This window comes from Streptococcus parasanguinis, assembly GCF_040908565.1.
Taxonomy (GTDB): domain Bacteria; phylum Bacillota; class Bacilli; order Lactobacillales; family Streptococcaceae; genus Streptococcus; species Streptococcus parasanguinis_AC.
This window is the reverse complement of sequence record NZ_JBDGEA010000017.1, coordinates 1-57,132: the sequence shown is the minus strand read 5'-3', so window position 1 is coordinate 57,132 and position 57,132 is coordinate 1. Positions and strand designations below refer to the sequence as shown.

Below are 57,132 nucleotides of genomic sequence, written 5' to 3'. Positions count from 1 at the left end.
TAGCTAGGTCTTGAAAATGGGAAAACCGCTCTCCTCATAATAGTGATAAAATAGTAAGCAGTTAGATTGAATGTTTATCGGAGGGCAATATGAGTAAAAAACGCAATATCAATACGATTTTGGCACAGGCAGGAATCAAGTCGGATAAAGCAACGGGAGCTTTGACGACTCCTTTGCATTTCTCTACGACTTACCAACACCCAGAATTTGGTCAGTCTACAGGTTTTGACTATACCCGTACGAAAAATCCAACACGCGCAACAGCGGAGAAGACTTTGGCAGCTATCGAAAGTGCAGACTATGCTTTGGCGACAAGCTCTGGAATGTCAGCCATTGTGCTTGCTTTTAGCATTTTCCCTGTTGGTTCAAAAGTCTTAGCCGTTCGTGACCTTTATGGCGGTTCTTTCCGCTGGTTTAACCAACAAGAGCAAGAAGGTCGTTTCTCTTTCACCTATGCCAATACAGAAGAAGAACTGATCCACCATTTAGATCATGATCCGGTGGATGTCCTCTATATTGAAACACCAACCAATCCATTGATGTTGGAATTTGATATTGCTCATTTAGCCAAATTGGCCCATGCAAAAGGTGCCAAAGTCGTGGTGGACAATACTTTCTATAGCCCAATCTATCAACGTCCGATTGAAGAGGGAGCAGATATTGTCCTACATTCAGCAACCAAGTACCTGGCTGGTCACAACGATGTCTTGGCTGGTGTTGTCGTGACAAACGATGCAGACTTGTATGACAAACTCTTTTACAATTTGAACACGACAGGTGCTGTTCTTTCCCCGTTTGACAGCTATCTGCTGATCCGTGGTCTCAAGACGCTTTCTATTCGGATGGAGCGCTCCACAGAGAACGCTCGCAAGGTGGTCGAGTTTTTGAAAACCTCCCCTCAGGTCAAAGAAGTCCTCTACACTGGAAAAGGTGGAATGGTCTCCTTTAAAATTCAAGATGAGAAAAAAATTCCTAACTTGTTGAATTCCCTTCAAGTCTTTACCTTTGCAGAAAGCCTTGGCGGAGTTGAAAGCTTGATCACTTATCCTACCACTCAGACTCATGCGGACATTCCTGCAGAAGTTCGCCATTCATACGGTTTGACAGATGATCTTCTTCGGTTGTCCATCGGAATCGAAGATGCGGATGATTTGATTGAAGATTTGAAACAAGCATTGGAGGCTTAAGATGACCAAATATGATTTCACGACTTTACCGAATCGCTTGACCCACCATACCTACAAGTGGAAAGAAACAGAGACAGATCCAGAAATCATCCCGGCTTGGATCGCGGACATGGATTTTAATGTCATTCCAGAAGTACGAGAAGCAGTTATCGGCTATGCAGACCAAATGGTCTATGGCTACACCTATGCATCGGATAGCCTCTACCAGTCTATCCTTGATTGGGAAAAAGAAGAGCATGGCTATTCCTTTGATAAGGAAGCTGTCGTCTTTATCGAAGGTGTTGTTCCAGCCATTTCAACAGCTATTCAAACCTTCACCAAGGAAGGAGATGCTGTCTTAATCAATACGCCGGTCTATCCTCCATTTGCCCGAAGTGTCAAGCTCAATCGTCGAAAATTGATCGAAAATTCATTAGTTGAAAAGGATGGTCTTTTCCAAATTGATTTTGATCAGCTGGAAAAAGACATTGTGGAGCAAGAGGTGAAACTCTATGTTTTGTGTAATCCGCACAATCCTGGAGGCCGTGTATGGGATCGTGAAGTCTTGGAAAAAATCGGCCACCTCTGTCAAAAACATGGTGTCCTTCTCGTTTCAGATGAGATCCACCAAGATTTGGCCTTGTTTGGCCACCGTCATACCAGCTTTAACACGGTTGATCCAAGCTTTAAAGATTTCAGCTTGATCTTAACCAGTGCAACCAAGACTTTCAATATTGCAGGAACAAAAAATTCCTATGTGGTCATTGAAAATCCAAAGCTTCGTACGGCTTTTAAACAACGGCAATTGGCTAATAACCAACATGAAATCTCAGGCTTGGGCTATATTGCTACAGAAGCAGCCTATCGCCATGGTAAACCTTGGTTGACGGAGCTCAAGCAAGTCTTTGAAAAACACATTGACTATGTGGTTGATGAATTGCATGAAAAGACCAAAATCCGTGTCATGAAACCCCAAGGAACCTATCTTCTTTGGTTGGACTTTTCAGCCTATCCTTATAGCGATGATGAGCTGCATGCTAAAATTCATGACCAAGCCAAATTGATTTTGAACCGTGGAATAGATTTTGGAAAAGAAGGAAATTTGCATGCCCGCCTCAATGTGGCAGCTCCCTTCACCCTGATTGAAGAAATTACCAAACGCTTGGTGGAAACTTTTCACAAATAAGTGTTGACTTTCTGTAAGTGAAGGAGTACAATAAACTCGAAATACGGTAGGTGAGGCTACCACAAGGATACGGATGACTACCGCAAAGCAGTGGAGACACTACTCGTTGGTCAACAGTCCTGATCGCAAAGGTCAAGACTAAGCTCATTTCATTGCCTTGTGGAGCTAAAGCTTGGACGGTCAGTTTTTTTTTGAGTTTTGATTGAAAAATAAATGACGAGTTTCATGAGTCCTACCGATCGAGGGTAGGACTCTTTTTGATGCCTTACCAAGAAAAGAGAAAGGAGAGAGCTATGATACAAATCGACGATCATCCCGAACCGCACCGAACCAGCCAATCGCTGATTTGTGTCGTAGGGACTCCAAAAGTGATTGGCTCCTGATTGAAAAAGGAGATACCAATGCAAACAAATAAAGAAAGACTCATTGCCGCTCTTCAAGAACCACTTGAAAGCACCTTTGCCAACTACAAAACCAGTGCCCTTGGTTTGGTTGACGATCAAGTAGAAGAAAACCGCGATGCCTATGGCGAAAATGTCATCACAAAAGGTCAAGAAGATTCCATGATCAAAAAGATCTACGAATCGATCATCAATCCTTTTACAGTGATTTTGTTGGTCATTGCGCTGGTTTCCTTCATCACCAATGTCTGGCTAGCAAAACCAGGTGAACAGGATCCAACGACCTCCATCATCATTGTGACCTTGGTCTTGATCTCTGGTGGTATCCGCTTCATTCAAGAATTGCGGAGCGACAAAGCAGCTAGCAACTTATCACGTATGATTGTCAATACAGCGACCGTTCTGCGTGATGGATCAGAACAAGAAATTCCGATCGATGAAATCGTCGTAGGAGATGTGATCAAACTAAGTGCCGGCGATATGATTCCAGCAGATGTGGTCTTGATTGATTCCCGTGACTTCTTTGTCCAACAATCTGGCCTCACAGGGGAAAGTGATGCTGTTGAAAAGGTTTGTCTCAGAAAAGCTGACAGTCAAAATCTAGATAGTCTCTTGGAAAGTGAAAGTTTGGCCTTTATGGGGACCAATGTCATCTCCGGACGGGCGACAGCCTTGGTCTTGGTCGTGGGGGATGAAACCATGATGGGCGCTATTGAGCAAACCATCAACACCTATGACGAACCAACCTCATTTGAGAGAGAAATGAATACCATCTCTTGGCTCTTGATTCGGCTCATGTTAGTGATGGTGCCCGTTGTCTTTGTGATCAATGGTCTCACAGATGGTGACTGGTTAGAAGCGGGTGTCTTTGCTCTCAGCGTTGGGGTTGGTTTGACTCCAGAAATGCTGCCGATGATTATTACAGCGAGTCTTGCTAAGGGCTCCATCATCATGGCCAAGGAAAAAGTCGTTATCAAAAAACTCAATGCCATTCAAGACCTTGGGGCTATTGATATTTTGTGTACAGATAAGACAGGTACCTTGACCCAAGATGAAATCCTTTTGGAGTATCCGCTTGATATCCATGGCGAATTGGATCTATCAGTTCTTCGTCGGGCTTACTTGAATTCCTATTTCCAAACCGGGCTAAAAAATTTGATGGACCGAGCGATTATCAATCGGACCCAGAAAGAAGCCAAGAAACATGAAATCGTTCGCGATCTGGATCAAACCTTCCATAAGATTGATGAATTGCCCTTTGATTTTGAACGTCGTCGCATGAGTGTCATTGTCAAAGATGAAGACGGTGTGGTCAGCATGGTGACCAAGGGTGCCTTGGAAGAAATGCTTTCTGTATCGACTTATGTTGAGTACAAGGGGGAGATTAAACGCCTGACAGATGAAGTCCGTCAAGAGGTCCTCGCTGAAGTTGCTCAGTTAAATGAACAAGGTCTTCGTGTTTTGGGCGTCAGCTACAAAACCGACTTGGACGAAAATGACATCTTTAGTGTTGAAGATGAACGAGACATGATCCTAACCGGTTACCTTGCCTTTCTTGATCCACCAAAACCTTCTGCAGCTCCAGCAATCAAAGCTCTTGCAGAGTATGGGGTAACCACCAAGATCTTAACTGGGGACAATGAAAAGGTCACCCAAGCTGTCTGTGAAAAAGTAGGACTAGATGTAGAGCGGATTCTTTTGGGAAGCGAAATCGATACGATGACTGACCAAGAGTTAGCACAAGTTGTGGAAACAACAACGGTCTTTGCCAAATTATCACCCGATCAAAAAGCGCGGATCATCCTCTGCCTCAAGAACAATGGCCACAAGGTGGGTTACATGGGAGATGGGATCAACGATGCTCCATCCATGAAGGTCTCAGACGTTGGGATCTCCGTGGATACCGCTGTGGATATCGCCAAGGAAACGGCAGATGTCATCCTTCTGGATAAGGACTTGATGGTCCTTGAAAAAGGTTTGGTTGAAGGTCGCAAGGTCTATGCCAATATGACCAAGTACATCAAGATGACGGTCTCTTCTAACTTCGGGAACATTTTCTCTCTGCTCTTCGCCAGCATCTTTTTGCCTTTCCTTCCAATGGCTCCCGTTCATTTGATTGTGCTCAATCTTATCTATGATCTTTCTTGTATCGCCCTTCCTTTTGACAATGTCGACAAGGAATTCCTCAAGAAACCTCGTATCTGGGAAGCAAACTCTATCATGCGCTTTATGGCCTGGATTGGTCCCATTTCATCTGTATTTGATATTATTACCTACATGCTTCTTTACTTCCTTGTTGTTCCTATGATTTTAGGTCATGGCTACAACCATGGAGCAGCAGATGCAGCAGCCTTTATCATGGTGTTCCAAACTGGATGGTTTATCGAATCCATGTGGTCTCAAACCATGGTTATCCATATGTTGCGTTCACCAAAACTGCCATTTATCCAAAGTCGTCCAGCCTTCTCAGTCGTGGTGACGACTCTAGCAGCAGCCTTCTTTGTAACCTCCCTTCCATATAGTCCTTTGGCTTCTATCTTGAAGTTGAGCCAACTAAATGGATTGTACTTTGTTCTATTGTTTGCGATTATCGTCCTCTATATGCTGAGTGTGACGGTTGTCAAACGTATCTATATTAAGAAATACAAAGAATGGTTGTAATTGATTGATAGAAAGAGTGAGTCCGAACTTAAAAAATTAAGTGTAAGGGCTCTCTTTTTTTTGTAAAATTTGGTATAATAAGAAGAATGTAAAGTTGGAAATGAAGATTTCCATGTGCTGTGAGTATCAAAGAGGGACTGAAAGAAAGAGTAGAGCTTGACTCCACTTTTATCATAGCTCTTTTTTGAATAAAAACAGCTTAGAAAGAAGGATCTCAAAATGGGAAAATTAGAAGTTATTACACATCCACTGATTCAACACAAATTGTCTATTCTCCGCCGCACGGATACCTCTACGAAGGCCTTTCGTGAATTGGTAGATGAAATTGCTATGTTGATGGGCTACGAAGTGTTGCGTGAATTGCCTCTTGAAGATGTTGAAATTGAAACTCCTATTACTAAAACCGTTCAAAAGCAAATCGCAGGGAAGAAGTTGGCTATTGTCCCAATTCTTCGTGCAGGGATTGGGATGGTTGATGGTCTCTTGAGTTTGGTACCAGCTGCTAAAGTTGGCCATATCGGGATGTACCGTGATGAAGAAACCTTGAAACCAGTTGAATACTTGGTGAAATTGCCAGAAGATATCGATCAACGTCGCATCTTTGTAGTAGACCCGATGCTTGCTACGGGTGGATCCGCTATTCTAGCGATTGATTCCTTGAAAAAACGTGGCGCTAGCCATATCAAATTTGTCTGCCTAGTATCAGCGCCAGAAGGAGTGAAAGCTCTTCAAGAAGCTCACCCAGATGTTGATATCTTTACAGCAGCCCTCGATGATCATTTGAATGAACATGGCTACATTGTTCCTGGTCTTGGAGATGCAGGTGACCGTTTATTCGGTACCAAATAAGAAGCCATTCATGATTCGTCCGAAAGGTGCTTAAGATTTGACCTTTTTTGACCATTGGTTTATAATAGCACATATACTTTGAACCTCACGAATCGTGAGAATGAATGGATACTAAAGGAGAAGAATAGATGATTCCAGTAGTTATTGAACAAACCAGTCGTGGAGAACGTTCTTACGATATTTATTCCCGTCTGTTGAAAGATCGAATTATCATGGTAACAGGACCAGTTGAGGACCAAATGGCTAACTCCATTATCGCTCAATTGCTCTTCTTGGATGCCCAAGATAATACAAAAGATATCTATATGTATATCAATACACCAGGGGGCTCTGTCTCTGCAGGTCTCGCCATTGTAGATACTATGAACTTTATCAAGTCAGATGTCCAAACCATTGTCATGGGGATGGCGGCATCTATGGGAACTATCATTGCTTCAAGCGGTGCGAAGGGCAAACGCTTCATGTTGCCAAATGCTGAGTACATGATTCACCAACCAATGGGTGGTACTGGTGGTGGTACCCAACAAACCGATATGGCGATCGCAGCAGAACACTTGCTCAAAACACGGAATAACTTGGAAAAAATCCTTGCGGAAAATTCAGGTCAACCGATCGAAAAAGTGCATGCTGATGCGGAGCGTGACAATTGGATGAGCGCACAAGAAACACTTGAATATGGCTTTATTGATGAAATCATGGCCAATAATAAATTGGGCTAAACCATCCTGTGGGAAGGCCCGTCAAGAGGCTGGGACAAAAGTCCTAGCCTCTCAATTATTTTTGGATTGTCGAGCAAAACGCAGTGGTTGAGTGGGCTCTACTACGCTGATTTCATCAGCTTTTACAGCCCTACTCAACTGTGCGGAGGTGGGACGACGAAATCGAATTCTAACGAATTACCGATTTCTGTCCCACTCTCTTTTTTTGCTCTCATAAAAGAGTAGTTCTTTTTCTTGAAATTTGATATACTAGTAACAGAACGAGAAAGGGATTAACCATGTTTGAGAAACAAGAAAGAACAGGCTTGATTGTTAAATTGTATTACAATCGAGATGGGAAAAAATTACAATCTGTCGGAGATGTCTTGTACCATTCTAAGAAATGCCGTTATGTCCAATTGTATGTGGACAGCGACAAGGCCGATCAAGTGATGGAAGACTTAAAGAAAGAACGTTATGTCAAAAAGGTCTTGCCTTGCCATCTCAAAGATTTAGATACGGATTTTGTGGGGAGTTTACAACGATTGGAGACCCCATCTGTGGTCACAGAAGCTTAGAAAACGCAATCATTTGATGGATTGCGCTTTTTTTATTGACAATTGTCAGATAATTCGGTATATTCTTAATGTATTTAATTTAAGATTCATTTAAGGAGATCATTACAAATGAAGAAAAAATTTGCTCTTTCATTTTTAACCATTGCAAGTGTCGCTCTTCTTGCGGCTTGTGGTGAAGTTTCTACTTCAGGTTCAAACACAACTGGTAACGAAATCGGTAAAGAACTAAAAGTCGGTTTTAACTTTGAAAAAACTGGTGAAGTAGCAGCCTACGGTAGTGCTGAACAAAAAGGTGCTCAATTGGCCGTTGATGAAATCAACGCTAAGGGTGGAGCTGACGGTAAGAAGATCGTTGTCACAGACAAAGATAACAAGTCTGAAACAGCTGAAGCAGCAACAGTCACTACAAACCTTGTCACTCAATCAAAAGTAAACGCTCTTGTAGGACCTGCAACTTCTGGTGCTACTGCAGCAGCCGTTGCCAATGCTGGTAAAGCAGGTGTTCCATTGGTAACACCATCAGCAACTCAAGATGATTTGACAAAAGGTCAAGATTACCTCTTCCGTGCTACCTTCATCGATAGCTTCCAAGGACAAATCATTGCTAAATACACAACTGATAACTTGAAAGCGAAGAAAGTCGTTCTTTACTACGATAACTCATCTGACTATGCTAAAGGGATTGCTGAAGCCTTCAAGAAATCTTATAAAGGTGAAATCGTAGCAACAGAAACGTTCCAATCTAAGGATACAGACTTCCAAGCTGCTCTTACAAAAATCAAAGATAAAGACTTCGATGCGATTGTTCTTCCAGGTTACTACACTGAAACTGGTAAGATCGTAAACCAAGCGCGTGGTATGGGAATCAAACAACCAATCATTGGTGGTGATGGATTTAGCGATGCGAAGTTCGTTGAACAAGCAACACCTGCTGCAGCTACAGATATCTACTACGTAGCTGGATTCTCTACTGAAGGTGAAATGACTGATAAAGCCAAGAAATTCGTAGAAGCATACAAAGCGAAATACAATGAAGAACCTTCAATGTTCGCAGCTTTGGCTTATGACTCAGTTTACATGGTTGCAGAAGCATCTAAAGGTGCTAAGAACTCTGTCGAATTGAAAGACAACCTTGCGAAGTTGAAAGACATGGAAGGTGTGACTGGTACAATGTCAATCGACAAGAACCACAACCCGGTTAAATCAGCTCTTATGATTGGCTTGAAAGATGGTAAAGTCAAATCTGTTGAGTCTGTTAAACCATAATTATCATTTGTTGTTTGTACAAGAGGCTGGGAGAATAAAAATTCCTGGCCTCGCTCTTTATTGTTAGAAAGGATGGTTCAAATGCTCCAGCAATTAGTGAACGGTCTAATCTTGGGAAGTGTCTATGCGCTCTTGGCCCTTGGTTATACCATGGTGTATGGAATTATCAAATTGATCAACTTTGCCCATGGGGATATCTACATGGTAGGTGCCTTTATGGGATATTTCTTATTAAACTCATTGAAAGTGAACTTCTTTGTCGCTTTACTCCTAGCGATGGTTGGAACAGCTATTTTAGGGGTTGTGATTGAATACCTGGCTTATCGTCCGCTTCGTCATTCGACTCGGATTGCAGCCTTGATCACAGCTATTGGTGTCTCCTTCTTGCTCGAATATGGGATGGTCTTCTTTGTAGGAGCCAATACCCGTTCCTTCCCTCAAGTCATTAAAACGGTTCGTTACAACTTCGGTCCGATTTCCATCTCCAACATTCAGTTAATGATCTTGGGAGTGTCTATTTTCTTGATGGTCATTCTTCAATTTATCATTCAAAAGACTAAGATGGGGAAAGCCATGCGGGCCGTATCTGTGGATAGTGATGCCGCTCAATTAATGGGGATTAATGTCAATCGGACAATTAGCTTTACCTTTGCTTTGGGATCAGCCTTGGCAGGTGCGGGTGGTGTCCTGATCGGTTTGTATTACAATGCTATCGAGCCTTTGATGGGGATGACACCAGGGATCAAAGCCTTTGTCGCAGCCGTTCTTGGAGGAATCGGAATTATTCCAGGTGCAGCCCTAGGTGGATTTGTTATCGGTTTGTTGGAAACCTTCGCTACAGCGATCGGTCTTTCAGACTTCCGTGATGCCATTGTGTATGCCATCTTGATTGTGATCTTGCTCATCCGTCCAGCAGGTATCCTCGGTAAAAATGTGAAAGAGAAGGTGTAAGCCATGAAACAAAATTTAAAAGTGAATTTAGTCTGGCTTGGTCTTTTGGTCGCAGGTTTTGCCTTGATCCAAGTCTTGGTTGCAGCGGGTGTGCTCAACCTCTTCTATATCCAAATTTTAGAACAAATCGGAATTAATATTATCCTTGCAGTTGGCTTGAACCTCATTGTTGGTTTCTCAGGTCAATTCTCACTCGGGCATGCCGGATTTATGGCGATTGGTGCCTACTCTGCAGCTATTCTCGGTTCCAAATCACCAACCTACGGGGCTTTCTTTGGTGCGATGGTTTTAGGTGCGTTGATTGCTGGTGTCGTTGCCTTGATCGTTGGGGTTCCAACCCTTCGTTTGAAAGGGGACTACCTCGCGATTGCGACACTTGGGGTTTCTGAAATCATCCGGATCTTGATCGTTAATGGTGGTACTCTAACAAATGGTGCTGCTGGGATCCTTGGTTTGCCAGCCTTTACAACTTGGCAATTGGTTTACCTCTTTGTTGTCATTACAACGATCTTTACGATTAACTTCTTACGCAGTCCAATTGGACGCTCTACCCTTTCTGTTCGTGAAGATGAAATCGCAGCAGAATCTGTTGGGATCAACACGACCAAAGTCAAAGTCATTGCCTTTGTATTTGGTGCGATCACAGCGGCGATTGCTGGATCTCTCCAAGCCGGCTTTATCGGCTCTGTTGTTCCTAAAGATTACTCTTTCACCAATACCATTAATGTCTTGATCATTGTCGTGTTTGGTGGTTTGGGATCAATGTCAGGAACAGTTGTGGCAGCCATCGTCTTGGGTATCTTGAACATGGTGCTTCAAGACTTCTCAAGTGTACGTATGATCATTTACTCATTAGCTTTGATTCTCGTGATGATCTTCCGTCCAGGTGGTCTTCTTGGAACATGGGAATTCAGCTTGAAAAAACTACTCTCAAAAAAGGAGGCTAACTAATGGCACTTCTTGAAGTAAAAAATTTAACAAAAAACTTTGGTGGTTTGACAGCCGTTGGGGATGTGACCATGGAACTCAATGAAGGGGAATTGGTTGGTTTGATCGGACCCAATGGTGCCGGTAAAACAACCCTCTTCAACCTCCTAACAGGGGTATATGAACCAAGTGAAGGGACCATTACCTTAGATGGTCAGCTACTAAATGGTAAAGCACCTTATAAAATTGCTGCAGGTGGTCTGGGACGGACTTTCCAAAATATTCGTCTCTTTAAAGACTTGAGCGTTTTGGACAATGTCTTGATTGCCTTTGCCAATCACCACAAACCACATGTCTTTGCCAGTCTTTTCCGCTTGCCAAGCTATTACAAGAATGAAGAAGCTTTGAAAGCAAAAGCTCTTGAATTGTTAGCCATTTTTGGTTTGGAAAAAGAAGCAGATACCTTGGCCAAAAATTTAGCTTACGGACAACAACGTCACTTGGAGATCGTTCGTGCCCTTGCTACAGAGCCAAAGATCCTCTTCTTGGATGAACCTGCTGCAGGGATGAACCCTCAAGAAACAGCAGAATTGACCCAATTGATCCGTCGTATTCAAAAAGAATTCAATATTACGATCATGCTGATCGAACACGATATGAGCTTGGTCATGGAAGTAACCGAACGGATTTATGTATTGGAATATGGTCGCTTGATTGCCCATGGTACGCCAGACGAAATCAAGACCAACAAACGCGTAATCGAAGCATATCTAGGAGGTGAAGCCTAATGTCTATGTTAAAAGTTGAAAATCTTTCTGTACACTATGGCATGATCCAGGCTGTCCGTGATGTCAGTTTCGAAGTCAATGAAGGGGAAGTTGTTTCCTTGATTGGTGCTAACGGTGCTGGGAAAACCTCTATTCTTCGTACCATTTCAGGCTTGGTACGTCCAAGTGCTGGGAAAATTGAGTTCTTGGGGCAGGAGATTCAAAAGGTTCCGGCTCAAAAGATTGTAGCAGCAGGACTCTCTCAAGTTCCAGAAGGCCGCCACGTCTTTCCAGGATTGACCGTTATGGAAAACTTGGAAATGGGAGCTTTCTTGAAGAAAGATCGAGAAGAAAATCAAGCCAACTTGAAGAAAGTCTTCTCACGTTTCCCACGTTTGGAAGAACGGAAGAACCAAGATGCCGCTACTCTATCTGGCGGGGAACAACAAATGCTCGCAATGGGTCGTGCACTCATGTCAACACCAAAACTCTTGCTTTTGGATGAACCTTCTATGGGATTGGCTCCAATCTTTATCCAAGAAATCTTTGATATCATCCAAGATATCCAAAAACAAGGAACAACCGTTCTCTTGATTGAGCAAAATGCCAACAAAGCCCTTGCCATCGCAGACCGCGGTTATGTTTTGGAAACAGGGAAAGTCGTTCTTTCCGGAACAGGAAAAGAACTCTTAGCCTCAGAAGAAGTCCGCAAGGCCTACCTTGGTGGATAAGATTTTTAAAGTTTGTTTGAATAAGTTCAAAAGAAAGGTCCTGAAGACCTTTCTTTTTCATTTTTCCTGTTTGATTTTTCTAAATTTTGAAAACAGGAGAAAACTGCTGAAAGCGTTTGAAATCATTCTTAAAATCAAGTATAATAAAACTAGTAAAAGCATAGGAGAACTTGTTATGGCTGTTAAAGATTTTATGACACGTAAAGTGGTTTACATTAGTCCAGATACTACAATTGCCCATACGGCAGATTTGATGCGCGAACAAGGTTTGCACCGTTTGCCAGTCATTGAAAATGATAAATTGGTTGGTTTGGTGACAGAAGGTACGATTGCAGAAGCAAGTCCATCTAAAGCAACAAGCTTGTCTATTTTTGAGATGAACTATCTCTTGAACAAAACCAAGGTCAAAGATGTGATGCTTCGCGATGTCATTACCGTCTCAAAATTTGCAAGCTTAGAAGATGCGACCTACCTCATGTATAAGAACAAGGTGGGAATTCTTCCAGTCGTGGACAATGACCAGGTATCCGGTGTCATCACGGATCGTGATATTTTCCGTGCCTTCCTTGAAGTATCCGGTTATGGAGAAGAAGGAGTCCGTGTACGCTTTGTGACGGAAGATAAGGTTGGCGTTCTAGAACAAATCATTCACTTGATTGTAGAAGAAGGGTATAACATCGCAAATACAGTCAATATCCCAACCAAAGACGATCGTGTCGTCATCGAAGTTCAAATTGATGGGGTGACGGATCTAGAAGGAATCCGTACTAAATTTGAAGCCAACGGTTTGAAAGTCGATGAAATCATTCGAACAACCGCAAAAGCTATTTAATAAAAAATCAGGCTGGATGACAATCCAGTCTGATTTTTCTATTAACGGGTAATGGGTTGTTTTTCTTTATCTAAAGTGAAGCCTTCGCCGAGAATTTCATGGGCTTCGGAAATAGTGATAAAGGCGAATGGATCAATACGATTGATGATGTCTTTCATTTGTTTCATCTCATTCCGCGAAACGACACAGTAGACGATATCCAGGTCCTTACGGCTGTAATAGCCCATCCCACGGATAAAGGTAATCCCGCGACCCAGATCGTCAGATACCTTTTGGGCAATTTCTTCTGGTTTAGATGTAACGATGAGGAAGCCTTTACCAGCAAAACCACCTTCTCCAATCAAGTCGATCACAAGGGTGTCAATCAGGATGAAGAAGAGAGTATACATGGCGGTACGGACATCTTGGAAGACTACGACAACAGTTGTCAGAACAATGGCATCTACAATCAACATGAGTTTTCCCATACTGAGGGAAGTGTATTTATTAAAGATGCGAGCGAGGATATCTGTTCCTCCAGTGGTTCCTCCAGCATTGAAGATGATCCCTAGCCCCAAACCAAGGACAACCCCTGAGGCAATACAGGCAAGCAGAATATCTCCTTTAAAGGCGTCAAAGATGAAGTGATGGTAGCGGTGGCTGAGGGGCATGGCTTCAAAAATAGCCATCCAAGCCGAAACCGAGAAAGTCCCCAGTAAGCTCAGATAAAGAGATTTCTTGCCCAGGAGCTTCCAAGCCAAAACGAAGAGAGGGATATTGATCAGCAAGTTCATGATGGATACAGGGATTTTGAAAAGGTAATAGGTAATCAAGGTAATCCCTGTTGCTCCTCCTTCATAGAAGTGAAAGGGAATGACTAAAAAATAGATCCCAAACGAAAAAATGCCGGCCCCAAAAATGATAGCCAGAATATCTTTAAATTTAAACATGATAGGTTGTCTCCTAAAACTTTATAAGAATATTGTAACAAAAAAGTGAAAAAATGAAAATGACTTTGAAAAATTTTCTCTCCTAAAATACAAGATTTTTACCCTTATTTTTGGTAAAATAAAAAGAAGAAAAACAGAAAGAGGATACTATGGTAAACGGTACATTAATTTCATTTGAAGGTCCAGAAGGAGCGGGAAAATCATCGGTCCTAGAAGCCATTTTGCCTCTACTTGAAGAAAAAGGAATTCCTTTTATTACAACCCGTGAACCAGGTGGTGTCGACATTGCCGAAAAGATCCGCCAAGTCATTTTGGATCCAGACCATACTAGTATGGATGCCAAGACCGAGTTGTTGCTCTATATTGCTAGTCGCCGGCAGCATTTGGTGGAACGTGTCTTGCCAGCCCTTGCAGCTGGGAAGGTTGTCTTGATGGACCGCTTTATTGATAGCTCGGTGGCTTATCAAGGGTATGGTCGCGGTCTGAGTGTGGAAGATATCGAGTGGCTCAATCAATTCGCGACAGATGGTCTTAAGCCAGACCTAACCCTTTACTTTGATCTGGATGTCGAAGAAGGGCTCTCACGAATTGCGAAAAACCAAGAGCGGGAAGTCAATCGTTTGGATTTGGAAGGATTTGAACTTCACCAAAAGGTCAGACAAGGTTATTTAGCCTTGTATGAAAAGGAACAAGAGCGCATCGTGAAAATCGATGCCAGCCAATCTTTTGAAGCAGTCTTTACGGATGTCTTGGCTGTTTTAGAAAATCGCTTGGGGACATTGAAATGAATCTAGAAGAGATCCAACAGCTCCAGCCAGAATTGGTGGAGCGCTTCACCCAGATCCTAGAACACAAACAGCTCAGTCATGCTTATCTCTTTACAGGTTCGTTTGCCAGTTTTGAGATGGCCCTCTTGCTAGCTCAAAGTCAGTTTTGCGAAGATTTGCAGGGAGTCTGGCCTTGTGGCAAATGCCGTTCCTGCCGCTTGATTGCTGAAGAAGAATTCTCAGACGTGAAGATCGTGCGTCCAGTCAACCAGATCATAAAGACTGATCGTATTCGCTCGCTCGTTCAAGACTTTTCTCAATCCGGGTTTGAAGGAAGTCGGCAGGTCTTTATCGTCCAAGATGCGGACAAGATGCACACCAATGCAGCGAATTCTCTCTTAAAGGTTATGGAAGAGCCCCAGAGTGAGATCTATCTCTTCTTGTTGACATCCGATGAAAACTTGATTTTACCAACCATCAAGAGTCGTGCCCAGCAGGTCCATTTTCCCAAAAAGCAAGCCTACCTTACCGAACGTCTAGAAAAAGAAGGTTTGATTAAATCGCAGGCAAGTCTAGTAGCTCGATTTAGTTTTAGTCTTGAAGAGGCAGAGCAGCAAAAAAAGAATGCTACTTTTTTTGAGTTGGCGAAAGTTTGTAATCAGTTCATCGAACGTTGTCACTCCAATTTGAATAGCGCCTATTTGGAAGTGACCCGATTGGTGAGCTTAGCAGATGATAAGGAAAAACAAAGCCAGGCTTTTCGTTTGATGGAGTTGTCTTTAGAAGAGCAGTTGCGCTTGAGCAGATCCCAGCAGTTGCTGGAAAAATTGAGTCTTGCTCGCAGGATGTGGAAGGCCAATGTTTCTTTTCAAAATGCTCTAGAATATATGGTTTTGAGCTTAGAAAGTTAAGGAGTCAGAATGAATAAAAAAGAATTATTTGATGCTTTAGACGGCTTTTCTCAGAATTTGTTGGTCACCTTGGCTGAAGTCGAAGCCATCAAGAAAAATTTGAAACAAGTCATCGAAGAAAATACAGCTCTTCGCTTAGAAAATGATAAATTGAGAGAGCGTTTGGGGGAAGTTGAGAAGACCGCATCCGCAAAGTCACAACACCATGGCCGTGAAAATTTGCAACGAATTTACAATGACGGTTTTCACATTTGTACTTATTCCTACGGCCAACGCCGTGAGAACGATGAAGAGTGTATGTTTTGTGACGAGTTGTTATTTAGGGAGTAAGCATGCAGATCCAACGAAGTTTTAAAGGTGAAAAGAAAACAGGGGTCCTCTACCTAGTCCCAACACCGATCGGCAATCGTGAAGATATGAGTTACCGCATGGTCCAGACCTTAAAGGATGTGGACTTGATCGCAGCTGAGGATACCAGAAATACAGGCCTCTTGCTCAAGCATTTTGAGATTAGGACTCCCCAGACTAGCTTTCATGAGCATAATGCCCAGGAGAAAATTCCAGATCTGATCGCCCATTTAGAATCTGGAAAAGATTTGGCGCAGGTCTCAGATGCAGGACTCCCTAGTATCTCTGACCCTGGTCATGATTTGGTCAAGGCAGCGATTGAACGCGAGATTCCTGTCGTAGCTGTTCCTGGTCCAAGTGCAGGGATTACTGGCTTGATTGCCAGTGGCCTAGCACCCCAACCTCATATTTTTTACGGATTTCTGCCTCGCAAAGAGGGGCAACAAAAGGCTTTTTTCCAAGAAAAAGTGGCCTATCCGGAGACGCAGATTTTTTATGAGTCGCCTCATCGGGTGAAGGCGACCTTAGAGAATATGTTGGCTGTCTATGGGGATCGTCCGGTTGTCTTGGTTCGTGAATTGACCAAGATCTACGAAGAATATACTCGTGGCAGTATTTCTGAGTTAGTCGCATTTCTGGAAGAAAATCCCCTCAAAGGGGAGTGCCTCCTGATCGTCGAAGGAGCCAAGGAAGAAGTGCTAGACCTAGAAGAGGTCGACTTGATCCAAGAGATCGATACCTTGGTCCAAGAGGGCATGAAGAAGAATCAAGCAATCAAACAGGTCGCCAAACAATACGGCCTGCAAAAGAGTGAGCTCTATGCTCGTTACCATCAAGAGTAGGAAAGGTTGGAAGCAGGATGGAAATTAGAATGGCTTATCCAAATGAGATCCAGCGAATTATGGAAATCATCCAAGATGCTAAGGAAAGTCTGGCTCAAAGACAGGTCGATCAGTGGCAGGATGGTTATCCAGATGAAGAGATCATTTTTGAGGATATTCTAGAAAGTCGTGGTTATGTAGCCGTTGAAGATCAGGAAATCGTCGCCTATGCTGCCGTCCACAAGGGAAATGAAGCGGCCTATAATGAGATTTACGATGGCAAGTGGGAGCATGACAACTATATGTATGTTACCTTTCATCGTGTCGCTGTAGCCAAAGAAGCGGCTGGCAAAGGGGTGGCTCAGACCTTCCTTCAAGGCTTGATCGAAGGAGAAAAAGGGCCTGATTTCCGTTGCGATACGCATCCGGATAATCTGGTCATGCAACATTTGCTTGAAAAATTAGGCTATCATTATTGTGGAAAGGTCCCAATTGATGGCGTCCGTCTAGCTTATCAAAAGATCAAACGAAAAGCAGAAACCAGTTTGTTCCAAGTGGTCTCAGAAGAGGACCGCTGGGACCAAAGAGCAGAAGCGGCCTACAATGACACTCTATCTTAAACAATTCTATGAGAGCCCTATGGGACTTCTTTCGATCATTGTCAGCAAGGAAGGCCTTGTAGAGCTTGATTTTTATGATCCGAAAGAAGATGCGCCTGATCCTTTTGGGGCGCTGGAGCAGTTCCATCCCTACCATGAGAAGGTAAAGGAGTGGTTGGAACACTATTTTGCAGGAGAACCAATCGCTATCAGCTTTCCACTAGCGCCAAAAGGAACAGCCTTTCAAGAGCGGGTGTGGCAGTTATTGAGAGATATCCCCTATGGTGAGACTAAGACCTATGGGCAGCTTGCCCAGGATCTTTCTTGTGGTTCTGCTCAGGCCGTGGGACAAGCAGTTGGGCGCAATCCCTTGTCGATCCTAGTTCCCTGTCACCGCGTGATGGGAAAAAATGGAGAATTGACAGGCTATGCGTCTGGACTCGATCGTAAACGCTGGCTCTTACAACACGAAGGAATTACCTGGAAGGAGAAATGAAATCGATGTATACCTTTATTGAATACCCAAAATGTTCGACTTGTCGAAAGGCTAAATCAGAATTGGACGGTCTCCAATGTGAGTTTCAGAGCCAAAATATTGTAACCGAAACACCGACTAGTCAAGAATTGCAAGACTGGATGGCAGCGTCTGGCCTACCGATCAAATCTTTCTTTAATACCAGCGGGATGAAATACCGGGAACTTGGCTTGAAAGATAAGGTAGATCAACTGACAGTGAAAGAAGCAGCGGATCTCCTTGCTTCAGACGGTATGCTGATCAAGCGCCCCCTACTTGTCAAAGACGGAAAAGTGGTTCAAGTGGGCTACCGGAAACCATACGCAGACTTGGATTTGTAAAAGAAAAGGGAGTTGGATTTTCTTCAGATCTATAATAAAAGTATGCCAGAAGCTTTCCTTAGGTGAGTACGGACGTCAGCGAACTTCAAAGAAGTTCCATGACTTAGTTTTGAGCCTAAGGTCTCAAAACTCCCGAGTGCTAGAAACAATAATGTTTCTAGCACTTTTCTCACGGCGGAAAGTTTCGGTATATTCTTTATGAAATTCATAAGTTAGAACTTATTTTGATTTCTTGACAAAATCGCGTAACCTATCTTACTTATAATTTATTTTTATATATTCTAAAGGGAGTTGGACTCCCTTTTCTTTTTGAGTTGAAGATGATATAATCATACGAGTGAAATCTACGAAAGAGAGTTAAGCATGAGTATTTTAGAAGTGAAAAATTTGAGTCACGGTTTTGGGGATCGTGCGATTTTTGAGGATGTGTCTTTCCGTTTGCTAAAGGGAGAGCATATCGGTTTGGTCGGGGCCAATGGTGAAGGGAAATCGACCTTCATGAGCATCGTGACCGGTAAGATGCAACCAGACGAAGGAAAGGTCGAGTGGTCTAAGTATGTGACAGCTGGTTACCTGGACCAACACGCTGTCCTAAAAGAAGGACAAACGGTGCGCGATGTCTTGCGGACAGCTTTTGATGAGTTGTTCACAGCAGAAGCTCGGATCAATGACCTCTATATGGCTATGGCAGAAGACGGAGCTGATGTCGATGCTCTCATGGAAGAGGTTGGGGAACTCCAAGAACGTCTAGAAAGTCGTGATTTCTATACCTTGGATGCCAAGATCGATGAAGTGGCGCGTGCTCTTGGGGTCATGGATTTTGGGATGGAGACAGATGTGACCTCTCTTTCAGGTGGGCAACGGACCAAGGTCCTCTTGGCCAAACTCCTCCTTGAAAAACCGGATATCTTGCTACTAGACGAGCCGACTAACTACTTGGATGCAGAGCACATCGATTGGCTCAAGCGCTATTTGCAAAATTATGAGAATGCCTTTGTCCTCATTTCCCACGATATTCCATTCTTGAACGATGTGATCAATATCGTTTACCATGTGGAAAATCAGCAGTTGACCCGCTATTCTGGGGACTATTACCAATTCCTTGAAGTCTATGAAATGAAGAAATCGCAATTGGAAGCGGCTTATGAGCGTCAGCAAAAAGAAATTGCTGATTTGAAAGATTTCGTAGCCCGTAATAAGGCACGTGTAGCTACACGGAATATGGCTATGTCTCGTCAGAAGAAGCTGGACAAGATGGAACTCATTGAACTGCAAAGTGAGAAACCAAAGCCATCCTTTGATTTTAAAAATGCCCGAACTCCAGGACGCTTTATCTTCCAGGCTAAGGATCTCCAGATTGGGTATGACCGTCCTTTGACCAAGCCTTTGAACCTAACGTTTGAGCGCAATCAAAAGGTAGCCATCATCGGTGCCAACGGGATCGGGAAAACCACTCTCTTGAAGAGCTTGCTAGGAATCATTCCACCTATCGCTGGAGAAGTAGAACGTGGAGATTACCTAGAGCTTGGCTATTTCGAGCAAGAGGTCGAAGGAGGCAATCGTCAGACACCGCTTGAGGCAGTTTGGAATGCCTTTCCAGCTCTCAACCAAGCAGAGGTCCGTGCAGCCCTTGCCCGCTGTGGTTTGACCACCAAGCATATTGAAAGCCAAATCCAGGTCTTATCCGGTGGGGAGCAAGCCAAGGTACGTTTCTGTCTCTTGATGAACCGTGAAAACAATGTCTTGGTCTTGGACGAACCAACCAACCACTTGGATGTGGATGCTAAAGATGAATTGAAACGGGCCCTGAAAGAATACAAGGGATCGATCCTCATGGTTTGCCACGAGCCGGACTTCTATGAAGGCTGGATGGACCAAATCTGGGACTTTAATGAATTGACTTAAACACAAAAAGAGAACCGTGCGGTTCTCTTTTCATTATTTCTTATTTCTTGAAATCATAGTCTTTTAAGATTTCAATTTTTTCAATTTTGATATCTGATTTTGGTTTGTCCTTATCATCAGTTTCGGCAGATGCGATTTTATCCACCACATCCATGCCATCGATGACTTGTCCAAAGACAGTGTAGTTGCCCCCATCAAGGGTTGGATTTCCACCATTTTTATAAGCATCGATGATCTTAGCTGGGAAGCGATCAGTCGGGAGCTTGCTAGAAATATCTTCCTTATTTTGGTTGATATAGAATTGACTACCATTGGTATTTGGACCAGAATTGGCCATGGCTAGGGCTCCACGAAGGTTGTAAAGGTATGGAGAATACTCATTCTCAAAACCGGTACCTGAATCTTTGGATTTGTCTTTGCCCTTCCAGATGGATTCACCACCAGTACCATCTCCCTTAGGATCACCAGTTTGGATCATAAAGTTGTTAATGACACGGTGGAAAAGTAAGCCATTGTAGTAGCCTTCTTTTGCATGGGTCAAGAAGTTTTCAACTGCAAGAGGGGCATATTTAGGGAAGAGCTTCACAGTGATGTCGCCTTCAGTCGTTGTGATTTTAACCTCCGCTTCGTCTTCAGCCACGTCAGTTGAAAGTTGTGGGAAGACGGCATTTTCATTGGTCATGGCCTCGTTAAAATCTTTGCGCAGTTGTTCTAATTTCTTTTGTTCTTCTTCAATTTTCTTTTGATCTTTTTCACTAGAGCTAGAAGTTGCTGTCTGCTCGGTCTTTTCTTTGCTTGAGCTTGAAGAGTTAGCGTCTGTCTTATTGGACGAACAAGCTGTTAAAGCCAAGCCGGAAAATAATAGTAGTGCGATTAATTTTTTCATATTCTTCCTTTCCAACAAAGTTGTCTTTCTCTATTGTACCTTAATTTTGCGATACTTTCAAATTTAGACGGAAATCTCTCTTAACTTAAGTTGGTTAAAGATTGTAAATGCTTGATAAATCACTAATTAAGAAGGAAGTTGCGTAGAGATAGAAAATTCGGTATGATGGGAGATAAGTTGTTTAGTTTATGAAAGAAACGATTGGTTTTGTAGAGGAAAAGAATGAAAAAATACTTTAATAGTAAAATGGCAGGGATTCTATTAAGTTTGCTACTTATTTTAGGGTGTGTATTCGTATTGGTTCATCCTAAATCTAATCAGCAAAAGAAAACTGAACCTGCTTCAAAATATGTAGAATCAGGGAATATTAAGAATGTTTCATACTGGGGTGATCATAACAAGTATATTCTAGCTAAGGATTTTTATTTTGTAGGGAATCGTTATTTGGTCAGTTTTAATTATAATGAAAAACAAGACAAAAACAATTTACAGAAAGAATATACTGGATTTCGATATTATGATATAAGTAGAGATATGGCAGAAACGAAAGTTGATTTCATAAAAGATATTCGAAAAAAATTTCCAAAAGCTTACTCGAAAAATTTCGATGTGATAAATAATAAAGGTCAAAGTCTTGTATGGTTTCGCTATTATGAGTCAAAGGATTCAAAAAAATCATATGAATTATTTTATGATTTAGATCATCATGAATTTATTGAATCCGAAAGTATAGATACAGAAGTGTCAACTATTGACGCAATCCTTACTTCCTATACTAATTTAGGTGGTTTGGTAGTGAAAAATTCAGGGTATCGTATTGGGTCAAGAATAGAGCTTAATGAGTATAGAGATAAGAATAGCGAAAATCTAAATATTTTTAAAGAACATCCTGAATTGAAAGAAAAGCTTTCAAAGGAAGGTTACATCTTATACCCACGTCAAGACTCTATGTCTAATGCGGAATATTTTGACCAACTACTTCACTGGTTTGCTTATATCGGTCAAGATCGAATCTCTGGAGTAAAGATAGATGCTTACTACTCAAAAGATGGACAGGAGCATGAAATCCATTCTTATGAAGAGTTTAAACAATACTACAATGGAAAAGATGGCGAATTACAGGATTGAATCTAGCCACATTGAAAACAGGAATAGAAAAGAGTGATGTGTATGAATTATGGTCAAATGCGCAAAAACTATAGACTCTATATTAGATCTGCTGGCTTGTTGGCAATGCTTCTGATTGTTTGTATAGGATTATTGGTCAGAGATCCCCTTCTTCAGACTGCGGGCCTCTTATTGGTCCTTGCAGGCTTGTTTTTATTCATCCAATTGCTCAAGAAGAGCTATACTAACAAGTGCAACACCTTGCTCCATGTAGACTTAGATTTAGCTTTTTGGCAGCAATACCTTCAGTTGAACAAGAATGTGAAAAAGGCCATTTCACAGATAGATATGAAGTTGACATCGGTCGCCTATTCTTTTATGATGGGAGATTTCGATGCTGTTATAGAGGAAGCTAGGGAGGCACTTAGTCAGAAGGAACTACCGCAGAAATATAAGAACTTTTTTGAGAGTTATCTTATTCGTTCGATCGTGCTGACAGATCCTGATTTGACTAGAGAAGAACTGGAGGGTCGGTTGAATGAATTGACCATAACAGACCCCACACTAGCTGAGAAAACGAAAAAGGTCTGTCTCGCTCTTTATGATTTAACCATTGCCCACCAAAGCAATGACTATTTCGAAGGCTTAAGCAATGACTTCAAGTACCAGCAGTTGGAAATTATCTACTACCAGGCCTTAAATGCTACTCTTAAAGGCGATAAGTCTAGAGCGGAAGAGCTCTTTCGCAAGTTAGCCTCAGAAGATGAGTCGCTCTATATCGTTCGAAAGGCTAAACAATACTTGAAGGATGAAGACAGTCATCTGTAAATCCTCCAATCGAAATAGACATTAATTGAAAGAGCCTGAAAAAATATAAGGAGTTATTGGAAGGTAAGAATGAAAAAATCAATCTTTAAGGCTAATTTTTATGAGAGCCGTCGTTTGCGTCATGATGGCTTTATCGATTATATGGTCAGGGACACAAATAGCCGAAAAATCTACACAAAGCCATTAAGTATTGCGAGAAAACTATTTTCATTTATGGGCATACTGTTCATGTTTGGATTTTCTGCATTAATGGAGTCGCAAATTCATCATCCTGATCCAGATGCACCAGTTGAAACCTGGGGGATCAATTTCTATCCACTTTGGCTGTTTTTCTTGTGTTGGTTTTTATGGTTTCTTGTTTGTAGAAAAAATCTGCGTAGAAAATATGATGCAAAGATTCCTTATACTAGTATCTTGAATTCGAATCTATTTCTGATTTGGATGGTGCTTGTTCTGAATTTGTTTTTTATCGCCTTCATAGGTAGATACCTTACGATTTTGGGGTTGGTTTTATTCTATGTTCTTACCGGAATCATATTGTTTATGATTATCCAATCTAGAATGAAATCGCTAAAAACTCGTCTTTATGGAGTGCAGGATCCTAGTGCAACTGCTAAACAGCAAAAGTTCATAGAAGTCATTACTGGATTAGGTGGGATAATTGTAGTAGGTTGGTTAGCTCTGAAATTTCTTTTCCCCCAAGTTGGGGAAGTGAAAGCTGATTTTTTAGGAACCATATCATTTATAGGAATGATATTTTTTGGAAATATTATTATGCTGGGTATGATAGTAGTGATGATGTTACCCTATTCACTGTATGGTTATTATCGAAATAAATATTCAGAGGAATATCGAGAGTTCGAAGGAAAATCGCTGGAAGAATGGTATGGGATGAAGTACTTAAAGAAGCATAAGGAGTTGTTGAAAAATGAATAAGAATTTTAAGGAGATGTCGTTTGATGAATTGAAATGTTACCGCAGGGAAGGTCTATGGAGATCTTTGGGGCTATTGCTGGTCATTATTTTAGTGATTGTGGGAATGGTCTTGATGGAAGTGAATCATGTTTCTCCATCCAATCAGAATCGTTTTCGGGTTATTGGGTTGACAACGGTCATTGCGCTCTTTGGCTACCTGATGCCTCTGATGGCAGCAAATCGTGTGATGCGAGATCATCCGGATTGGGTTAAGAAATCAGGGATTCGAGCGAAGATTCCCTTGCCGATGGCTTGGCATGTCAAAAGGCTTTGCGTCCTTGGAGCGAGTCTATTGGTGATTGGAGTAGGATTTGCTTCGTCATTCAAACCACAAGTCCAACAGACAAATTTACAAGATCAAATCGATATCATTCAAATGGATCATGACTTGGAAAGAGAGCAAAAATTCGACCAAGTTCTAGATACCATCACACCGGAGGATAAAAAATCTGAGTAAGAACCATTTTGGAATTTGAACATCATTGAATATCGTTCTAAACAGCTCTAAAGAACAGTGCCCACTCGGTGCTGTTTTTCTGCTTTCTGCTACAAATTTGTGAAAGTGATTTTACTAGAGAACTGGCTTGGAATTGTGATATAATAAAGGTTATGGCAAACAATAATCAATCAAAAAAAACACGGTCGACGAGACGACTGTCCAAAGCAGAATTAGAAAGAAAAAAAGCAATTCATCGCATGATTGCGACCATTCTGATTAGTCTGGTTTTAGTTTTTGCGACCTTGAAATTGGGAGCAGTAGGGGTCTTGGCCTACAACTTGATCCGACTCTTTGTTGGGAGTTTGGCTTACTTGGCTATTTTAGCGACCTTTTTCTACCTCTATGCCTTTAAATGGCTGGACAAACACGAAGGGGTGATTTCAGGATTCCTAAGCTTCTTTGCTGGGCTTCTCTTGATGTTTCAGGCCTTCTTTGTATCCTCCCTTCATTTAGACAATAATGGGATCAAGGTCACCTTTTCAAGAATCATGGCAGACCTGATTCATCTGCGAGTGGAGAGCTTTGCCGGTGGTGGTATGATCGGTGCCCTTCTTTATGCTCCGATTTCCTTCCTGTTTTCAAATATTGGCTCTTATTTTATTGGCCTTCTCTTTATTGGATTGGGGATTCTCTTGATGAGTCCTTACTCCATCTATGATTTGTTTGAAAAGGGATCGGAAGCCTTCCACGCTTCTATGGAGAAACGCAAAGAGCGTCGCGAGCAGAAATTCCTTGAAAAAGAAGCGAGAGCTGCCGAGGAAGCTGCTGCAGCTGAAAGAGAGCAAGAAGAAGCAAGTGCAGTTTTTCCAACTCCCCTTTCAATGGAAGGGCATCCTGTAGACCCTGAAACGGGAGAGGTGTTGGCGGAAGAGCCGTTCACAGAGCCCTTCCCAGAAGCCGAAATTGTCGCACCAGCAACACCAGAGATTTACCTGCCAGATCAAGAATGGCCTGAAGAGCCTGAAGCATACGAAGAGTTTCCGGAAGCCGAAGAATTCGAGGACGATGGGGAAGAAGTTCAAGTGGATTTCACACCTAAGGAACTCCTCCAGTACAAGCTTCCAACAATTGATCTCTTCGCACCTGATAAGCCGAAAAATCAATCCAAAGAGAAAAACATCGTTCGCCAGAATATCCGTATTTTGGAAGAGACCTTTGCAAGCTTCAATATCAAGGCGACAGTGGAGCGGGCGGAAATCGGCCCTTCTGTTACCAAGTATGAAGTCAAGCCAGCTGTCGGTGTGCGGGTCAACCGTATCTCCAATCTAGCAGATGATTTGGCCTTGGCCCTAGCAGCCAAGGATGTGCGAATTGAAGCACCGATTCCAGGGAAGTCTCTGGTCGGGATTGAAGTGCCTAACTCAGAGATTGCGACCGTTTCCTTCCGTGAATTGTGGGAGCAGTCCAAAACAGATCCGGCTAAACTCCTTGAGATTCCTCTTGGGAAGGCTGTAGATGGCTCGGCTCGGACCTTTGATTTGGCTCGGATGCCCCACCTCTTGGTAGCGGGTTCTACTGGATCTGGTAAGTCAGTAGCGGTCAATGGAATTATTTCGAGTATTTTGATGAAGGCTCGTCCGGACGAAGTCAAGTTTATGATGGTCGATCCAAAGATGGTGGAGCTTTCTGTCTACAATGATATTCCTCACCTCTTGATTCCAGTGGTGACCAACCCACGCAAGGCTAGTCGGGCCCTGCAAAAAGTTGTCGATGAGATGGAAAATCGCTATGAGCTCTTCTCGAAAGTGGGCGCTCGGAATATTGCTGGCTTTAATGCCAAGGTGGCTGAGTACAATGCCCAGTCTGAGATGAAGCAAGTACCACTTCCATTGATTGTGGTCATTGTCGATGAGTTGGCAGACTTGATGATGGTCGCAAGTAAAGAAGTGGAAGATGCCATTATTCGCCTTGGACAAAAGGCGCGTGCGGCTGGGATCCACATGATCCTTGCGACCCAACGGCCATCGGTTGACGTTATCTCAGGTTTGATCAAGGCCAATGTGCCTTCCCGTGTCGCTTTTGCGGTATCATCTGGGACCGACTCACGGACCATCTTGGATGAAAATGGGGCAGAGAAACTACTCGGTCGCGGAGACATGCTCTTTAAACCGATCGATGAAAACCACCCGATTCGTCTGCAAGGATCCTTTATCTCAGATGACGATGTAGAGCGGATTGTCAACTTTGTCAAAGAGCAGGCAGAAGCCGATTATGATGATGCCTTTGATCCAGGAGAAGTATCGGAGTCAGACTTTGACGGAGGCATGGGTGGCTCAGACGAAGGCGATCCTCTCTTTGAAGAGGCCAAAGCACTCGTCATCGAGACCCAAAAAGCCAGTGCTTCGATGATCCAGCGCCGCTTATCGGTTGGTTTTAACCGGGCGACTCGCCTCATGGAAGAGTTGGAAGCAGCGGGTGTGATTGGACCAGCTGAAGGAACCAAACCTCGAAAAGTATTGCAACAATCATAAGGATAGGGAAAAAGGGCATATGCCCCACTCCCTTTTCTTTTTATAGAAAATAGAAAGTAGGACCAGATGAAGTTAGATACGATTCATCATATTGCCATCATTGGACGGGATCGCGACACCATGTTGCACTTTTATGTGGACCAGTTGGGATTTGCAATTGTCAGTGAGTATGACCGTCCCGAACGCGGAGATATCTTGATCAATCTCCGCCAAGGGCAGCTGACTTTAGAACTCTTTATCAAACCGACGGCCCCAGAACGGCCTAAGCTCCCCTTGCCTGAGCATACGGGACTGCGTCATCTGGCCTTTCAAGTGGACGATGTAGAGACCTATCTAGCTAGATTGGATCAGCTAGGTATTGAGAATACAGGCCTTCGCTATGATGATTTTGATGGCAAGAAGATGGCATTTTTCTTCGATCCAGAAGGATTGCCCTTGGAAATACATGAGTGAGGAAAGCAATGGATAGATTAGAAGGACTCAGTCAGGAAGAAGTAGCGAAAAAGATCCAAGAGGGCAAACAAAATAAGGTCACGATTAAGACAGAAAAAAGTATTGGGCAGATCATTCGAGACAATGTCTTTACCTACTTTAATCTGATTTTCCTGGTCTTAGCGGTCTTGCTGGTAGCAGTGAAGTCTTGGAACAATCTCTTGTTTGTCCCGGTCGTCGTGGTCAACTCCCTGGTAGGAATTGTGCAGGAAGTCCGCTCTAGACGGATCTTGCGTCAGATGCAATTTCTACATATGAGTGAGGCGATCGTTCTTCGCGAAGGAAAAGAATTTGCTCTACCTATCGATCAGCTGGTGGAGGGCGATCTAGTTCGCTTTCAAGCTGGAGACCAGATCTATGCGGATGGGTTTTTGCTGGAGGGCGAGCTAAAAGTCGATGAATCGCAATTGACCGGTGAAGCCGATGAGGTCAAAAAAGGAGCGCAAGACGCGCTCATGTCAGGTAGTTTTGTGATCGCTGGTCAAGGACTGGCGCGATTGGAAAAAGTTGGGAATGACTCCTACATCAACCAACTGAGCCTGGAAGCCAAGCAGGTCAAGTCTCATGAGGAGTCTGACATGGTCCATGCGGTCAATCGTATTGTAGGGATCATTGGTCTTCTCATCATTCCGCTAGGTTCTCTCCTTTTTCTTCGCAGCTATATCAGCCTAGGCGATAGTCTTAAGCTCAGTGTGACTTCAACAGTCGGGGCCTTGATCGGGATGATTCCGGAAGGCTTGTATCTATTGATGACCTTGGCACTGGCTCTAGGTGCTGTCAGATTGGCTAAGGAAAAGGTTCTGCTCAATAGTATGAAGGGGATTGAGACCTTATCGCGCGTGGATGTCCTTTGTGTCGATAAGACAGGGACCATTACAGAGCCTGGTATGGAAGTGACAGAGATTCGTCCAGTTAAAGGCGCTCAAGACTTGGAAGCTCTAGCTCAGTATGTAGAAGCTAGTATGGATCAAAACGATACCATGGATGCGATCCGTAAATTTCACAAGACTCCAGTCAGCCGGCCTTGGAAGGCCCTCGACGTTCAGCCCTTTACGTCCAAGAAAAAGTATGGGGCCATTGCCTTTGAATCTGGAATCTATGTATTAGGCGCACCAGAATTTGTTTTACGAGAGGGCTTCCCTGAGGTTGAAAAGGAGATAGCTCCTGCTACTCAGGCAGGTAATCGGGTCTTGGCCTTTGGGAAATATAAGGGAGAACACCTGGGAGAGACTTTAGAGGCTCCTGTAGACTTGGTAGCCTGGATTATTCTCTCCAATCCTTTGAGAAAAAATGCCAAAGAAACCTTCTCCTACTTCAAACAACAAGGGGTGACCATTAAGGTCATTTCAGGGGACAACCCAGCAACAGTCTCAGCTATTGCGCAAAAAGCAGGCATTAAAGGAGCAGAAGATCTAATCGATGCCAGAACCTTACTGACGGAAGAAGATTTGCACCAAGCAGCGAGCCAATATACGGTCTTTGGACGAGTGACACCAGAGCAAAAGAAAAGCCTTGTTGAAGGCTTGCAGGCAAAGGGTCATAAAGTCGCCATGACTGGAGATGGCGTCAACGATATTCTGGCCCTCAAAACAGCGGATTGTAGTATTGCGATGGAATCTGGAAACGATGCGACCAAGAAGATGGCGCAAGTGGTTTTACTGGATTCTGACTTTGGAAAGATGCCGTCTATCGTGGCAGAAGGTCGGCGAGTGGTCAATAATATTCAACGATCAGCCAGTCTCTTTTTGATCAAGAATATCTTTTCCATTTTGTTGGCCATCTCTGTGACGCTCTTAGCCTTTACCTATCCCATCATGCCGTCGCAGATGTCTTTGATCAGTGGTTTTACGATTGGGATTCCAGGATTCTTCCTAGCGCTTGAGCCCAATAGCGAGCGCATCAAAGGGCGCTTTATCGAAACGGTCTTTAAAAATGCGCTACCTGCTGCCTTGACGGATTTTATATTGATCTTTAGTTTGGTGTTGCTCTCTTCAACATTTGGCATGAGATCGGAAGAACTCTCAAGTGCAGCCATCTGCTTGATGGCCTTCGTTGGATTTACCATCATCTACCAAGAATCCCAGCCTCTCAATCACTACAAGAGACTGGTTCTTCTAGGAAATATCCTAGCCTTCCTGGTTTCAAGCAGTATCTTAGGGAGATTCTTTAACATGAGCCCCTTGAGGATCCAAACGCTGCTTATCTGCGCCATCATGGCAGCTCTAGCTCTCATCTTGATTCAAGTCTTTAAGAAACTAGTGGGCTGGTTCTTTCATCGGAAGAAATAAAAAAAGACTACTCTTAAAGATGGAGTTGTCTCAGATTGAAGAAAAAGATAATTTGGAAACTTTCCTTAGGTGAGTACGGACGTCAGCGAACTTCCACGAAGTTCCATGACTTAGTTTTGAACCTAAAGATTCAAAACTCCCGAGTGCTAGAAACAATCGTGTTTCTAGCACTTTTCTCACGTCGGAAAGTTTCAGTAAATATTTGGAGAATTTAAACTTAAAATGACTTCAGTCTATGCAGTATCATCAGGGTTATTTATAAAAAAGACAACTCTAAAGATAGAGTTGCCTTTTGGCATTAGATAAACAAACTAGCGGTTAAGATCAGATAGAGCAAGAAAGTGACCAGAAATCCAGCGCGCCAGAAGTATTTGATAAATTTAGGATAATAAAAACTCTTTTTCTTTTTTAAGAAATAAACCGTTAGTCCCAAGGCCAAAAGCGAAAGGCTCAAGGCTAATAGTGGTAAGAGGCTGTGGTAAAAAGCGCTGTCTGAAATCAGGTAGTACTCCAAGGCAAATAATGGAAAAGCAATATCGGTGGATCGCCATCCTCTTTTTTGGAGTTTAAAGAGGTGAACAATGATGCCGCTCAGAATCAGCGTTAAAAAAATAAATAATACAGAAGCAACTTTGATTAACATAGCTTCATTCTATCATAAAACGAAAAAAAAGTTTACTATATTTTAATTTTTTCTTGCAAAAAAAGAGAAATCGTGTATAATAGAAAGGTATGCACAAAGCATACTTGTGGGAGGTAAAAATCTGTAATTACCGCCAAAACCACAAAGGAGGATTTAAGAAATGGCTAAAAAAGTCGAAAAACTTGTAAAATTGCAAATCCCTGCTGGTAAAGCTACTCCAGCTCCACCGGTTGGTCCAGCGCTTGGTCAAGCAGGTATCAACATCATGGGATTCACTAAAGAGTTTAACGCTCGTACAGCTGATCAAGCTGGTATGATCATCCCAGTTGTTATCACTGTTTATGAAGACAAATCATTCGATTTCGTTACAAAAACACCACCAGCTGCTGTTCTTTTGAAAAAAGCTGCAGGTGTTGAAAAAGGTTCAGGTACACCGAACAAAACGAAAGTTGCAACTGTAACTCGTGCACAAGTACAACAAATCGCTGAAACTAAGATGCCAGATTTGAACGCTGCAAACATTGAGTCTGCAATGCGTATGATCGAAGGTACTGCTCGTTCTATGGGATTCACTGTTACTGACTAATTGTAACAATCCTATTTGCCCGCAATACACTTGATCAAATGACGAGTGACGTGGGAGATGAAAATCGATATGACCACATTACAAGGAGAAAGATAAAATGGCTAAAAAAAGCAAACAACTTCGTGCTGCTCTTGAAAAAATCGACAGCACAAAAGTCTACAGCGTAGAAGAAGCTGTAGCTCTTGCAAAAGAAACTAACTTTGCAAAATTTGACGCAACTGTAGAAGTTGCTTACAACTTGAACATCGACGTGAAAAAAGCTGACCAACAAATCCGTGGTGCAATGGTATTGCCAAACGGAACTGGTAAAACAGCTCGCGTTCTTGTATTTGCACGTGGTGCAAAAGCTGAAGAAGCAAAAGCTGCTGGTGCAGACTTCGTAGGTGAAGATGACCTTGTTGCGAAAATCAACGATGGTTGGTTGGACTTCGACGTTGTTATCGCTACACCTGACATGATGGCTCTTGTTGGACGTCTTGGACGTGTCCTTGGACCACGTAACTTGATGCCAAACCCTAAAACTGGTACAGTAACAATGGATGTTGCGAAAGCAGTTGAAGAGTCTAAAGGTGGTAAAATCACTTACCGTGCTGATAAAGCAGGTATCGTTCAAGCGATCATCGGTAAAGTTTCATTCGATGATACTAAATTGGTTGAAAACTTTAAAGCTTTCAACGACACAATCCAAAAAGCAAAACCAGCTACAGCTAAAGGTACTTACGTAACTAGCTTGACTTTGACTACAACTCAAGGTCCTGGTATCAAAGTGGATGTTAACTCACTTTAATTGAAATGAAAAGCTACCTTCGGGTAGCTTTTTTTGTACGCCATTTTTATTTGCTACAGTTGGTAAAACTAATCGGATGGAAAAAAGAAAATTTTGATGGATATGACTATATAAAAAGCGTAATTTATGGTAAAATAATACAGATCAAAAAAGGAGAGAGAAAATGGTAGAACCTAAGTATAAACGTATCTTAATCAAGCTATCTGGTGAAGCCCTTGCTGGCGAACGTGGTGTCGGAATCGATATCAAAACTGTCCAAAATATGGCCCAAGAAATCAAGGAAGTTCACGAACTTGGAATTGAAATTGCCTTGGTGATTGGAGGGGGAAACCTTTGGCGTGGAGAACCTGCTGCTGAAGCAGGGATGGATCGTGTCCAAGCAGACTACACAGGTATGCTTGGTACTGTCATGAACGCTCTTGTGATGGCTGATTCGCTTCAACAAGTTGGCGTGGATACCCGTGTTCAAACTGCGATTGCTATGCAACAAGTTGCAGAACCATATATCCGTGGTCGTGCCCTTCGTCACCTTGAAAAAGATCGGATCGTGATCTTTGGTGCAGGGATCGGTTCTCCTTACTTCTCAACAGATACGACAGCAGCCCTTCGTGCAGCTGAGATTGAAGCAGATGCCATTCTCATGGCTAAAAATGGGGTCGATGGTGTTTACAATGCCGATCCGAAAAAAGATGCTTCAGCTGTGAAATTTGAGGAATTGACTCACCGCGATGTGATCAATAAAGGTCTTCGCATCATGGACTCAACAGCCTCTACTCTCTCCATGGACAACGACATTGACTTGGTTGTCTTTAATATGAATGAACCAGGCAATATCAAACGCGTTGTCTTTGGTGAAAATATTGGTACAACCGTATCGAATAACGTAGAAAAATAATAGAAAATAGAGGAAGATTATGGCAAACCCAATCGTAGAAAAAGCAAAAGAAAGAATGACCCAGTCTCACCAAAGTTTGGGACGTGAATTTGGTAGCATCCGTGCTGGACGTGCAAACGCAAGTCTTTTGGATCGTATTTTCGTAGAATACTACGGAGTAGAGACTCCTTTGAACCAATTGGCATCTATCACCATTCCAGAAGCGCGTGTTTTGTTGATCACACCATTTGATAAATCATCTTTGAAAGACATCGAGCACAGCATCAATGCTTCTGACCTTGGCATCACTCCAGCCAACGATGGATCTGTTATCCGCTTGGTTATCCCAGCTTTGACAGAAGAAACTCGTCGTGACTTGGCAAAAGAAGTGAAAAAAGTGGGTGAAAATGCTAAAGTAGCGATCCGTAACATCCGTCGCGATGCTATGGATGAAGCGAAGAAACAAGAAAAAGCAAAAGAAATCACAGAAGATGAATTGAAAGGTCTTGAAAAAGAGATCCAAAAAGTTACGGATGACGCTGTCAAGCATGTAGATGAAATGACAGCGCACAAAGAAAAAGAATTGATGGAAGTTTAATCCATCCCAACCATTACAGGAAAGATAGACTCAGTTGGCATTGCTGGCTGGGTTTTATTTCCATTATTCTTGTGAAGAGGCAAGAGGAAAGAAGGAAACATGAATACGAATCTAGCAAGCTACATCATGGGAATGGTCATCGATGAAAATGATCACTTCTATTTTGTTCAAAAAGATGGCCAGACCTACGCGCTTGATAAAGCAGAAGGCCCACACAAAGTTGGAGAAAGTGTCAAGGGCTTTGCCTATACGGATATGAAGCAAAAGCTCCGACTCACGACACTTGAAGTCACTGCAACTCAAGAAAGCTTTGGCTGGGGAACGGTCACGGAAGTGCGCAAGGATTTGGGAGTCTTTGTGGACACAGGGCTTCCAGATAAGCAGATTGTTGTCTCACTAGATATCCTACCGGAGATCAAAGATCTATGGCCTAAAAAGGGCGATCGTCTCTATATTCGTTTAGAAGTCGATAAGAAAGATCGGATTTGGGGGATCTTAGCCTACCAGGAAGATTTCCAGCGTTTGGCTCGTCCAGCCTACAACAATATGCAAAACCAAAACTGGCCAGCCATTGTCTACCGCTTGAAATTGTCTGGAACCTTTGTTTACCTTCCAGAGAACAATATGCTGGGCTTTATTCATCCGAGTGAGCGCTATGCAGAACCACGCTTGGGACAAGTCCTAGATGCCCGGGTCATTGGATTCCGTGAGGTAGATCGGACCTTGAATCTATCTTTGAAGCCACGCTCGTTTGAAATGTTGGAAAACGATGCCCAAATGATTTTGACCTATTTGGAAGCCAATGGTGGCTTTATGACCCTGAATGATAAGTCATCTCCAGAAGAGATCAAGGCAACTTTTGGGATTTCAAAAGGTCAGTTCAAAAAGGCTTTGGGTGGTTTGATGAAGGCCAAAAAAATCAAGCAAGACCAGTTTGGAACAGAGTTGATCTAAGAGGAGGCTTATGCGAAAATCATTTTATACTTGGTTGATGACGGAGCGCAATCCTAAAAGCAATGCTCCTAAAGCCATTCTTGCAGATCTTGCATTTCACGAGTCTGCTTTTCCCAAGCATACAGATGACTTCGACGAGGTCAGTCGCTATCTAGAAGAGCATGCGAGCTTTTCCTTTAATCTTGGCGATTTTGATGCGATTTGGGAAGAATACCAAGCCCACTAGAAAAGGACAGGTCGAGGATGGTTTTTTCTCGGCCTCTTTGTTATAATAATAGAAAAATACAGGTAGAGAGGTTCTTTATTTGCAAGAACATTCAGTTGAAATTACATTAACGCATCCAGACGATCTCTTTCATTTGTTTGGATCTAACGAACGCCATCTTCGTTTGATGGAGCAAGAATTTGGGGTAACTATTCATGCCCGGACAGAAATCGTCCAAATCATTGGGGAAGAAGAAACCTGCGAGCAGGTTCGTCAAGTCATCCAGGCTCTTTTGGTCCTCGTTAACCGTGGCATGACCATTGGAACGCCGGATGTGGTGACCGCCATTACCATGGTGAGAAATGGGGAATTGGATAAGTTCATCGCTCTCTATGAAGAAGAGATTATCAAGGATAGTTACGGCAAGCCCATTCGAGTTAAAACGCTTGGTCAAAAGATCTATGTTGATAGTGTCAAGAACCATGATGTCACTTTTGGGATTGGACCAGCGGGGACTGGGAAAACCTTCCTAGCAGTGACCTTGGCCGTGACCGCCCTCAAGCGTGGTCAGGTCAAGCGGATTATTTTGACGCGTCCAGCTGTGGAAGCCGGAGAAAGCCTTGGTTTCCTTCCAGGAGATCTCAAAGAAAAAGTGGACCCTTATCTACGACCGGTCTATGATGCTCTATACCAGATTTTAGGGAAAGACCAAACAACTCGGATGATGGAGCGGGAGATTATCGAGATTGCGCCTTTGGCTTATATGCGGGGGCGGACCTTGGACGATGCCTTTGTCATCCTCGATGAAGCGCAAAACACCACCATCATGCAGATGAAGATGTTTTTGACCCGTCTTGGTTTTAACTCTAAGATGATTGTCAATGGAGATACTAGCCAGATTGACCTTCCTCGAAATGTCAAATCAGGCTTAATTGATGCTCAGGAGAAATTGAAGAACATTTCTCAAATTGACTTTGTGCATTTCTCTGCCAAGGATGTCGTTCGCCATCCAGTAGTAGCAGAGATTATCCGGGCCTACGAGCCCATCCCAAATCCAGTGCTCAAAGAAAAACCGGATGTGGAAGAAGCAGAATAAAAGAGAGGGGGACAGAAATCGGTAATTCGTTAGAATTCGATTTCGTCGTCCCACCTCCGCACAGTTGAGTAGGGCTGTAAAAGCTGATGAAATCAGCGTAGTAGAGCCCACTCAACCACTGCGTCATGTAGTTATTTCTATCATACAACGAAGGCTGGACACTTTGTGCCCAGCCTTTAAATGTCAGTAATTATACTAATTCATCAATTGAAGTGAAGTCGCGCTCTAAACCAGTAGCAACAGGTTGGCTGGTGATATGACCTTGGTAAGTGGTAACACCTTCTCGCAAGCCTTCGTCGAGGGCAATTGCCTTGTGGAAGCCATTGTCAGCTAAAGCTTCGACATAAGGAAGGGTCACATTGGTAAGGGCGATGGTAGAAGTGCGAGCGACTGCCCCTGGAATATTGGCAACGGCATAGTGGAGTACGCCATGTTTTTCGTAAACTGGCTCCGTATGTGTTGTCACACGATCTGCTGTTTCAATTACCCCACCTTGGTCAACGGCCACATCGACGATGACAGAACCGGGACGCATTTGTTTAACCATATCATCTGTCACTAATTTAGGAGCTTTCGCACCAGGAATCAAGACAGCACCGATGACAACATCGGCATCACGGACGCTGGCTTCAATATTAAAGGGGTTGGACATGAGGGTTTGGATTTGGTGACCAAAGACATCTTCCAGAACGGCTAAACGTTTAGCACTGATATCCAAGATGGTAACCTGGGCACCGAGTCCAAGAGCGATCCGAGCTGCGTGGGTTCCAACGACCCCACCACCGATGATGGTGACTTTTCCTTTGGGAACACCTGGCACCCCTCCTAGGAGGACACCAGATCCACCTTCTTGTTTGGTTAAGAAGTGAGCACCGATTTGCACCGCCATTCGTCCAGCAACCTCACTCATTGGCACCAAGAGGGGCAATTGGCCATCTTGGTCACGAACCGTTTCGTAGGCAACTCCTGTTGTTTTCGCTGCGACCATAGCGTCCGCTAATTCAGGAGCTGCAGCCATATGCAAGTAAGTGAAGAGCAAGAGGTCTTCGCGAAGGAAGCCGTATTCTTCAGCGAGAGGTTCCTTGACTTTCACCACCATCTCAGTGTCCCAAGCTTCTGCAGCAGTCGCAACGATGGTTGCCCCTTGTTTAACGTAATCTTCATCTGCAAAGCCAGAACCGAGTCCGGCATTGGTTTCCACCAAAACTTGATGCCCTTTCTTCACCAAGCTTTGTACGCCTGCAGGTGTCAAACCGACCCGATTTTCATTGTTTTTAATTTCTTTTGGAATACCGATTAACATGATTATTTCTCCTTACTTAGATATGGGTGTAAAAAGGCCATTGGTGTGAGATTTCTCTCTTGACTCAATGACCTTTTCACTCCTTATCTGATTGTTTTAATTGATTTTATTGTATAGAAAAGTTGGTTAAAAAGCAAGAAAAATTTGAGCTTGCCTTCCTTTAGGTTATTTGCTAAACTAATCCCTAAAGAAGGAGTGTCAAATGGAAAATTTATATGTGAAGTTAGCGGGTTATCGTGAAATAGAGACAGAGCGTTTACGTTTGCGTCCGGTCACTCTTGAGGATGCACCGGCTATGTTTGAGTACGCTTCTGATGAAGCTGTTACGCGCTACACTTTTCCAACCAATCAAAGTCTAGAAGAGACGCGTAATAATATTGCCCTCTTTTACCTAGCGAGCCCGCTTGGAAAATGGGGGATCGAGCTCAAAGAAAATGGAAAATTTATTGGGACGATTGATTTACTGGATTTGGATCTTTGTCTGAAGAAGGGGAGTATTGGCTATGTTCTGAATAAAGACTATTGGAACCAAGGTCTTGCGACAGAGGCTATCAAGGCAGTCATTGCCCTAGCTTTTGAACAGTTAGGGATGAACAAACTCATTGCCGTTCATGACAAGGACAACCCAGCTTCTGGCCGGGTGATGGCCAAATCAGGGATGCAATTTTCCCACGAAGAAGCTTATGCGATGCTAGATCTGCATGAAGAAGGGCGAATGGTGACGAGAGTTCATTATGTCCTCACAAAGGAAGAATATTTGACAGAAAAATGAGTCAGGATATTGACAAAAGGCCTATCTCCATGATATAGTAGATAGGTACTGCTGGTTTAGCTCAGTCGGTAGAGCGCATCCATGGTAAGGATGAGGTCGCCGGTTCAATCCCGGCAACTAGCATAGTAGAAGAGAGAAGCATAGAGAGATCTAAGCTTCTTTTTTTGCGAGTTCATCTTTAAAAATTTTGCCTTTTTCAACAATTTTCAAAAAAACGTTGACAAGCACAGAAATCCGTGGTAAAGTTAGAACAACAAAGAGAAAGGAGAAAACCATCATGAACAAAGTAGATGTTTTGATGACACAATTGAATACACAACTTCTCCAATCTCAGTTGAGTTCTATGTAAAAATTGAATGAACCCAAGATGGAGGAGTCTGTCTTGGGTTTTTTGTATGCATTTTTTCCTGCCTTAACTGAATTGGTGACAGGCATCAGAAGGCCCAAGTGTGGACTGAGCACCTACTCAGCTCCTTACTTGGGTTTTTTCTGTGCTATTTTGAAAAGGAGAATATATGATCAGAGCTATTTGGGAGTATATCAGGGAGCGCAAGTGGCGATATGTGAAGATCGCTATGGTCCTGATTCTTTATGATTACACCTTATTGATCCCGACGCAAGTTATTCAGCGTCTAGTGGATCATCTGAGTCAGCAGACGCTGACGCAATCCAACTTTGTATGGGATATGGTCCTCTTGGTAGGATCAGCCATCCTCAATTACCTGACGGCTTTTTATTGGCAGTTGCGCCTCTTTCAGTCGTCAGTTCATTTCAAGGCGACCCTTCAGGGACAAGCTTTTCGTAAACTAGTAGCTATGCGGCGTCCCTTTTTTGAGAAATTCCGTTCAGGAGATCTCTTGACGCGGTTCACGACGGATGTCGATGGCATGGCCGACATGGCTGGTTACGGGATGATGGTGCTCCTGTTTGGCGGTGGCTTGTTTGCCTTTATTATTCCGACCATGTTTTTCATTTCTTGGCGATTAACCTTGACTTCCTTTATTCCCATGATCTTCCTTATCGTCTCGACCTATTTTTTGAGTAGAAAGCAGGAGGATTATGTTGAGCAAAACCGGGAAGCAGTCGCTCAGTTGAATGATGAAGTCTTGGAGTCCATCGAAGGAATTCGGATCATGAGGGCCTATAGTAAACGGGACCAGCAGGTCAAACAGTTTCAGAAGAAAACAGCCAGTCTATCCAAAACAGGGGACAAAATTGCTTCTATCCAATATTCTTTTGGCCCCTTAGCCCTGTTGTTTATTGGTTTTTCGACGGTCCTACTCTTGGTATTTGGAGGTCAGTCCTTAGCAAGCGGGCAATTGAGCCTTGGCAAGTTATTGGCTTTGCAGCTGTATTTGGTCTTTTTAATTGAGCCTATGTGGATGATGGCGGACCTGATCTTGGTCTATCAGACAGGGCAAATGTCCTATAAAAAATTAAAAGAAGTGATTGATGAAACGGATGATCTCGAACCAGATGGTCCTAACTATTTAGAGCAGATTGATTCGGTGCAGTTTAAGGATTATTCTTTCAGCTATCCTGGTGCTGAGCGAAAGAGTCTATCAGGCATTGATTGGACCATTCAGAAAGGACAGACAGTTGGAATTGTTGGTCGTACCGGAGCAGGAAAGACTAGTCTGGTTCGACAATTCTTGCGGCAGTACCCAGTTGGTGAGGGAGAATTCTTGGTCAACCAGCAACCGATCGTGGACTACAACCGACACTCCATTGAAGCTAAAATCGGCTATGTTTCCCAAGAACATATTTTATTCTCAAAATCCATTCGTGACAATATTGCTCTGGGTAAAAATGGTGCTAGTGAAGAGGATTTGGTGGAAGCTGTTGCCCAAGCTGCTTTTGCGGATGATCTTGAGCGGATGTCTCAGGGAATGGACACCATGATTGGTGAGAAAGGGGTCTCTGTATCAGGTGGTCAAAAACAGCGGATCTCGTTGGCACGTGCTTTTTTAAGGGATGCGGATCTCTTGCTGTTAGATGATTCCCTTTCGGCAGTAGATGCGAAGACTGAACAGGCCATTATTGACACCATTCAAACAGAGCGAAAAGGCAAGACGACCCTCATTGTTTCCCATCGCTTGTCTGCGGTTCATCAGGCAGATTGGATCATTGTCTTGGATCAAGGACAGATTGTAGAAGAAGGTAGAGCTAGTGATTTACTGGCTCAAGAGGGCTGGTATTATGAACAATACCAACGGCAACAAAAACAGGAAGGAGAATAAGATGAAAGTATTGAAACGATTATTATCTCGGATCACTCTTTATCCGACGGTTTTTCTTTCCGGCTTTATTTGTCTCTTACTAGCTACCATTTTTTCTGAATTGTCTCCTTTTCTTCTCCAAAAGATGATAGATGGGCCTTTGACTGCACTGACCCACGGTGGAGGACAAGGGGACTTGCTTCAGATGGGAGCATTTTATCTCTTAGTCTTGAGCCTAGGACAGCTGATTAGCTACCTAGGAAATCGGATCTTACTGCATGGAAGTAATCAAGTAACCGCTAGTCTGAGAGACCAAGCTTTTCAAGTCATGCAAGGTCTGCCTATTTCTTATTTTGATGACAAGCCGGCTGGAAAGATCGCAACAAGAATTGTCAATGATACGGAGACCTTGCGGACCCAGTTTTATAACTCTTGTATGATACTAGTCATCTATTTGGTGCGATTTCTCTTTATCCTAGGGATTCTCTTTTTCCTGAGTCCTATGATGGGGCTACTCTTGTGTCTGGTTTTTCCAATTTTCTATGGAATCCAGTATCTCTACAAGGTCATGACGGACCAGCCTATGAAGGATTTCTTTGATGCGAGAAGCGAGGTCAATACCCAAGTCAATGAACTCTTGCATGGTGCCAGCATGATTCAGCTCTATCATCAAGAGCCTGATGTGGTAGAGGAGTTTGAAGCCACTACCCAGAAGATGCTAGGGGCCAATGATCGGATCCTCTTAGCTGATTCCATCGCTTCTTGGACCTTGACAGAATTGCTCAAGTTTTTAGTGATTGCAGGTATATTGACCATCGCTGGGATTTCTTTTCTACAGGGCAATATCGGTGTGACAGCTGGTTTCTTATTTATCAATATTAACTATGTCATCAATCTGTTTGATCTCATGGCCAATCTCAGTCGTCAATTTCCGAATATTCGGCGATCACTAGAGACGGGGAGTCGCGTCCTTGCCTTTTTGGATCAACCCTTAGAGGCCGATGGCGTATCGGAACTGAAGATAGAAAAGGCTCAAGTCGTGTTTGATGATGTTCAATTTGCTTATGAAGAAGGCAAGCCAGTTTTACAGGATATTGCCTTTCAGGCGAGTCCCGGGGAAACCATCGCTCTTGTGGGCCATACTGGATCGGGTAAGTCTTCTATTATGAATCTGCTCTATCGTTTCTATGATCCTCAAGAAGGAGCGATTTTGATCGATGGGCAAGATATTCGCCAAGTCTCTCGTGAGAGCCTGCGAAGCCACATGGGCATTGTTCTGCAAGATCCTTATCTATTTACAGGAACCATTGCCAGTAATGTGGCCATGAGTCAGGATCATATTGACCGGGATGCGGTCAAAGATGCGCTGAAAAAAGTCGGGGCTTGGCCTTTTGTAGAGCACCTTGAAAAGGGAATCGACCATCCAGTAGTCGAAAAAGGGTCTGCCTTTTCAAGTGGCGAGCGCCAGTTGATTTCCTTTGCGCGAACGCTCTATATGAATCCGCAAATTCTGATTTTGGATGAGGCAACCTCTCATATCGATACGGAAACAGAAGAAGTCATCCAACAAGCTATGGCGGTCCTGCAAAAGGGCCGGACCACCTTTATCATTGCCCATCGCTTGTCCACTATCCAAGATGCGGATCAGATCTTAGTCTTATCTGAAGGACGCATTGTAGAGCGTGGTAGACATGAAGAGCTGGTCGCACAAGGCGGGATCTATGCCCAGATGAATGCCATCCAGCAAACAGTGGTGTAAGATGATCATGCAAAGAAAAAGTTTGAGAACCAGCCTGTATCTAGTATATAGGCTGGTTTTTGTGATATAATAAAGTGATAATAGTGAGGTGATCCAGATGTATATTGAAATGGTAGATGAGACTGGCCAAGTCTCTGACGAAATCTTAAAACAAACGCAAGAAATTTTAGAATTTGCTGCTCAAAAAATTGGGAAAGAAGACAAGGAAATGGCTGTGACTTTTGTAACCAATGAACGCAGTCATGAATTAAATCTTGAATACCGTGATACGGATCGTCCGACAGATGTCATCAGTTTAGAATACAAGCCTGAGATGGAGATTTCTTTTGATGAGGAAGACCTTGAAGAAAATCCAGAATTGGCAGAGATGATGGCGGAATTCGATACCTATATTGGTGAGCTCTTTATTTCAATTGACAAGGCGCGGGAGCAAGCGGAAGAATATGGCCATAGCTTTGAGCGCGAAATGGGATTTTTGGCAGTACATGGTTTTCTTCACATCAATGGCTATGATCACTATACGCCAGAAGAAGAAAAGGAAATGTTTGGCTTACAGGAAGAGATTTTGACAGCCTATGGACTCACAAGACAATAAGCGAAAATGGAAAAATCGGGACTTCACTTCAAGCCTGGAGTTTGCGATAACAGGAATTTTCACTGCGATCAAGGAAGAGCGCAATATGCGCAAGCATGCCTTATCAGCCCTTGTAGCAATTCTTGCTGGTTTGGTATTTAGGATTTCTGCGACAGAATGGCTCTTTTTATTGCTCAGCATCACCTTGGTGATTGCTTTTGAAATTATGAATTCAGCCATTGAAAATGTGGTGGATTTAGCGAGTAACTACCATTTCTCCATGTTGGCAAAGAATGCCAAAGACATGGCGGCTGGAGCAGTCCTCGTCGTATCAGGTTTTGCCCTACTAACAGGACTGGTGATTTTTGTGCCCAAATTCTGGGCCTTGGTATTTGGATAAGAGGGAGTATGCCCTCGTGAAAGGATAATATGACATTTAAATCAGGTTTTGTAGCCATTTTAGGACGTCCCAATGTTGGGAAGTCAACGTTTTTGAACCACGTCATGGGGCAAAAAATTGCCATCATGAGTGACAAGGCGCAGACAACGCGCAATAAGATTATGGGGATTTATACGACGGATAAGGAACAGATCGTCTTTATCGATACCCCAGGGATTCACAAACCCAAGACAGCCCTTGGAGACTTCATGGTGGAGTCGGCCTATAGCACTCTTCGAGAAGTGGATACCGTTCTCTTTATGGTCCCAGCAGATGAACCGCGTGGGAAGGGCGATGACATGATTATCGAACGCCTCAAGGCTGCTAAGGTGCCGGTTATTCTGGTGGTCAATAAGATCGACAAGGTGCACCCTGACCAACTCTTGGCGCAAATCGATGACTTCCGTAGTCAGATGGATTTCAAGGAAATCGTGCCGATTTCAGCCCTCCAAGGAAACAATGTTTCGCGTTTGATTGATATTTTAAGTGAAAACTTAGAAGAAGGGTTCCAATATTTCCCTGCTGACCAAATCACTGACCACCCAGAGCGCTTCTTGGTCTCTGAAATGATCCGTGAAAAGGTCTTGCATTTAACGCGGGAAGAAATTCCCCACTCTGTTGCAGTAGTCGTGGATTCTATGAAGCGGGATGAAGAGACCGATAAGGTTCATATCCGCGCAACCATCATGGTCGAGCGCGATAGCCAAAAAGGCATTGTCATCGGAAAAGGCGGGGCCATGCTCAAGAAGATCGGAACCCTTGCGCGTAAGGATATTGAGCTCATGCTAGGGGACAAGGTCTTCCTAGAAACCTGGGTCAAGGTCAAGAAAAATTGGCGGGATAAGAAATTAGACCTAGCCGATTTCGGATACAACGAAAAAGAATATTAAGAAGAGGTGGGCAGAAGCCTGCTTCTTGTTTTTGAAAGGAGTTCTATGCCTGAATTACCAGAAGTAGAGACCGTTCGACGCGGTCTTGAGAAATTAATTCTTGGGAAAACCATCCAGTCCGTGGAAGTAAAGTATCCAAAGATGATTCAGACGGATCTGGATACTTTTCGTCAAGATCTCCCAGGCCAAGAAATTCGGGCCCTGGGGCGCCGTGGGAAATACCTTTTATTTTATCTGACGGATCTGGTCCTCATCTCGCATTTGCGGATGGAAGGCAAGTATTTCTTTTATCCAGACGAGGTTCCTCTTCGCAAGCATGCCCATGTCTTCTTTCATTTTACAGATGGTAGCACTCTGGTCTATGAAGATGTCCGCAAGTTTGGGACCATGGAAGTCCTCATACCTGAGCTTGTCGACAGCTATTTTTTGGCGAAAAAAATTGGTCCAGAGCCGACAGAAGCAGATTTTAAAGGACCCGCCTTCCAAGCAGCTCTTAAAAAATCAAAGAAACCCATTAAATCAGCTCTTTTAGACCAAAAATTAGTGGCTGGTCTGGGCAATATCTATGTGGATGAGGTCCTTTATCGAGCCAAGGTTCATCCAGCCCGTTTGGGTCAAAGCTTGACTGCTAAAGAAGCTAAAGCAATCCGCAAAGAAACGATTGCTGTGCTGGCTCAGGCTGTTGAAAAGGGTGGCTCCACTATTCGCTCCTACAGCAATGCTTTTGGCGAGGATGGCACCATGCAGGAAGAACACCAGGTCTATGGGAAAACAGGCCAGCCTTGTTTGCGCTGCGGGACACCGATTGAGAAAGTCCAGCTGGGGGGACGCGGAACCCATTTTTGCCCGCACTGTCAAAAGGAGAACTAGATGGCGAGAATCATCGGATTAACAGGAGGGATTGCTTCAGGAAAGTCCACTGTCACCTCCTATTTGAGAGAAAAAGGGTATCCTGTCATTGATGCTGATCAAGTGGTTCATGATTTGCAAGCACCAGGAGGAGCCCTTTACCGTGTCTTAGTGGATCATTTTGGGAGAGAGATCCTTACCAAAGAAGGTGAGCTGGACCGCGTCGCTTTGGGTCAGCGGATCTTTTCAAATCCTGGTGAACGAGACTGGTCCAATCGCGTCCAAGGCAGGCTTATTCGTGAGGCTCTAGCTGAGGTAAGAGATATACAAGCTGCACAATCCGATCTCTTTTTTATGGATATTCCTCTCTTAATCGAGCAGCACTATGAAGAGTGGTTTGAATCTGTCTGGTTGGTAGCTGTATCAAAAGAAACCCAGCTCAAGCGCCTGATGGAACGAAACCACTTATCGGAACTGCAGGCCCAAGAACGCATCGCGTCTCAAATGCCGCTAGATGAAAAAAGAGCCCATGCAGATCTGGTCTTAGACAATAATGGCGATCTTGCTGCCCTCTATGCCCAATTAGATGCAGCCCTACAACAATTAGAAAGAAGATGATTTTATCACAAGAGAAATCAATTGGCGTAAAAATCTATATATTGCCTGGATCGGGTGCTTTTTCATCGGAGCCAGCCTTTCTTTAGTCGTCCCTTTTATGGCCCTCTTTGTGGAAGAGTTGGGTGTTACGGGCAAGGCTGTTCCTTTTTATGCTGGGATTGCCGTCGCAAGTTCTTCTGTAACCTCTGCGATCATGTCTCCTATCTGGGGGAGCCTGGCCGACCGCTATGGTCGAAAACCCATGATGCTCAGGGCTTCTATTGCTATGACCCTGACCATGGGAGGGATCGCCTTTGTGCCATCTGTCTTTTGGCTCTTGGTTTTGCGCTTTCTCAACGGTGTCTTTTCAGGCTTTGTCCCTAATAGTACAGCCTTGATTGCCAGTCAAGTATCAAAGGACCAATCAGGCTATGCCCTGGGGACTTTGTCGACCGGTGTCGTAGCTGGAACCTTGATGGGGCCTTTGATTGGGGGACTCATTGCTGAAAATCTGGGAATGCGCAATGTCTTTCTTTTGGTTGGCTTTTTCTTATTTCTAGTGTCCCTTTTAACCTTTTGGGGCATCGAGGAAGACTATGAGCCCATTCCAAAAGAAGAACAAAAATCCAGTTGGCAGTTGCTTATGTCCATTCAGCAAAAGGATATTCTCTTAGGCCTCTTTTTGACCAGTATGACCATTCAAATGATCGCCCAATCTATTTCTCCAATACTGCCTCTTTATGTGCGAGCTTTAGGACAAAGAGATAACTTGATTTTTGTATCGGGGATGATTGTTTCGGCTATGGGAGTCTCTAGTATGCTCTTTTCAGGTTGGATGGGAAAACTCGGAGACCGAATCGGGAATCACCGGCTTTTATTAATCGCCCTTCTCTATAGTGGTTGCCTTTATATTCTCTGTGCCCAAGCGCAAACGCCTCTGCAATTAGGAATCTTACGCTTCCTTTTTGGGATTGGGACTGGTGCCCTTTTACCAGGAGTTTCTGCTTTGTTAAATCGCTTAACCCCTCCTGAAGGGATCTCTCGGATCTTTAGCTACAACCAGCTCTTTTACTACTTAGGTGGTGTGTTAGGGCCAATGATGGGATCGAGTATTTTCATGCATTTTGGCTATCATTGGGTTTTTTACGGCACAGCCCTCTTGGCCTTTACCGATTTGATTTTCCTCTTATTCTTATTTAGAAAGTATTTGAAAGTGAGAGACGTACGTGCGAATTAAAGTTCAATTGACCTGCACAAGCTGTGGGAGTCAGAATTATTTGACCAGTAAAAATACCAAAACCCATCCCGAAAAGATCGAGGTTTTGAAGTATTGTCCCAAGGAAAGAAAAGTAACCTTACATATTGAATCAAAATGATTTTCATGGTATAATAGTGAGGATTTTAAGGAGTTTTGAATATGAGCGGAGCATTAACAACTATTTTACTAGTATTATCAGTATTGATTATTATCGCAATTTTTATGCAACCAACAAAAAACCAATCGAGCAACGTCTTTGACGCAAGCTCAAATGACTTGTTTGAACGTTCAAAAGCGCGCGGGTTTGAAGCCGTGATGCAGCGTTTAACAGCTATTATGATCTTCTTTTGGTTATTGATCGCGATGATCTTAATGGTACTTTCTAGTAGATAAGATAGGCTCAGACAATGTCTTTGCCTATTTTTATTTTGCAAAACAAAGACACATTTAGATAGAAAAAAGGAGGCTGGATAACCAGCAAATACATTCATGAAAACAAGTATTAAAGAATATTTACAAGAGCATGACAAAGCCCAGATCAATGATCTGGCAGCAGCTCTAGGAAAAGAAGGATCTAAGGATTTTCGTGACTTGGTCAAAACCATCTCTCTGATGGAACGCCGTCATGAGTTGAAATTTGAGGATGATGGCTCTCTTCGTTTGGCTCAAAAGAAGGCCCCAGCCATTACCCTCAAGGGGATCTTTCATGCCCATAAAAATGGCTTTGGCTTTGTCAGTTTAGAAGGCGAAGAAGAGGACCTCTTTGTTGGTCGAAATGATGTCAACCACGCCATCGATGGGGATACTGTTGAGATCGTCATTACCAAGGTAGCAGACCGAAACAAAGGAACGGCAGCAGAAGCGAAGATTATTGATGTCTTGGATCATAGCGTCAAAACGGTTGTTGGACAAATTGTTCTGGATGAGGAAAAGCCCAAATATGCCGGCTACATTCGTTCGAAAAATCAAAAAATCAGCCAGCTGATCTATGTGAAGAAGCCAGCCATCCAATTGGAAGGTACCGAAATCCTCAAGGTCGAAATTGATCAATACCCGAGCCGCAAGCACAATTATTTTGTGGCAACTGTGCGGGATGTGGTCGGTCATGTGACAGATCCTGGAATCGATGTCTTGGAAGTGCTAGAATCTATGGATATCGTCTCAGAATTTCCAGAAGAAGTGCTGAAAGAGGCTGAGCAGGTTCCAGATGCACCGTCTGCAAAGGATTTAGAGGGGCGGTTGGATCTGCGAGAGGAGATTACCTTTACGATCGATGGAGCGGATGCCAAAGACTTGGACGATGCGGTCCATATCAAGCCACTCAAGAACGGCAATTTTGAGCTGGGGGTTCACATCGCAGATGTCTCTTATTACGTTACAGAAGGCTCAGCTCTTGATAAGGAAGCTCTAAATCGTGCAACCTCTGTCTATGTGACCGACCGAGTAGTACCCATGCTTCCAGAACGCTTGTCCAATGGGATCTGTTCTTTAAATCCGAATGTGGATCGCCTGACCCAGTCTGCCATCATGGAGATTGATCCCCATGGAAAGGTCGTCAAGCACACCATTACCCAAACTGTCATCAATACGACCTTCCGAATGACCTATAGCGACGTCAATGATATCTTAGCAGGCGACGAAGAAAAGGCTCAAACCTTTAAGAAAATTGTTCCAAGTATTCATCAAATGGCCACCTTGCATGGCATTCTAGAAAGCATGCGGATTCGCCGTGGAGCCCTTAATTTTGATACCAATGAGGCTAAAATCCTGGTCAATAAAGAAGGAAAACCGGTCGACATTGTCCTTCGCCAAAGAGGAATTGCCGAGCGGATGATCGAGTCCTTTATGCTGATTGCCAATGAAACAGTGGCGGAGCACTTTACACGACTGAAACTGCCGTTCATCTACCGGATCCACGAAGATCCAAAGGCAGAAAAAGTACAGAAGTTTATCGATTATGCTTCCAGCTTTGGGATCCAAATCTACGGAACGGCTAGTGAGATGAGCCAAGAAGCCCTGCAAGAAATTATGCGCAAGGTCGAAGGGGAACCCTATGCAGATGTCCTTTCGATGATGTTGTTGCGCTCGATGCAACAGGCTCGCTACTCAGAGCATAACCATGGCCACTATGGGCTTGCTGCTGAGTATTATACCCACTTTACCAGTCCCATCCGTCGGTATCCGGACCTGATGGTTCACCGAATGGTGCGCGAATACGGCAAATCCCAAGAAGTGGCAGAGCACTTTGAACAAGTCCTTCCAGACATTGCCAGCCAATCCTCTAGTCGAGAGCGCCGAGCTATTGATGCGGAGCGCGAAGTAGAGGCTATGAAGAAGGCAGAATACATGGAAGACTATGTTGGGGAAGAGTACGATGCCGTGGTTTCCAGTGTGGTGAAATTTGGCCTCTTTGTGGAGTTGCCAAATACGGTTGAAGGCTTGATCCATATTACCAATCTTCCTGAATTCTACCATTTTAACGAAAGAGATCTAACCCTTCGCGGAGAAAAATCAGGAGTGACCTTCCGTGTTGGTCAGCAAATCCGGATCAAGGTAGAAAGAGCCGACAAGATGACAGGAGAGATTGATTTCTCTTATATTCCAAGTGAATGGGATGTCGTCGAAAAAGGACTCAAGGCCAAAGGACGTGACCGAGATGGCAACCGCAGGGATCGCAGACGCAAAGACAAAAAAGTTTCTAAGGGTTCGACTGCTAGAAAAGATGACAAACGGAAAGATTCTTCATCTAAATCCAAAAAGAAAAAAGGGAAGAAACCATTTTACAAGGAAGTAGCAAAGAAAGGAGCCAAACATGGCAAAGGGCGAAGGAAAGGTAGTCGCACAAAATAAAAAGGCGAGACATGACTACACCATCGTGGATACAATAGAAGCAGGGATGGTGCTGACAGGTACAGAGATCAAAAGTGTCCGTGCAGCACGCATTAACTTGAAAGATGGCTTTGCACAAGTAAAAAATGGCGAAGTTTGGCTTAGCAATGTCCACATTGCCCCTTACGAGGAAGGCAATATCTGGAACCAAGATCCAGACCGTCGTCGCAAGCTCCTTCTTCATAAAAAGCAAATCCAAAAGCTGGACCAAGACACCAAAGGGACCGGAATGACCTTGGTGCCTTTGAAGGTCTATCTCAAGGATGGCTATGCCAAATTGCTTTTGGGGCTCGCTAAAGGGAAACATGATTATGACAAGCGTGAATCCATCAAGCGTCGGGAACAAAACCGGGACATCGCACGGGTCATGAAACAATACAATACACGTTAAAGAAAAAGGCAGTTTTGAAACTTGTTTCAGAACTGTCTTTTTTCTTAGAGATGGGCTCTCCTTTTTCCAACTTGTAAAAAGGGGCTTTTTTCTGTATGATAAGGGTAGTGAAAGAAAAAGGAGAAGCAGCATGACACAAAAATTGATCGCTTACAAGCGCATGCCTATCTGGACCAAGGATACCATGCCAGAAGCTCTTCAAAGAAAGCACAATACCAAGGTAGGAACCTGGGGAAAGATTACTGTTTTAAAGGGTCAGTTACGATTTATTGAATTGACCGAAGAGGGGGAAGAAATCGCGAGCCACCTCTTTGAAGCAGGAGCAGAAAACCCCATGGCTGAGCCCCAGGCCTGGCACCGCGTGGAAGCAGCGACGGACGATGTGGAGTGGTACTTGGAATTTTACTGTGAGCCAAAAGACTATTTCCCAAAAAAATACAACACCAATCCTGTCCATTCAGAAGTACTAGAAGCAGTGGAAATTGTCCCAGCTGGAAAGGCGCTGGATCTAGGATGCGGGCAAGGCCGCAACGCCCTCTTTTTGGCCCAACATGGCTTTGACGTGACAGCTGTAGATCAAAATGAACTGGCTCTTGAGATTTTACAAAGTATTGTCGCTGAGGAAGATCTAGAGATGCCAGTGGGCCTTTATGATATTAATGCTGCAGCTCTTACCCAAAACTATGACTTTATCGTATCAACTGTGGTCCTCATGTTTTTAGACGCTGATCGGATTCCAGCGATTATCCGCAATATGCAAGAGCATACCAATCCAGGGGGCTACAATCTCATTGTCTGTGCCATGGATACGGAAGATTATCCTTGCCAGATGCCCTTCTCGTTCACCTTTAAAGAAGGAGAATTGGCGGAGTATTACAAGGATTGGGAATTGGTCAAGTACAATGAAAATCCAGGCCATCTCCATCGTCGAGATGAAAATGGCCATCGGATTCAACTTCGATTTGCAACCATGTTGGCAAAGAAAAAATAAAGAAAAAGCAGGATGTTAAGATCCTGCCTTCAGATTGAATACAAAGTCATATAAAAAACTTTCCTTAGGTGAGTACGGACGTCAGCGAACTTCTTCGAAGTTCCAAGACTTAGTTTTGAGCCTAGGTCTCAAAACTCCCGAGTGCCTGAAACGTTATTGTTTCAGGCACTTTTCTCACAGCGGAAAGTTTCGGTATTTTCTTGAATCGATTTAAAAATTGGAATTCATTTTTATTTTTTTTTGCAAAATCGCTTAACTTATTTTACTTTAAAGTAGTTTGTCTACATTCTAAAAGCAGGATGTTAGGATCCTGCCTTTTTGCTTCCTTACAAACAAGTTGAACAAGGTGATCTACATTTTGTTCATTTGCCAAAAAGAAAAACCTTCTCCATAAAGGAAGGAAAAGGTTGGGGAATTTAGTTCCAGTTAGCAAAGTTGCAGACGCTGAGAATAATCGTCCCGATTTCGATTGGCTCTTCTTTCGCACCGGATTCTAACCAGGTCACAATCACAGATTCAATCGTAGCGATGAAAATTTCTAGACCATACTTGTATGGAACTTGAAAGTCTGAAATGATGTGTTCTTCAGCATGGGGAGTATCGTCTAATGCATGGAGGGTAAAACTTCTTATTAGTTTACGGAAGTCTGAGCAGCAGGATTGGGACAATGCATAAATAAAATCATAATTTTCTTTAATAGCAGTCAACACATTAAGAAAGTTCACCTTTACAGGGCTTCCTTCAACGAAGAGGCTATCCAATTCTTGCATCATGTCCATTTTCATTTGCTCAAACATGTCGTATTTATCGACATAGTGCAAGTAGAAGGTCCCGCGGTTAATCCCAGCGGTTTCAGTTAATTGTCGAATAGTGATGCTTTCAAAAGGTTGTTGCAAGAGGAGTTTTGAGAGCGCATTTCGTAAGTCTGACTTGGTTGTTGTTTGTCTTTGGCGTACCATATGTTCCTTTCTGTAGTTGTATCAATCTGTTTCTATTTATTTGACGTTAAAATAATCTATATGTTAAATAATTTTACGACACTAACAAAGAGCATTATACTCCAAAAGAATAAATTAGACAACAATTCTAATTTTTGTACAGATAACGGAAAGTGTACAAAAAATTTACAAGTTTATGAATGACGGGCACTGACAAGATTTTGTGAAAATCTCACAACAATTAGTGATTTAAAATAATTCCCTCCTAAAAAAATGGTCAGGAAATTTTTAGGAAATGGAGGAGCAAGATGGAAAAGGGAGTGTAATAAACCAAAAACCAGCACCGTTTAAGTGCTGGTTTCTTTATTTGATAAAAGTTGTCACGATCAAATTGAAATTTAAGATGGTTAAGACAATCGCAACGAGATAGCCTAAGAAAGTGTTCCACTTCGCATTGACATGCTCTCCCATGATTTCCTTGTTGGAGGTGAAATAAACCAGAGGGAAGATGGAGAATGGAAGAGCCGCTGATAGGAAGACTTGAGAATAAACCAGAAGGTCATCAAGGACATGTTCCTGATCTCCAAATAAGATCGCAACGATGATGACAGGAAGAAGGGCAATGATCCGAGTCATGAGACGAACGACCCATTGTGGTAAGCGGAATCTCAAGAAACCTTCCATAACGATTTGACCGGTTAGGGTCCCAGTAATGGTTGAATTTTGACCACTGGCTAACAAAGCGATGGCAAAGAGGGTGGATAAGAAGGGACTGGCGATAGCACCGGCAATATGGTTATCCTTGAGGGCGTTGTACATGCTAGAGAAAGCACCGATCTTATCTCCGTGGCCAAAGAAGAGGGCTGCTCCAAGAATCAAGAGGAGGGAGTTGACGACGAAAGCCAGACTCAATTCAATATTTGAATCCCAGGTCATAAAGCGAACTGCCCGTTTGATATCTGCTGGATCCTTGTAATCGACTTTTCGCGTTTGCGAAATGGAAGAGTGGAGATAGAGGTTGTGGGGCATTACGGTTGCACCGATGATCCCAAGCGCCAAGGTTAAGGCTTCATTTCCTTTTGGAAGCCCAATTCCTAGCACCTCTTTTTGAGGCAGGAAGCCAGCGAAGATTCCTCCGATATCAGGTTTCGATAGGAAAACCAGATAGCCAAAAATTGCAAGGATCGTGAGGATCAAGGTTGATACGATGGCCTCGATCTTTCGAAATCCTAGATGCATGAGCCCCAGTAATAGGAAGACATCAAAGATGGTGATCAGGATAGAAAAGAGCAAGGGCCAGCCAAAAAGAAGGTGGAGGGCAATCCCTGATCCGATGACTTCCGCTAAATCTGTCGCCATCAAGGCAAGCTCAATCACAATCCAAAGGGTATAGCGAAGCCATTTTGGTAAATGATGGGCGGTTGTTTGGGCCAGATCCTTACGATGGACAATCCCTAGTTTACCAGCCATTTGTTGCAATTGCATGGCGATTAAAGACGAGAGAAGAACCACTGATAAGAGGAGGTAGCGGTATTGGGCCCCTCCGACGACACTGGTAATCCAGTTCCCCGGATCCATATAGCCGACAGCTACTAGACTTCCAGGCCCCGAAAAGAGCAGAAGAGTCTTCCAAAAAGGGATCCCTTTTGGCACGTCAATAGATTGGTTGATTTCTTGAAGTGATTTCCTTTCAAACTGTTGTAAACTCACAATGAGCCTTCTTTCTAAGAATAAATCAAATTTGTCTCTAATTATAGCATAAAATTTATAATAGTTCATGATAATTTAGGATAACCTTGTTTTCTACTACCTCGATTTCTTTGTAATCTATCAGAAAAGGACTATAATATAGATAGGAAGTAGGAGGGAGGAGAGGAAATGGCCTTCATCGAAATGCAGCATTGTTACAAGCGCTATACGAGTGGAGAGACAGAGATTTTCGCTAACCAGGATGTTTCCTTTGAGATTGAAAAAGGCGAGCTGGTCATTATTTTAGGGGCGTCAGGAGCTGGAAAATCAACGGTTCTCAATATCTTAGGAGGGATGGACACCAATGACGAGGGGCAGGTTCTGATTGATGGGGTGGATATTGCAAAGCTCAATGCCCATCAACGAACCAATTATCGACGAGATGACGTTGGCTTTGTCTTTCAATTTTATAATTTGGTCCCTAATTTGACAGCTAAGGAGAATGTTGAGTTGGCTTCAGAAATTGTTTCTGATGCTCTAGATCCGAAAGCTGTTTTAAAAGAAGTAGGACTTGGCAATCGTCTTGATAATTTTCCTGCCCAATTGTCAGGGGGAGAGCAACAACGGGTGGCGATTGCTCGGGCAGTGGCTAAAAATCCTAAAATTCTCCTTTGCGATGAGCCAACGGGAGCCTTGGATTACCAGACGGGTAAGCAAGTATTGGGGATTTTACAGGATATGTCTCGAAAAAAGGGAGCGACGGTCATCATCGTAACCCATAATGGTGCCCTAGCTCCGATTGCAGACCGTGTGATTTGCATGCATGATGCCAAGGTCAAGTCGGTAGAAATCAATGAGCTTCCTCAAGATATTGCTACGCTAGAATATTAGAAGAGGTGGTAGCATGAAACGAAAAGTCTATTGGAAGGATCTATTTGCTTCCTTTACACATTCAAAAGGACGTTTTCTCTCCATCTTAACCTTGATGTTGTTGGGAAGCTTGGCCTTGGTAGGCCTAAAGGTGACCACTCCAAATATGCACCGAACGGCTAACCAGTTTATTCAGCAACAAAAGATGCTAGATCTTGCTGTCATGGGGGACTTGGGATTAGATCAGGCAGACCAAGAGGAACTTTTAGGAGTCAAAGGAGCGCGTGTCGAATTTGGTTTACTGCTAGATCTGACAGTGAGAGGAACAGGAAAGGCAATTCGACTTTTTTCTGCCCCAAAAAGTCTTTCTTCTTTTCGTGTGACCAAGGGGCGCCTGCCCCAAAAAGAAGGGGAACTGGCCCTAGCAAATTTTTGGGAGGATCGCTATCAGATAGGGGATACCCTCACACTTGAAGAAAAGGCTGGAACGCGCTCTAGTTTAAAGCGAAAGCAATTCACCATTGTTGGTTTTGTTCAATCCTCTGAGATGTGGTCTCAAAAGAATTTAGGCACTGCCATGAGTGGCAGTGGAAATCTAGATGCCTATGCACTAGTTTCAAAAGAGGTCTTTACGACTAAACTTCCCGCGATGGCGCGGATCCAGTTTGATGATCTGAAGTCTTTAGATTCTTTTTCGCAAGTCTACCAAAAAGGGCTCAAAGCTCATCAAGAAGAGTTAGAAAAACTTCTGAAAGACAATGGAAAGGCCCGCTATCAAAGACTCAAGCAGGAGGCGGATGGGCAGATTCAAAAAGGCCAGAAAGAACTCAGTCGTGCCAAGGAAACCCTCCAGTCAGCCAAGAGTCAGATTGATCAGGCTCAAAAGCAATTAGACTTGCAGGAGACGCAGCTCAGTAAACTAGCTCCATTTCTGCCAGCTAAAGAGCAAGTAGCCAGCCAAGAAAAGATCCATCAAGCCAAAGAACAACTGGATCAGAAAAAGAAGGACTGGACTGCAGGTGAAACGGAGTTTGCAAAAAAAGAGGAGGAGCTAAAAAAAGCTCAAACCGAGCGAGATCAACTGGAAATTCCAACTTATCATGTCTATGACCGCAAGACCATGCCAGGTGGACAAGGTTACCTGATGTATAGCAATGCTAGTAGCAGTATCTCTGCTGTCGGAAATATTTTTCCGGTCGTTCTTTATCTGGTAGCCGCCATGGTGACCTTTACCACGATGACCCGCTTTGTCGATGAAGAGCGGACCAATGCAGGTATATTTAAGGCACTGGGCTATCGTACCAAGGATATCATTCTCAAATTTGTCCTCTATGGATTCTTTGCAGGGACGATCGGGACCCTACTAGGAACCCTGCTGGGCCATTATTTCCTATCGGGGATCATTTCCAACATTATTACGCAAGGGATGGTGATTGGAGAGAGCAGAGAGTATTTTTATGGGGATATGACTCTGATTGCGCTCGGACTGTCTTTCGTCGCGAGTGTGCTTCCGGCTTACTGGGTTTCGCGTAAGGAATTAAAAGAAGAAGCCAATCTGTTATTACTGCCCAAACCACCGGTATCTGGTTCGAAGATTTTCCTGGAGCGTCTCCAGTTTATTTGGAAGCGTCTGAGTTTCACCCACAAGGTCACTGCTCGTAATCTCTTTCGTTACAAACAACGGATGCTGATGACCATATTTGGAGTGGCAGGTTCTGTTGCTCTCCTCTTTGCAGGGCTAGGGATTCAATCTTCTGTAGGAGGGGTTTCTAAACGCCAATTTCAAGAGATCCTATCCTATGAGTTGATTGTAGCCAAAAAACCCAATGCATCAAGCCAAGAAAGCAAGGAACTAACCAATCGTCTGGAAAAATCAGATATCAAGGATTATCGACCGATTTATAGTAATGTCATCGAAGCTTCTTTAAAGGGTGGACGCGACAAGCAGACCATTACGATGATGGTTACGGATCGTGCAGGTTTTTCTCCCTTTGTCAGCCTGCGTTCTCTCAAGCAAGGAGAGCCCTTGTCTCTCAAGAAAGGGGTTATCATCAGTAGTAAGCTAGCACAACTAGCCCGAGTTACAGTTGGCGATCGACTGACCTTAGATGACCATACTTTTAAGGTAGCAGGGATCACTGAAAATTATGTCGGCCATTTTGTCTATATGGATCAGGCAAGTTACCAAAAAATCTACGGAAAGCGGACTTCAGCAAATAGCTATTTGGTGCAGTTGAAAAATCCTTCTACACTACAAGTGCAGGCTGTTAGTCGGGATATGATGGCACTTGCAGCTGTGAAGGCGGTTAGTCAGAATGCTTCGATGATTTCCCTTTTTCATTCAGTTGCCAAATCTTTGGATACCACTATGATGATTCTAGTAGTCGTATCGATCTTGCTAGCTATCGTGATCTTGTATAATTTAACCAATATCAATGTGGCAGAGCGGATCCGTGAATTATCGACCATTAAGGTCTTAGGATTCCATAATAAGGAAGTGACGCTCTATATTTACCGCGAAACCATCTTATTGTCTATCATAGGGATCCTCATGGGATTAGTGGGTGGTTATTATCTTCATCAATTCCTCATTGCCATGATTGCACCAGATGCCATTCTCTTTTACCCTAAAGTGGGACTTAGCGTTTTTCTCTTTCCTGTCGGAGGAATGCTCCTTTTATTGATCCTGTTAGGAATTTATGTTGACCATTATCTCCGAAAAGTAGACATGCTCGAAGCCCTCAAATCAGTAGACTAAGGTACAAAGCCGTTAAGCAACTCTTTGGAAAAAGATAAATCCAACGACGAAGCTTCCGATTCTATCCTGAGTTTTCATTTCTGGTAGCATGGAATGTTCATAAAACTTTCACCTTAGGGTGGAAGTTTTTCTTCTCTTTGTTATAATGGAGAGAAGGAGAAGATCATGACGAAAATTGCTTTACTTTCAGATATTCATGGAAATACGACAGCATTGGAAGCTGTCCTAGAGGATAGTCGAAAAGCCAAGGTGGATGAATATTGGCTCTTGGGAGATAGTTTGATGCCAGGGACAGGGAGACGGGCCCTCTTGGAGCTGTTAGAGGAGCTACCGATTACGGTCAAAGTCCTTGGAAACTGGGAAGATAGTCTTTGGCGGGCTATGAGGGGGATGTTGGATGAGACCAGACCCAGTCATCGCTACCTCATGCGCCAGTGTCAATATATTCTGGAAGAAATCACGCCCCAGGAAATTGAAGACATGCAGAAAATGCCCATGCAGGTCCATAG

At 43.4% G+C, this 57,132-nt stretch carries 57 protein-coding genes, 1 tRNA gene and 1 riboswitch; of the genes, 52 read left to right on the top strand and 6 right to left on the bottom strand.

Annotation, left to right across the window (positions count from 1 at the left end; genetic code table 11):
* Positions 1-89: 89 nt before the first annotated feature.
* From AB5Y61_RS08720 to AB5Y61_RS08665, 12 genes are all read left to right on the top strand, one after another.
* Positions 90-1,187 carry a cystathionine gamma-synthase gene (locus AB5Y61_RS08720; RefSeq protein ID WP_003005364.1) on the top strand — a complete coding sequence of 366 codons (1,098 nt, stop codon included), beginning with the start codon at positions 90-92 and terminating at the stop codon, positions 1,185-1,187.
* Position 1,188: 1 nt separating this feature from the next.
* Positions 1,189-2,352 carry a MalY/PatB family protein gene (locus tag AB5Y61_RS08715; RefSeq protein ID WP_368403866.1) on the top strand — a complete coding sequence of 388 codons (1,164 nt, stop codon included), beginning with the start codon at positions 1,189-1,191 and terminating at the stop codon, positions 2,350-2,352.
* Between the two features lie 35 nt (positions 2,353-2,387).
* Positions 2,388-2,545, top strand: a riboswitch (M-box (ykoK) riboswitch).
* Between the two features lie 208 nt (positions 2,546-2,753).
* A complete protein-coding gene (gene mgtA, locus AB5Y61_RS08710; RefSeq protein ID WP_368403865.1) occupies positions 2,754-5,414 on the top strand; it encodes a magnesium-translocating P-type ATPase in 2,661 nt (886 codons plus the stop codon).
* Positions 5,415-5,633: 219 nt separating this feature from the next.
* Positions 5,634-6,263, top strand: a complete 630-nt coding sequence (gene upp / locus AB5Y61_RS08705) for a uracil phosphoribosyltransferase (protein ID WP_003005574.1) — start codon at positions 5,634-5,636, stop codon at positions 6,261-6,263.
* 128 nt (positions 6,264-6,391) lie between these two features.
* Positions 6,392-6,982, top strand: a complete 591-nt coding sequence (locus AB5Y61_RS08700) for an ATP-dependent Clp protease proteolytic subunit (protein ID WP_070662483.1) — start codon at positions 6,392-6,394, stop codon at positions 6,980-6,982.
* A 278-nt stretch (positions 6,983-7,260) separates the two neighbouring features.
* A complete protein-coding gene (locus tag AB5Y61_RS08695) occupies positions 7,261-7,539 on the top strand; it encodes a DUF2129 domain-containing protein (RefSeq protein WP_368403864.1) in 279 nt (92 codons plus the stop codon).
* 108 nt (positions 7,540-7,647) lie between these two features.
* Positions 7,648-8,805, top strand: a complete 1,158-nt coding sequence (locus tag AB5Y61_RS08690) for an ABC transporter substrate-binding protein (RefSeq protein WP_347112404.1) — start codon at positions 7,648-7,650, stop codon at positions 8,803-8,805.
* Between the two features lie 81 nt (positions 8,806-8,886).
* Positions 8,887-9,756: a branched-chain amino acid ABC transporter permease gene (locus AB5Y61_RS08685; protein ID WP_368403863.1), complete on the top strand. Its 870-nt coding sequence runs from the start codon at positions 8,887-8,889 to the stop codon at positions 9,754-9,756.
* A 3-nt stretch (positions 9,757-9,759) separates the two neighbouring features.
* Positions 9,760-10,707, top strand: a complete 948-nt coding sequence (locus tag AB5Y61_RS08680; RefSeq protein WP_003008278.1) for a branched-chain amino acid ABC transporter permease — start codon at positions 9,760-9,762, stop codon at positions 10,705-10,707.
* Positions 10,707-11,471, top strand: a complete 765-nt coding sequence (locus tag AB5Y61_RS08675; protein ID WP_003005595.1) for an ABC transporter ATP-binding protein — start codon at positions 10,707-10,709, stop codon at positions 11,469-11,471. The genes AB5Y61_RS08680 and AB5Y61_RS08675 overlap by 1 nt, the downstream gene beginning before the upstream one ends.
* Entirely contained in the window at positions 11,471-12,181 is a 711-nt protein-coding gene (locus AB5Y61_RS08670) for an ABC transporter ATP-binding protein (RefSeq protein ID WP_003008277.1), read from the top strand. The genes AB5Y61_RS08675 and AB5Y61_RS08670 overlap by 1 nt, the downstream gene beginning before the upstream one ends.
* A 175-nt stretch (positions 12,182-12,356) precedes the next feature.
* The gene (locus AB5Y61_RS08665; RefSeq protein ID WP_368403862.1) at positions 12,357-13,013 is read left to right on the top strand and encodes a CBS domain-containing protein; all 657 of its coding nucleotides are present in this window, start codon (positions 12,357-12,359) and stop codon (positions 13,011-13,013) included.
* Positions 13,014-13,054: 41 nt separating this feature from the next.
* Here the strand turns inward: AB5Y61_RS08665 and AB5Y61_RS08660 are convergent, their stop codons facing one another.
* Positions 13,055-13,942 (bottom strand): YitT family protein, encoded by an 888-nt coding sequence (locus AB5Y61_RS08660; RefSeq protein WP_014713700.1) that lies wholly within the window; start codon positions 13,940-13,942, stop codon positions 13,055-13,057.
* A 149-nt stretch (positions 13,943-14,091) separates the two neighbouring features.
* Here AB5Y61_RS08660 and tmk point away from each other — a divergent pair, with 149 nt between their 5' ends.
* The 8 genes from tmk to AB5Y61_RS08620 all read left to right on the top strand — a co-directional run bounded on the left by tmk (position 14,092) and on the right by AB5Y61_RS08620 (position 20,148).
* Positions 14,092-14,730: a dTMP kinase gene (tmk, locus tag AB5Y61_RS08655; protein WP_368403861.1), complete on the top strand. Its 639-nt coding sequence runs from the start codon at positions 14,092-14,094 to the stop codon at positions 14,728-14,730.
* Positions 14,727-15,620, top strand: a complete 894-nt coding sequence (locus tag AB5Y61_RS08650) for a DNA polymerase III subunit delta' (RefSeq protein WP_368403860.1) — start codon at positions 14,727-14,729, stop codon at positions 15,618-15,620. Before tmk ends, AB5Y61_RS08650 begins: the two co-directional genes overlap by 4 nt.
* A 9-nt stretch (positions 15,621-15,629) precedes the next feature.
* Positions 15,630-15,950 (top strand): DNA replication initiation control protein YabA, encoded by a 321-nt coding sequence (gene yabA / locus AB5Y61_RS08645; protein ID WP_014713697.1) that lies wholly within the window; start codon positions 15,630-15,632, stop codon positions 15,948-15,950.
* 2 nt (positions 15,951-15,952) lie between these two features.
* On the top strand, positions 15,953-16,810 hold the full coding sequence (gene rsmI, locus AB5Y61_RS08640; protein WP_014713696.1) for a 16S rRNA (cytidine(1402)-2'-O)-methyltransferase: 858 nt from the start codon (positions 15,953-15,955) through the stop codon (positions 16,808-16,810).
* Between the two features lie 17 nt (positions 16,811-16,827).
* Entirely contained in the window at positions 16,828-17,409 is a 582-nt protein-coding gene (locus tag AB5Y61_RS08635) for a GNAT family N-acetyltransferase (protein ID WP_049516212.1), read from the top strand.
* Positions 17,393-17,884, top strand: coding sequence for a methylated-DNA--[protein]-cysteine S-methyltransferase (locus AB5Y61_RS08630; RefSeq protein WP_368403859.1), 492 nt, complete (start codon positions 17,393-17,395; stop codon positions 17,882-17,884). The genes AB5Y61_RS08635 and AB5Y61_RS08630 overlap by 17 nt, the downstream gene beginning before the upstream one ends.
* A gap of 5 nt (positions 17,885-17,889) precedes the next feature.
* Positions 17,890-18,243 carry an arsenate reductase family protein gene (locus AB5Y61_RS08625; protein ID WP_031576371.1) on the top strand — a complete coding sequence of 118 codons (354 nt, stop codon included), beginning with the start codon at positions 17,890-17,892 and terminating at the stop codon, positions 18,241-18,243.
* 363 nt (positions 18,244-18,606) lie between these two features.
* Positions 18,607-20,148 carry an ABC-F family ATP-binding cassette domain-containing protein gene (locus tag AB5Y61_RS08620; protein ID WP_129299071.1) on the top strand — a complete coding sequence of 514 codons (1,542 nt, stop codon included), beginning with the start codon at positions 18,607-18,609 and terminating at the stop codon, positions 20,146-20,148.
* A gap of 40 nt (positions 20,149-20,188) precedes the next feature.
* On the opposite strand, the gene AB5Y61_RS08615 is transcribed toward AB5Y61_RS08620, so the two are convergent.
* Complete coding sequence (locus AB5Y61_RS08615) at positions 20,189-21,034, bottom strand: peptidylprolyl isomerase (RefSeq protein WP_368403858.1); 846 nt, start codon at positions 21,032-21,034, stop codon at positions 20,189-20,191.
* A gap of 222 nt (positions 21,035-21,256) precedes the next feature.
* Here AB5Y61_RS08615 and AB5Y61_RS08610 point away from each other — a divergent pair, with 222 nt between their 5' ends.
* From AB5Y61_RS08610 to AB5Y61_RS08580, 7 genes are all read left to right on the top strand, one after another.
* Positions 21,257-22,162, top strand: a complete 906-nt coding sequence (locus AB5Y61_RS08610) for a hypothetical protein (RefSeq protein ID WP_368403857.1) — start codon at positions 21,257-21,259, stop codon at positions 22,160-22,162.
* Positions 22,163-22,204: 42 nt separating this feature from the next.
* Complete coding sequence (locus AB5Y61_RS08605) at positions 22,205-22,969, top strand: hypothetical protein (RefSeq protein ID WP_368403856.1); 765 nt, start codon at positions 22,205-22,207, stop codon at positions 22,967-22,969.
* A gap of 69 nt (positions 22,970-23,038) precedes the next feature.
* Positions 23,039-23,905 (top strand): hypothetical protein, encoded by an 867-nt coding sequence (locus AB5Y61_RS08600; protein ID WP_368403855.1) that lies wholly within the window; start codon positions 23,039-23,041, stop codon positions 23,903-23,905.
* Entirely contained in the window at positions 23,898-24,401 is a 504-nt protein-coding gene (locus tag AB5Y61_RS08595; RefSeq protein WP_368403854.1) for a hypothetical protein, read from the top strand. The genes AB5Y61_RS08600 and AB5Y61_RS08595 overlap by 8 nt, the downstream gene beginning before the upstream one ends.
* A 152-nt stretch (positions 24,402-24,553) precedes the next feature.
* A complete protein-coding gene (locus AB5Y61_RS08590) occupies positions 24,554-26,914 on the top strand; it encodes a DNA translocase FtsK (RefSeq protein WP_368403853.1) in 2,361 nt (786 codons plus the stop codon).
* 66 nt (positions 26,915-26,980) lie between these two features.
* On the top strand, positions 26,981-27,367 hold the full coding sequence (gene gloA2, locus AB5Y61_RS08585; protein WP_368403852.1) for an SMU1112c/YaeR family gloxylase I-like metalloprotein: 387 nt from the start codon (positions 26,981-26,983) through the stop codon (positions 27,365-27,367).
* An 8-nt stretch (positions 27,368-27,375) separates the two neighbouring features.
* Positions 27,376-29,694, top strand: coding sequence for an HAD-IC family P-type ATPase (locus tag AB5Y61_RS08580; RefSeq protein WP_368403851.1), 2,319 nt, complete (start codon positions 27,376-27,378; stop codon positions 29,692-29,694).
* Positions 29,695-29,992: 298 nt separating this feature from the next.
* Here AB5Y61_RS08580 and AB5Y61_RS08575 read toward each other — a convergent pair whose 3' ends face one another.
* Positions 29,993-30,337 carry a DUF3397 family protein gene (locus tag AB5Y61_RS08575; RefSeq protein WP_049472904.1) on the bottom strand — a complete coding sequence of 115 codons (345 nt, stop codon included), beginning with the start codon at positions 30,335-30,337 and terminating at the stop codon, positions 29,993-29,995.
* A gap of 160 nt (positions 30,338-30,497) precedes the next feature.
* On the opposite strand from AB5Y61_RS08575, the gene rplK reads away from it, so the two are divergent.
* The 7 genes from rplK to AB5Y61_RS08540 all read left to right on the top strand — a co-directional run bounded on the left by rplK (position 30,498) and on the right by AB5Y61_RS08540 (position 35,437).
* Positions 30,498-30,923: a 50S ribosomal protein L11 gene (gene rplK, locus AB5Y61_RS08570; protein ID WP_003005369.1), complete on the top strand. Its 426-nt coding sequence runs from the start codon at positions 30,498-30,500 to the stop codon at positions 30,921-30,923.
* 97 nt (positions 30,924-31,020) lie between these two features.
* Entirely contained in the window at positions 31,021-31,710 is a 690-nt protein-coding gene (rplA, locus tag AB5Y61_RS08565; RefSeq protein ID WP_003005355.1) for a 50S ribosomal protein L1, read from the top strand.
* A 163-nt stretch (positions 31,711-31,873) separates the two neighbouring features.
* Positions 31,874-32,605 carry a UMP kinase gene (gene pyrH / locus AB5Y61_RS08560; protein ID WP_003005706.1) on the top strand — a complete coding sequence of 244 codons (732 nt, stop codon included), beginning with the start codon at positions 31,874-31,876 and terminating at the stop codon, positions 32,603-32,605.
* A 19-nt stretch (positions 32,606-32,624) separates the two neighbouring features.
* Positions 32,625-33,182, top strand: a complete 558-nt coding sequence (gene frr, locus AB5Y61_RS08555) for a ribosome recycling factor (RefSeq protein WP_003005165.1) — start codon at positions 32,625-32,627, stop codon at positions 33,180-33,182.
* A gap of 99 nt (positions 33,183-33,281) precedes the next feature.
* Complete coding sequence (cvfB, locus tag AB5Y61_RS08550; protein WP_215194569.1) at positions 33,282-34,136, top strand: RNA-binding virulence regulatory protein CvfB; 855 nt, start codon at positions 33,282-33,284, stop codon at positions 34,134-34,136.
* Between the two features lie 10 nt (positions 34,137-34,146).
* Entirely contained in the window at positions 34,147-34,362 is a 216-nt protein-coding gene (locus AB5Y61_RS08545) for a YozE family protein (RefSeq protein ID WP_003005127.1), read from the top strand.
* Positions 34,363-34,441: 79 nt separating this feature from the next.
* Complete coding sequence (locus AB5Y61_RS08540; protein ID WP_347112429.1) at positions 34,442-35,437, top strand: PhoH family protein; 996 nt, start codon at positions 34,442-34,444, stop codon at positions 35,435-35,437.
* A gap of 190 nt (positions 35,438-35,627) precedes the next feature.
* Here AB5Y61_RS08540 and ald read toward each other — a convergent pair whose 3' ends face one another.
* Complete coding sequence (gene ald / locus AB5Y61_RS08535; protein ID WP_368403850.1) at positions 35,628-36,740, bottom strand: alanine dehydrogenase; 1,113 nt, start codon at positions 36,738-36,740, stop codon at positions 35,628-35,630.
* A gap of 202 nt (positions 36,741-36,942) precedes the next feature.
* Between ald and AB5Y61_RS08530 the strand changes: the two genes are divergently transcribed.
* The 15 genes from AB5Y61_RS08530 to tehB all read left to right on the top strand — a co-directional run bounded on the left by AB5Y61_RS08530 (position 36,943) and on the right by tehB (position 50,368).
* Complete coding sequence (locus tag AB5Y61_RS08530) at positions 36,943-37,512, top strand: GNAT family N-acetyltransferase (RefSeq protein ID WP_368403849.1); 570 nt, start codon at positions 36,943-36,945, stop codon at positions 37,510-37,512.
* 50 nt (positions 37,513-37,562) lie between these two features.
* A tRNA-Thr gene (locus AB5Y61_RS08525) sits at positions 37,563-37,635 on the top strand.
* Between the two features lie 392 nt (positions 37,636-38,027).
* A complete protein-coding gene (gene tetA(46), locus AB5Y61_RS08520; RefSeq protein ID WP_368403848.1) occupies positions 38,028-39,752 on the top strand; it encodes a tetracycline efflux ABC transporter Tet(46) subunit A in 1,725 nt (574 codons plus the stop codon).
* A 1-nt stretch (position 39,753) separates the two neighbouring features.
* Complete coding sequence (gene tetB(46) / locus AB5Y61_RS08515) at positions 39,754-41,490, top strand: tetracycline efflux ABC transporter Tet(46) subunit B (RefSeq protein ID WP_368403847.1); 1,737 nt, start codon at positions 39,754-39,756, stop codon at positions 41,488-41,490.
* A 97-nt stretch (positions 41,491-41,587) separates the two neighbouring features.
* Positions 41,588-42,085, top strand: coding sequence for an rRNA maturation RNase YbeY (gene ybeY, locus AB5Y61_RS08510; RefSeq protein ID WP_006595862.1), 498 nt, complete (start codon positions 41,588-41,590; stop codon positions 42,083-42,085).
* A complete protein-coding gene (locus tag AB5Y61_RS08505; protein WP_003008202.1) occupies positions 42,066-42,464 on the top strand; it encodes a diacylglycerol kinase family protein in 399 nt (132 codons plus the stop codon). The genes ybeY and AB5Y61_RS08505 overlap by 20 nt, the downstream gene beginning before the upstream one ends.
* Positions 42,465-42,493: 29 nt before the next feature.
* Positions 42,494-43,393, top strand: a complete 900-nt coding sequence (gene era, locus AB5Y61_RS08500; protein ID WP_003004993.1) for a GTPase Era — start codon at positions 42,494-42,496, stop codon at positions 43,391-43,393.
* 45 nt (positions 43,394-43,438) lie between these two features.
* Positions 43,439-44,263: a DNA-formamidopyrimidine glycosylase gene (gene mutM / locus AB5Y61_RS08495; RefSeq protein WP_368403846.1), complete on the top strand. Its 825-nt coding sequence runs from the start codon at positions 43,439-43,441 to the stop codon at positions 44,261-44,263.
* A complete protein-coding gene (gene coaE / locus AB5Y61_RS08490; RefSeq protein WP_368403845.1) occupies positions 44,264-44,860 on the top strand; it encodes a dephospho-CoA kinase in 597 nt (198 codons plus the stop codon).
* Positions 44,861-44,876: 16 nt separating this feature from the next.
* Entirely contained in the window at positions 44,877-46,076 is a 1,200-nt protein-coding gene (locus AB5Y61_RS08485) for a multidrug efflux MFS transporter (protein ID WP_223345280.1), read from the top strand.
* Complete coding sequence (rpmG, locus tag AB5Y61_RS08480; protein WP_003005699.1) at positions 46,066-46,215, top strand: 50S ribosomal protein L33; 150 nt, start codon at positions 46,066-46,068, stop codon at positions 46,213-46,215. Before AB5Y61_RS08485 ends, rpmG begins: the two co-directional genes overlap by 11 nt.
* A 41-nt stretch (positions 46,216-46,256) precedes the next feature.
* Positions 46,257-46,490: a preprotein translocase subunit SecG gene (gene secG, locus AB5Y61_RS08475; RefSeq protein WP_003008189.1), complete on the top strand. Its 234-nt coding sequence runs from the start codon at positions 46,257-46,259 to the stop codon at positions 46,488-46,490.
* A gap of 96 nt (positions 46,491-46,586) precedes the next feature.
* The gene (rnr, locus tag AB5Y61_RS08470) at positions 46,587-48,947 is read left to right on the top strand and encodes a ribonuclease R (RefSeq protein ID WP_368403844.1); all 2,361 of its coding nucleotides are present in this window, start codon (positions 46,587-46,589) and stop codon (positions 48,945-48,947) included.
* Complete coding sequence (gene smpB / locus AB5Y61_RS08465; protein ID WP_003005443.1) at positions 48,910-49,377, top strand: SsrA-binding protein SmpB; 468 nt, start codon at positions 48,910-48,912, stop codon at positions 49,375-49,377. Before rnr ends, smpB begins: the two co-directional genes overlap by 38 nt.
* Positions 49,378-49,507: 130 nt before the next feature.
* On the top strand, positions 49,508-50,368 hold the full coding sequence (gene tehB, locus AB5Y61_RS08460; protein WP_368403843.1) for an SAM-dependent methyltransferase TehB: 861 nt from the start codon (positions 49,508-49,510) through the stop codon (positions 50,366-50,368).
* Between the two features lie 416 nt (positions 50,369-50,784).
* On the opposite strand, the gene AB5Y61_RS08455 is transcribed toward tehB, so the two are convergent.
* Both AB5Y61_RS08455 and AB5Y61_RS08450 read right to left on the bottom strand, forming a co-directional pair.
* Entirely contained in the window at positions 50,785-51,327 is a 543-nt protein-coding gene (locus AB5Y61_RS08455; RefSeq protein ID WP_227223606.1) for a TetR/AcrR family transcriptional regulator, read from the bottom strand.
* Between the two features lie 342 nt (positions 51,328-51,669).
* The gene (locus tag AB5Y61_RS08450; RefSeq protein ID WP_003013089.1) at positions 51,670-53,016 is read right to left on the bottom strand and encodes an Nramp family divalent metal transporter; all 1,347 of its coding nucleotides are present in this window, start codon (positions 53,014-53,016) and stop codon (positions 51,670-51,672) included.
* Positions 53,017-53,184: 168 nt separating this feature from the next.
* Here AB5Y61_RS08450 and AB5Y61_RS08445 point away from each other — a divergent pair, with 168 nt between their 5' ends.
* From AB5Y61_RS08445 to AB5Y61_RS08435, 3 genes are all read left to right on the top strand, one after another.
* Entirely contained in the window at positions 53,185-53,886 is a 702-nt protein-coding gene (locus AB5Y61_RS08445; protein ID WP_368403842.1) for an ABC transporter ATP-binding protein, read from the top strand.
* 13 nt (positions 53,887-53,899) lie between these two features.
* Positions 53,900-56,623 carry an FtsX-like permease family protein gene (locus tag AB5Y61_RS08440; RefSeq protein WP_368403841.1) on the top strand — a complete coding sequence of 908 codons (2,724 nt, stop codon included), beginning with the start codon at positions 53,900-53,902 and terminating at the stop codon, positions 56,621-56,623.
* A gap of 165 nt (positions 56,624-56,788) precedes the next feature.
* On the top strand, positions 56,789-57,132 hold a 344-nt coding region (locus AB5Y61_RS08435; RefSeq protein WP_368403840.1), incomplete at its 3' end, for a metallophosphoesterase.

What these genes read in the sequence shown, in the direction of transcription:
- AB5Y61_RS08700 (WP_070662483.1), top strand. Translation starts at nt 6,392, where the DNA reads ATGATTCCAGTAGTTATTGAACAAACCAGTCGTGGAGAACGTTCTTAC.
- AB5Y61_RS08635 (WP_049516212.1), top strand. Translation starts at nt 16,828, where the DNA reads ATGGAAATTAGAATGGCTTATCCAAATGAGATCCAGCGAATTATGGAA.
- AB5Y61_RS08680 (WP_003008278.1), top strand. Translation starts at nt 9,760, where the DNA reads ATGAAACAAAATTTAAAAGTGAATTTAGTCTGGCTTGGTCTTTTGGTC.
- AB5Y61_RS08530 (WP_368403849.1), top strand. Translation starts at nt 36,943, where the DNA reads ATGGAAAATTTATATGTGAAGTTAGCGGGTTATCGTGAAATAGAGACA.
- secG (WP_003008189.1), top strand. Translation starts at nt 46,257, where the DNA reads ATGAGCGGAGCATTAACAACTATTTTACTAGTATTATCAGTATTGATT.
- AB5Y61_RS08660 (WP_014713700.1), bottom strand. Translation starts at nt 13,942, where the DNA reads ATGTTTAAATTTAAAGATATTCTGGCTATCATTTTTGGGGCCGGCATT.
- AB5Y61_RS08545 (WP_003005127.1), top strand. Translation starts at nt 34,147, where the DNA reads ATGCGAAAATCATTTTATACTTGGTTGATGACGGAGCGCAATCCTAAA.
- AB5Y61_RS08455 (WP_227223606.1), bottom strand. Translation starts at nt 51,327, where the DNA reads ATGGTACGCCAAAGACAAACAACAACCAAGTCAGACTTACGAAATGCG.
- AB5Y61_RS08630 (WP_368403859.1), top strand. Translation starts at nt 17,393, where the DNA reads ATGACACTCTATCTTAAACAATTCTATGAGAGCCCTATGGGACTTCTT.
- AB5Y61_RS08670 (WP_003008277.1), top strand. Translation starts at nt 11,471, where the DNA reads ATGTCTATGTTAAAAGTTGAAAATCTTTCTGTACACTATGGCATGATC.
- pyrH (WP_003005706.1), top strand. Translation starts at nt 31,874, where the DNA reads ATGGTAGAACCTAAGTATAAACGTATCTTAATCAAGCTATCTGGTGAA.
- AB5Y61_RS08610 (WP_368403857.1), top strand. Translation starts at nt 21,257, where the DNA reads ATGAAAAAATACTTTAATAGTAAAATGGCAGGGATTCTATTAAGTTTG.
- AB5Y61_RS08600 (WP_368403855.1), top strand. Translation starts at nt 23,039, where the DNA reads ATGAAAAAATCAATCTTTAAGGCTAATTTTTATGAGAGCCGTCGTTTG.
- ybeY (WP_006595862.1), top strand. Translation starts at nt 41,588, where the DNA reads ATGTATATTGAAATGGTAGATGAGACTGGCCAAGTCTCTGACGAAATC.
- AB5Y61_RS08720 (WP_003005364.1), top strand. Translation starts at nt 90, where the DNA reads ATGAGTAAAAAACGCAATATCAATACGATTTTGGCACAGGCAGGAATC.
- upp (WP_003005574.1), top strand. Translation starts at nt 5,634, where the DNA reads ATGGGAAAATTAGAAGTTATTACACATCCACTGATTCAACACAAATTG.
- AB5Y61_RS08675 (WP_003005595.1), top strand. Translation starts at nt 10,707, where the DNA reads ATGGCACTTCTTGAAGTAAAAAATTTAACAAAAAACTTTGGTGGTTTG.
- AB5Y61_RS08595 (WP_368403854.1), top strand. Translation starts at nt 23,898, where the DNA reads ATGAATAAGAATTTTAAGGAGATGTCGTTTGATGAATTGAAATGTTAC.
- rsmI (WP_014713696.1), top strand. Translation starts at nt 15,953, where the DNA reads ATGCAGATCCAACGAAGTTTTAAAGGTGAAAAGAAAACAGGGGTCCTC.
- AB5Y61_RS08445 (WP_368403842.1), top strand. Translation starts at nt 53,185, where the DNA reads ATGGCCTTCATCGAAATGCAGCATTGTTACAAGCGCTATACGAGTGGA.
- tehB (WP_368403843.1), top strand. Translation starts at nt 49,508, where the DNA reads ATGACACAAAAATTGATCGCTTACAAGCGCATGCCTATCTGGACCAAG.
- AB5Y61_RS08625 (WP_031576371.1), top strand. Translation starts at nt 17,890, where the DNA reads ATGTATACCTTTATTGAATACCCAAAATGTTCGACTTGTCGAAAGGCT.
- coaE (WP_368403845.1), top strand. Translation starts at nt 44,264, where the DNA reads ATGGCGAGAATCATCGGATTAACAGGAGGGATTGCTTCAGGAAAGTCC.
- AB5Y61_RS08685 (WP_368403863.1), top strand. Translation starts at nt 8,887, where the DNA reads ATGCTCCAGCAATTAGTGAACGGTCTAATCTTGGGAAGTGTCTATGCG.
- AB5Y61_RS08440 (WP_368403841.1), top strand. Translation starts at nt 53,900, where the DNA reads ATGAAACGAAAAGTCTATTGGAAGGATCTATTTGCTTCCTTTACACAT.
- smpB (WP_003005443.1), top strand. Translation starts at nt 48,910, where the DNA reads ATGGCAAAGGGCGAAGGAAAGGTAGTCGCACAAAATAAAAAGGCGAGA.
- tmk (WP_368403861.1), top strand. Translation starts at nt 14,092, where the DNA reads ATGGTAAACGGTACATTAATTTCATTTGAAGGTCCAGAAGGAGCGGGA.
- AB5Y61_RS08615 (WP_368403858.1), bottom strand. Translation starts at nt 21,034, where the DNA reads ATGAAAAAATTAATCGCACTACTATTATTTTCCGGCTTGGCTTTAACA.
- AB5Y61_RS08620 (WP_129299071.1), top strand. Translation starts at nt 18,607, where the DNA reads ATGAGTATTTTAGAAGTGAAAAATTTGAGTCACGGTTTTGGGGATCGT.
- AB5Y61_RS08575 (WP_049472904.1), bottom strand. Translation starts at nt 30,337, where the DNA reads ATGTTAATCAAAGTTGCTTCTGTATTATTTATTTTTTTAACGCTGATT.
- frr (WP_003005165.1), top strand. Translation starts at nt 32,625, where the DNA reads ATGGCAAACCCAATCGTAGAAAAAGCAAAAGAAAGAATGACCCAGTCT.
- rnr (WP_368403844.1), top strand. Translation starts at nt 46,587, where the DNA reads ATGAAAACAAGTATTAAAGAATATTTACAAGAGCATGACAAAGCCCAG.
- rplK (WP_003005369.1), top strand. Translation starts at nt 30,498, where the DNA reads ATGGCTAAAAAAGTCGAAAAACTTGTAAAATTGCAAATCCCTGCTGGT.
- rplA (WP_003005355.1), top strand. Translation starts at nt 31,021, where the DNA reads ATGGCTAAAAAAAGCAAACAACTTCGTGCTGCTCTTGAAAAAATCGAC.
- AB5Y61_RS08695 (WP_368403864.1), top strand. Translation starts at nt 7,261, where the DNA reads ATGTTTGAGAAACAAGAAAGAACAGGCTTGATTGTTAAATTGTATTAC.
- gloA2 (WP_368403852.1), top strand. Translation starts at nt 26,981, where the DNA reads ATGAAGTTAGATACGATTCATCATATTGCCATCATTGGACGGGATCGC.
- AB5Y61_RS08580 (WP_368403851.1), top strand. Translation starts at nt 27,376, where the DNA reads ATGGATAGATTAGAAGGACTCAGTCAGGAAGAAGTAGCGAAAAAGATC.
- AB5Y61_RS08590 (WP_368403853.1), top strand. Translation starts at nt 24,554, where the DNA reads ATGGCAAACAATAATCAATCAAAAAAAACACGGTCGACGAGACGACTG.
- AB5Y61_RS08650 (WP_368403860.1), top strand. Translation starts at nt 14,727, where the DNA reads ATGAATCTAGAAGAGATCCAACAGCTCCAGCCAGAATTGGTGGAGCGC.
- mutM (WP_368403846.1), top strand. Translation starts at nt 43,439, where the DNA reads ATGCCTGAATTACCAGAAGTAGAGACCGTTCGACGCGGTCTTGAGAAA.
- AB5Y61_RS08505 (WP_003008202.1), top strand. Translation starts at nt 42,066, where the DNA reads ATGGACTCACAAGACAATAAGCGAAAATGGAAAAATCGGGACTTCACT.
- mgtA (WP_368403865.1), top strand. Translation starts at nt 2,754, where the DNA reads ATGCAAACAAATAAAGAAAGACTCATTGCCGCTCTTCAAGAACCACTT.
- AB5Y61_RS08605 (WP_368403856.1), top strand. Translation starts at nt 22,205, where the DNA reads ATGAATTATGGTCAAATGCGCAAAAACTATAGACTCTATATTAGATCT.
- AB5Y61_RS08690 (WP_347112404.1), top strand. Translation starts at nt 7,648, where the DNA reads ATGAAGAAAAAATTTGCTCTTTCATTTTTAACCATTGCAAGTGTCGCT.
- ald (WP_368403850.1), bottom strand. Translation starts at nt 36,740, where the DNA reads ATGTTAATCGGTATTCCAAAAGAAATTAAAAACAATGAAAATCGGGTC.
- cvfB (WP_215194569.1), top strand. Translation starts at nt 33,282, where the DNA reads ATGAATACGAATCTAGCAAGCTACATCATGGGAATGGTCATCGATGAA.
- yabA (WP_014713697.1), top strand. Translation starts at nt 15,630, where the DNA reads ATGAATAAAAAAGAATTATTTGATGCTTTAGACGGCTTTTCTCAGAAT.
- AB5Y61_RS08715 (WP_368403866.1), top strand. Translation starts at nt 1,189, where the DNA reads ATGACCAAATATGATTTCACGACTTTACCGAATCGCTTGACCCACCAT.
- era (WP_003004993.1), top strand. Translation starts at nt 42,494, where the DNA reads ATGACATTTAAATCAGGTTTTGTAGCCATTTTAGGACGTCCCAATGTT.
- AB5Y61_RS08665 (WP_368403862.1), top strand. Translation starts at nt 12,357, where the DNA reads ATGGCTGTTAAAGATTTTATGACACGTAAAGTGGTTTACATTAGTCCA.